The following is a 57,671-nucleotide window of genomic DNA, read 5'->3' as shown; positions in this document are numbered from 1 at the left end:
GACCCGCGGCGATGGCCCACAATCCGATGAAGATGATGATCAGAAGGCCTGTCAGCTCCACCATTGTCAGAACCACGTTGGCCTTGACGCTTTCACCAACGCCACGGAAATTAACGGCCGCGACGATCGCCATGAAGGCGAGGGCGACCAGCGAAATGCCGATCCCGGTTTCCAGATTGAGCTGAAACGCCCCTGAAAGGTTAGCGGCGAATGCACGCGATGCTGTCGATGCGGAGGTGATGCCCGAACACATGACAGTGAAAGCGACGATGAAGGTGATGAAGTGGATGCCGAAGGCCTTGTGCGTATAAAGCGCGGCGCCCGCTGCTTTCGGATATTTCGTCACGAGCTCGAGATAGCTGAAGGCGGTGACGACGGCGACGACGAAGGCCACGAGGAACGGCAGCCAGACGACACCGCCAACCTGCTTGGCAACTTGCCCAGTGAGCGCGTAGATGCCGGTGCCTAAAATATCGCCGACGATGAAGAGGAGCAGGAGCCAAGGGCCCATGACCCGATGAAGACTTGGCTCGATCGTCGCCCCTGAAGCGGCGTTGCTACCTGAAGTCATGTCGGTCATCGGGTACTCCCTCCCTTGCACATGCAGATACGCGTTCGAAAAAACTATTGGCGAAACAGTAGCTTGTCAAACGAGAGGGAGCGAATAACAAAAACGGCCCCGAATATCGGGGCCGTTTTAAATCCGGTGTGCCGGAAAACTTATATGCCGAGATTGGCGAAACGGCTCTTGAACTTCGATACGCGGCCGCCGCGGTCTGTCAGCTGCTGCGAACCACCGGTCCATGCCGGATGCGTGGAGGGGTCGATATCGAGGTTCATCGTATCGCCTTCCTTGCCCCAGGTGGAGCGGGTCAGGTATTCTGTACCATCGGTCATGACGACCTTGATGGTGTGGTAATCTGGATGAATCTTGGCCTGCATCTGTATCGTCCTAAACTAGAGGGCACAAAACCAGCGCCACTGCCTAAGTGGGGTTCCGGTCGGAGCCGATTGGTAGAGATGAAGCCAAACGTCACAGGGGCGTGGGCTTCCAAAACTGTTGGCGAGCCTATACATCAGCCTTTAAGCAATAACAAGGCCGTCTGGCCGCAAAGTCGCAAAGCGATGTGAGGAAGACCTGAGACCATGGCCGATAGGGATCCATCTCACCTTCAAGAGACGGAAAGAAAGCGTCGCTCTTTGAAACCGCTGCGGCGTATCTACCCTTATATGTTACGCTATAGGGGCATGATAGCTGGCGCGCTAGTCTCCCTGGTGCTGGCGGCGGTTACGACCTTGACGCTTCCGCTGGCTGTCCGCCGCATGATCGACCACGGCTTTACCGGCGCAAATGGTGCTTTTATCAATAACTATTTTGGCATGCTGGTGGTGCTTGCAGCGCTTCTGGCACTCGCTTCGGGCGGGCGGTACTATTTCGTCATAACACTTGGTGAGCGCATCGTTTCGGATTTGCGCCGGGATGTATTCGATCATCTGACACGGCTTTCTCCGGCTTTCTTTGATCGCACCCAGTCGGGAGAGATTGTCTCGCGCCTTACAGCCGACACGACACAGATCAAATCGGCGGTCGGTGCGACGGCGTCCGTCGCGCTTCGTAATCTCATCCTTGCCTTGGGCGCGATCGTGATGATGGTGATTACGAGCGCCAAGCTGTCAGGACTTGTTATCGCGGCAATTCCGCTGATCATCATTCCGTTGGTCGCTTTCGGGCGATCCGTGCGCCGCCGTTCACGCGCTGCCCAGGATACTCTTGCCAGTGCCACGGCCTATGCCAGCGAATCTATCGTCTCGGTGCGCACGCTGCAGGCATTCACCAACGAGAAACTAGCAACAACGCGCTTTGGCGCATCCGTAGAAGGTGCGTTTTCGGCGGCGCGTTCATCGGTCAAGGCCAGGGCGATCTTGACTGCCTTTGCCATCTTCATGATCTTTTCCAGCGTCGTCGCCGTGCTTTGGTTTGGCTCGCGTGATGTCCTTTCCGGCGCAATGACGCCCGGAACGCTTGGCCAGTTTCTGCTTTACGCCGTCTTTGCCGCGGGGGCGCTCGGTGCGCTTTCCGAGGTTTGGGGTGAGCTGTCACAAGCATCGGGTGCAGCCGAACGACTGATGGAAATCCTGGCAGAGAAACCGGCAATAGAGGCGCCGGCCAATCCTGCCCCTCTGCCGCAGCCGGCCATAGGTTCGGTGAACTTTGATGATGTCTACTTCAACTACCCGTCACGTCCGGATGCTCCGGCCCTGAAAGGTCTCGAATTCAAGATCCAACCGGGCGAGACGGTCGCTATCGTAGGCCCGTCGGGCGCCGGCAAGAGTACCGTGTTTTCACTCCTGCTTCGCTACTACGATCCGGTTTCGGGGAGTGTCCGCGTCGATGGGCTCGATCTGCGCGAAGTCGATCCTTCGGATCTGCGTTCACGCATCGCGATCGTTCCACAGGATACAACAATTTTTGCCGCGACCGCCCGCGAGAACATTGGCTTTGGTCGACCTGGGGCTACAAACGCGGAGATAGAGGCCGCGGCCAAGGCGGCGTTGGCGCATGACTTCATCAAGGCGTTCGACGACGGTTATGATACGCAGGTTGGCGAGCGCGGTATCACGCTGTCCGGCGGCCAACGCCAGCGCATGGCCATCGCGCGCGCCATCTTGCGCGACGCGCCTATCCTATTGCTCGACGAAGCAACGTCTGCACTCGATGCGGAAAGCGAAATGCTGGTGCAAAGGGCTCTCGACCATTTGATGCAAGGCCGCACGACACTGGTTATCGCGCATCGGCTCGCGACCGTGCTGAAGGCCGACCGCATTCTTGTCATGGAGAATGGACGGATTGTCGAGGAAGGCACACATCAGACTTTGGTCAAGAAGAACGGCATCTATGCCAGCCTTGCCAAGCTGCAGTTTGAAGCAGGCGCCGATGCCTTCAGGGGTGCCGCGGAGTAACGGCGTGATGCCGTTTCGCGGATAAAGTATCACTCAGAACCTTTTGACGGTAACTGTAAGTGCTCGGAATCGGCACAGGCAACGTGCGTGGTTCGACAAGCTCACCACGAGGGAGGTGGGTTGATTGCATGGAGCCAGGAACGGCAACGTTGATGCCTACCGCGACGTGGCCGGTTATCGTGCAGCCCACCCAACTCCCTCATGGTGAGCTTGTCGAACCACACACAGCATCATTGCCATCCGGCAGATCAGCACTCTTGAAGGCACCCCGGTCAAACTTCCAGACAAAAAAATCGTGGCTGTTTATCCACGCTCTCCAAACCTCGGTTATTCTATCCCCGTCCTTTCCATGGGGAGCTGCTTCCGGAGCCGTTCGAAAGTGGGGAAGGACGGCGTGTCAGCGGGCGGGCAACGGACCCAAGCGCTGGCCGACCTGTTCGTCTTCGGAGGTCAATCTGCGCCTACAGGCAGATATTGCCTCCATTGTTGACGCCAACGCCAATCGTGCGGACACTGCACCGACGGCGACGATGGGCCCGGACTCCAGGCGTTCATCCACTCGCCCCGCGGAACAAGCAGAAGCTGGCCGGCAGGGGGAAAACGTTAGCGGGCGGTCTTCGGATCGCATACCTTATCTACAAAGACGCGCTTCGACGACCGCCCGTCTTCCCGTAATGCAAGCAATGGCCAGGCGCGAAAGCGGGCGTGGCAAGGGGGAAGCACACCCGGTTCTTTGACATGATGGGAGCGCGCTCTAGCGTTCAGTCAATTTCAGCTCAATACGGCGGTTACGGGCTCGTACTTCCGGTGTGCCGCCGGGCTCAAGCGGTTGAAACTCGCCGAAGCCCGCAGCGACGAGGCGGTTTGCCGGGACACCATTGGCGATGAGAAATTTGACAACCGAAATGGCGCGTGCCGATGAAAGTTCCCAATTGTCCTTGAACTGGCCGGTCCCGGAAAGAGCGACGTCGTCCGTGTGGCCATCGACGCGCAAAACCCAGTTGATGTCATCAGGGATTTCCTTCTGCAGATCGATCAAGGCAGATGCAAGCTTCTTCATCTCCTCGGAACCGGCCGGATTAAGGATCGCTGTTCCTGATGGAAACAACACTTCCGACTGGAAGACGAAACGGTCGCCGACTATGCGGATGTTCTCCCTGTCGGAAAGAATTTCGCGCAGACGGCCGAAAAAGTCCGAACGGTAGCGATTGAGCTCCTGCACGCGTTGCGCGAGAGCGACGTTGAGCCGTTTGCCGAGGTCGGCAATCTTGGCGTTCGATTCCTTGTCGCGTGATTCCGATGCGTTGAGCGCCTCTTCGAGGGCACCGATCTGTTTGCGTAACGCCATGATCTGTTGATTAAGAATTTCGACCTGCGAAAGTGCGCGAGCGCTGATTTGTTTTTCGTTCTCAAGCCCGGTCGACAGCTCGGTGATCTTGCCCTCTGCCGCCGCCCCGGCGCCAGCGCCTTGGGAAAGCAGTGATTGAAGCCGCGACTGCTCATTCTGTGCACTGGTGAGAGACGCCTGCAAGTTGGCAATCGTATCCTCGAGGTCCTGCTTGTTGCCCTGTTCCAGCGACAATAGCTGAGTGAGCTCGTTGATCTGCGAGTTAAGCCGATTGAGCACCGCATCCTTGCCGGTGATTTCCTGGCTCAAGAGAAACTGTGCGAGAACGAAAACCGAGAGCAAAAACATGATCGACAGGAGCAGCGTCGACAGCGCGTCGACGAAACCCGGCCAATAATCAACGTGGCGAATGGCTTTGCGGTTGCGACCTAGGGCCATCAGTTTGCCTTGTCGCGAGCAATAGCATCGCCCAATTTAGCAAGTGTCTGACGAATGGCCTTTTGTTCGTCGGACTGTTTTTCCACCCAATCGCGCATCATCTGCTGCTCGGACCGCATGTTCTTCACAAGCCCCTGGATACCTTCGGCAAGGCTTGCCAGAGCAGCCGTTGTACGCTGGCTCGATCCGCCGGTCTCTTGAATGTTTTGCAGGCGTTCCGACAATGCGCGCAGTTCATCGGAGGCACCACTACTCGCTGCATCCAACGCGTGCAGGTCGGAGCCAAGATCCGTGACGCTTGATAGCCAGTTTTCCAACTCGGTGTAGAAGCGGTTTTGAGCCCGACCCGCCTGCAAATCGAGAAAACCAAGTATGAGTGATCCGGAAAGGCCAAAGAGCGAGGAGGAGAACGCCGTACCCATACCGCGGAGCGGGGACTGGAGACCGGCCTTCAGCGAGTCGAGGACGCTATTGGCATCGCCCGCCCGGGGGTCGAGCGACTGAATGGTCTGGCCGATGGAGCCGATCGTTTCGAGAAGTCCCCAAAAGGTTCCCAGGAGGCCGAGAAACACCAGGAGGCCGATGAGATAACGGGAGATATCGCGGGTTTCATCAAGCCGCGCAGCGATGGAATCAAGCATGGAACGCATCGCGCTGGTTGAAAGCGCCATGGATTGGCGTCGACCGATGAGCGCGCGCATCGGCGCGAGCATGATTGGCTTGGCATTCGGATCATTGTTGCCCTTTCGGAAAGAATTGACCCAGCGAACCTCAGGAAACAACCGAATAACCTGGCCGAACCCAAGCAGGATGCCCACGACAAGAACACCGACAATCAGGCCGTTGAGACCGGGATTGGTGGTAAAGAAGACCGATATCTGGCGAAATAGAATGGCCGCAAGAAAGGCAACGATTGCGAGAAAGATCGCCATCGATAAAAGCACGAACCGCGGGCTGGAGAGCCGGTAAGGATCAAAATCATCGCCGTCCATACCCTGGCGGGTCGAACTGAAATCAGCCATCGTGTCGTCTCCGCATCGCAATCCGGTGCACCTAACAGATGCACAATGAACATAAAATCACTTTGCCTGCACGCTTTCCGCGCAAGTCAAATCGATTTCTGCGACCCTAACCGAAATTATGGTGAAATTGAAAGGTGCCCGAAAGTTGAATTTGCTCCCGTTTGAGCAAAACTCCGTCGTTGTTCCGGACAAGCAACAATTGCAGCGACTAGACTGGCTTTTTCAAGGTCTTTAGAAGAGCACGTTGGATTGCCTCATTGCCCGCGATGATAGCTTTGCTTTCGATCACATCTTGCTCGCCATCGAGATTTGTGACGAAGCCTCCAGCCTCACGGATCATGATGATACCGGCGCCAATATCCCACGGTGAAAGACCTTCTTCCCAGAAACCGTCGAGGCGTCCTGCCGCCACATAGGCCAGATCGAGAGCCGCCGCACCCATGCGGCGGATACCGGATACTTCGGCCATGACGTTGCGCATCTGCAAGAGATAGTTGCCATGATCGCCGCGACCGAGGTGGGGAACGCCGGTACCTATGACGGAGTCAACCAGCTTGCTGCGTCCTGAAACGCGTAGCCGGCGGTCGTTGAGAAATGCCCCACCGCCACGCTCCGCTGTGTAAAGCTCGTCCATGGCTGGATTGAAAATAACGCCGGCCACAATCTGGCCCTGACGCTCAAGTGCAATCGAAACGGCAAAAATCGGAATGCCATGCAGGAAATTGGTGGTGCCGTCGAGCGGATCGACCAGCCATCTGTGTTGGCTGTCACTGCCCTCGACAACGCCTGATTCTTCCATCAGGAAGCTGTAGTCCGGACGGGCCCGGCGCAGTTCGGTGTAGACGATTTCTTCGGCTTTCTTGTCGGCCTGGCTGACATAATCGCCAGGACCTTTCAACGAGACCTGCAGGTTCTGTACTTCGCCAAAATCGCGAGCGAGCGAGCGGCCGGCTTTCATAGCAGCCTGCACCATTACATTGAGAATCGCTGAACGCGCCATTTCGGGTTATTTCTCCGTCAAAATCAAAATTAGCTTAATCGGCGCGGCGAACATAAGTCAGTTCGTTTGTATCAACGACGATACGTTCGCCCGACGAGATAAAGGGGGGCACGAGAACGCGAATGCCGTTTTCCAGAACTGCCGGTTTATAAGAAGACGCAGCTGTCTGACCCTTGACGACTGGATCGGCCTCGGTGATTGCCAGCGTTACATAGTCCGGAAGCGAAATGCCGATCGGGCGCTCGTCGTAAAGCTCCACCGTGACCATCATACCATCCTGAAGGAAGGCGGCGCGGTCACCAACAAAATCTTTTTGCAGTTCAAGCTGTTCGTAACTGTCGGTGTCCATGAAAATCAACGCTTCGCCCTGCTCATAGAGAAAGGAGAAATCCTTTTGCTCAAGGCGGACCTTCTCAACGGTCTCTGCAGAGCGGAAACGCTCATTCAGCTTCGTACCATTGATGAGGTTTTTCAGTTCCACCTGATTGTAAGCACCACCCTTGCCGGGTTTGACATGATTGGTCCTGACAGCAACCCAGAGGCCGCCATCATGTTCGATCACGTTGCCGGTGCGGATTTCATTGCCGTTGATTTTCATTTGTCTACTCGGATTTGTGTTGGATACCCGCGCCAGTCCTGCGGCGGCGGTCAAGAATGGCGCTCCAAGACCACAAATTCGTCAAATAGGCAAGAGTGGGCACGAAAACAGCCATAAGGCGTTCTTCCGAGTTTTACCCGCGAGCTCAGGCGGCCAACGCCGTTTCCGCCAATGAGACCCAGTAACTGATGCCATAAGGAATCGCATCATCATTAAAGTCATACGCTGAATTGTGCAGGCTCGCAGTATCGCCATTGCCGATAAAAACAAAGGCGCCGGGCCGTTTCTCCAACATATAAGAGAAATCCTCGGCGCCCATCACGGGCGGCATGTCCGTCGTCACTGCAGCGTTGCCAACAATCGTCTGGGCGACACTGACCGCGAACTCGGTTTCTCGCTCATGGTTGAACGTTACGGGATAACCTTGATGATATTTGACTTCTGCCTTGCCGCCAAAAACTGCCGCAGTCGATTCAGCGACTTCGGTCAAGCGTTGTTGCGCGAACGCTCGAACCTCCGGCGAAAGGGTCCTTACTGTACCGCCAAGCTTGACGACATCCGGGATGACATTGGATGCGTCGCCCCCATTGAGCTGTGTCACGGATATGACCAGTGAATTCAGAGGGTCTGTCTCACGGGACACGACCGACTGCAGGGCGAGAATGATATGGGCGGAAATCACCACGGGGTCGATCGCCGATTGGGGCTTGGCCGCGTGACCGCCCCGCCCGGTTACCGTTATCTCGAACTCGTTGGTCGCCGCCATGATCGAACCCTTGCGAGTAGCGAATTGACCAATCGGCAGGCCGGGGGCGTTATGCATGCCATAAACTTCGCTGATCCCGAAACGCTCCATCAAACCATCGTCGATCATGGCAAGCGCGCCAGCGCCGCCTTCTTCGGCAGGCTGGAAAATGACAGCGATGGTACCCTTGAAGTTGCGGGTTTCGGCAAGATACTGTGCTGCACCGAGCAGCATTGCGGTGTGACCATCATGGCCGCATGCGTGCATCTTTCCCGGTGTCTTGGACATCCAGGATTTTCCACTCGCTTCGGCTATCGGCAAAGCGTCCATGTCTGCGCGGAACCCGATCACTGGCCCATCGCCATGCCGCCCACGAATAATGCCGACCAGGCCGGTCTTGCCAATGCCAGTCTCGACGCTGTCGCAGCCAAAGTCGCGCAGTTTCTCGGCGGCAAACCGCGACGTTTCATGCACGTCATACATGAGCTCCGGATTTTCGTGCAGGTGCCGGCGCCATTCGGCGACGTGTTGCTGCATCTCGTGAGCGCGGTTGATCAACGGCATTTTTGGATTCCCATCGGCTGGTTGCAGTATCGGTACGTTCCGAAATCTATTGCGCGGATGATCAGCGCGTCAACGTCTTGGATCAAGGCCAGTTCACTGCAATTTATTTGCTTCCGTGATTGCGGCTTGGGTCTGACTATCATCAAGTCCGGCCATGAATGATTCAAGCTCGGGATCATTCAGCCCCGCACGCTTGGCCACGATGTACCATGCAGCAGCCTTGATGAAATCGCCCTCGACGCCAATGCCGTCGCGGTAAAGTTTGGCGAGACGCGCTTGCGCTGCGACATTGCCGCCCGTTGCCGCGCGCAACATCCAGCCGAAACCAGCTTTATAGTTTTTTGCTCCGCCGCGACCTGTGACGAGCCAGCTCCCCAGGTCGAGTTGAGCCGTGTCGTATCCCTTCACAGCGGCTTTCGCCAGATACTGCCGCGCCTTGGCGTCATCGCGCGGAATAGTCAGTGTACCGTTGGCGAGAATCTGGCTGAGCGCATATTCGCCATCGGGAAGACCCTTGTCTGCAGCTTTCTGGAACCAGGGATAAGCGTTTTCGACGCCTGTTGCGCCTGGGCGTTCTTGCAGCAAGATTTGACCAAAATTGAACTCTGCCGGAGCATTTCCGGCGTCTGCCGCGGCTTTCATCAATTCCTTTGCCCTCTTGGGGTCTTTCGGAGCATATTTCCCCTGGAGCAGAATTACCGCATAGCGGAATTGCGCTTCTGGTAATCCCTGATCGGCAGCTTTGCCGTACCAGTTTGCGGATTCCTGCATGTTAATAGGGACGCCAAGACCACGCGCCAGAATTTCTGCAAGCAAGACCTGGGCATTTGGATCGCCGGCCTCCGCCCGCGGCAAAGCCAGGTTGTAAGCAGTTTTGTAGAGACCACGTTGGTAGGCGCCAAAGGCGTCATCTTCCGGACCTTTGCCAAACCGCGTCGGGTTGATCGTATCGAGAGCGGGATCATTGGGTGATTTAGGCTTGGCTTGCTTCGGAGTCGTTTCGGGCGAGGGCGGCATGGCGGGTGCAGGAGTCGTCGGTTCTGACGCAGGTGTTTGAGCAGTTTGGGCAAGGCCTCCCGCGACAAAAACCGGCATGGCCATCAGTGCGGCCGCAACAGAACAGACGAGCTTTCCTGATCTTGCTCCCATAGAATTATTCCTCAAATTTAGGCGCGTGCTCGTCAAGAAGCCGGTTGGCCTCCCGGACAGCCCCTGCCGGATCTGCTCCATCAAAAACGGCCGAACCAAGAGCGATGAATTCCGCACCTGTTGCTACGGCATCGGGGATGCTGTCGAGGGTGTTGCCTGCCTGAATGATACAAGGAATTTCAACCATGGAAGCCCACCAGTCGGCAAGATCGATGTTGCGCGGGTGCGCTTCCGGCTTGTTGTCAGCGCCAATTTTGCCGAACAGAACATAGTCCGGTTGAGCTTCACCGATTTCCAGTGCGGTGTGACGATTCTTGATATTGCCGGTCCCGACGATCATTTTGGGCGAAAAGCGCGTCACATTGGCTGCAATGTCAGCTGCCGGTCCCTCGATATGCAGACCGTCTGCCTTGACCCGGCCAGCGATCTGGGTGCTGCCGACGATGATTGCTGCTACACCGGCGTTCTGGATGATCGGAACGGCAATTTCAGCGAGGGTCTGGAACAAAGCCTCATCCGCTTCATAGGCGGGCAACAATACCGAAGCAACATCTCCGCCGGAAAGCGCATCGTCAAGCAGCGTGGCAAGTTCATCCCCGCTTGCAGCCGGAGGGGCGATCAAAACGATACGGCAGCGTCGAGGTGTCGGTTCGATGTTCATGGGTTGCGACCTTACAATCGTTCTTCATAGACCGGGCAATCGTGATGGAATTCGGGCATAGAGGATGGCGGATGGTTTGAACAGACCCAAAGGTTTCGATTTGCCTTGTTGCAAATTCAACATCTTATGTACCAAATTGGAGCATATTTCCAAAAAAGCATTTTTCAATCGTAATGAGCAGAGTTAAAGGGAGAAGTACTTCCTGCCGGATTCCCCGCCATGCCCGATCTTCTGATGAACCCGTGGTTCTATGCTGCTGCTGTCCCAGCCACGATTCTGATCGGGCTTTCCAAAGGCGGGCTTGGTGGCGCTATGGGACAGGTCGGTGTCCCGCTCATGGCGCTGGTCATGCCACCGGTTCAGGCCGCCGCGATCATGCTGCCCATTCTGATCATCATGGATGTTGCAAGCCTTTGGTCGTGGCGCGGATATCGTGACATGACGACATTGAAACTGATGTTGCCCGGCGGTCTGCTTGGCGTCGGTATTGGCTGGCTCACCGCTTCCATCGTGACGGACGACATGGTGAAGCTGATCGTTGGTCTCGTTGCGATCATTTTCTTTACGCGGTACGTCTTCGCAAGCGCAACGAAGCGCGCGACCGCACAGTCCCACAACGGCGCCTCGGCCACGCTTTGGGCGACGATTGCCGGGTTCACGAGTTTTGTCGCCCATGCCGGTGGCCCGCCCTACCAGGTTTATACCCTTCCGCTGCGACAGGATCCGAAGATTTATAACGGCACCAGTGTTATTTTCTTTGCCGTTATCAATGCGATCAAGGTCATCCCCTACTTTGCTCTCGGACAATTTGACGCGACGAATTTGAAGGCTTCCGCTGTGCTCGTACCCCTTGCGCCCCTTGCGACATTCGCCGGCGCCTGGATCGTCAAACGGATGCGACCGGAGGTATTTTATCCATTCATGTACGCAATGATTTTGTTGATGGGCCTGAAGCTCACCTATGACGGAATTGCCAGCTTGTCATATTTTTGAACGAAAGTTGATCGGCGCAACCGCAACTTTTGCCCTATGTCAACATTATCAATCACAGCCTCCCAGGCGAGTCGCTTCCATCGAGGCCGGAAGCGGAATGACCGTGCATGACAGGATATTGGTGAACGCTATGACACAGAACCAGCTCAAACAGCGGGACACCCGTATCGACGTTTTCAGGGCTTTGGCTCTTCTGACGATCTTCATCAATCATATTCCGGGGACGGTCTATGAGAACCTCACTCACAAGAATTTTGGATTTTCCGACTCCGCCGAGGCGTTCGTATTGATCTCCGGTATAGCGGTCGGTCTCGCCTATGGTTCCAAGTTCGAATCGGGCAGTCGTCTTTTGACAACGCTCAAGGCCTGGCGGCGGGCTACGACCCTCTACTGCGCTCACATTCTCACGACAATCGCTACGCTGGCGATTTTCTGTGCCGCAGGCATCTACCTGAAACGCCCCGACTTCATGTCGTTCATCAACATAGGTCCGCTGATGGATCAGCCGGCAAAGGCGCTCATCGGCATTGCGACGATGGGCCATCAGATTGGCTACAACAATATCCTGTCAATGTATGGCGTACTGTTGCTGATGCTCCCAATATTCCTGATGATCGCGAGAATCAGCATTTCTGCCATGGTTGTGCTCTCAGGAATGTTGTGGCTGGTTTCCGGCGTGTACCAAATCGCCCCGCCAAACTATCCGACCGACGGTGTGTGGTTTCTCAATCCCCTGTCGTGGCAGTTCCTGTTCGTTATCGGGATAGCAGGAATCATGCATGTGCGCCGAGGCGGTACCATTGGGTTCAACAAGTATTTGTTCGGGCTTTCCGTGGCCTATATCCTGATTGCACTGGTTTGGGTGCGTTGGCCATTGTGGGGTGTCGATACGTCATTGGGCCTGCCGGCGGTTTTAACGGGCTTCGACAAAACGTTCCTGTCGTTGACCCGATTGGCCCATGTCCTGTCACTGGCCTATGTGATTGTCTCTGTGCCGGCGATCTCCAATCTGGCCCGTCGCGCCCCAGATCATCCGCTGGCCATTCTAGGCAAACATTCGCTGCCGGTTTTTGTTGCCGGTACGATCCTTGCCATGGTGGCACAGGTCGTCAAGGTCCTGAATCCAGGTGGTTTGCTTGACGACACGCTTCTGATCGCGAGCGGGATCATGGCGCAATTTGCCTTGGCCTATTACCTCGAATGGCTGCCGCGCATCGGTTGGGGCGGGCGTCCGGTGCAAAAGCCGGTCAAGCCTCAAATTGCGGTTGCCGGCAAGGTGAGGGAAGGGACAATGAAGCCGGCGACGAGAGCAGTTGCCTCGCGATAAACTCAAGTTTCTTGTTGTCGTTAACCAGTCGTTAAGCATTACAATCTATAAATTGATCATCCAGTTTTCTGGATTCTTACCAAGTGGTTTGGCCACTTTGTTTGACGCCTCCCTGTTAGACTCCTGAGAGCCGCCTCGTTTTTGCGGCTCTTTTTTTATGTTCATATCCAAAGTTTAACCCTGCCGTTAACCCTTTATTAAGGATAAACTTGCGCTGTTGTGAGGATGCAGGCAGGTTGCTGGGGACTACTGCTAGCCGACCGTTGTGATACCTCGCTTGCTGTTCCAGTAAGGGAGCACTGCTTTGGAAAAATCGCGGATCGTGGCAGCGCATTTTAGGTAACAGGGCATATGATGACCGAACAGGAATTCCACGTAGACAACACGATAAGACTTGCAGAGCGCATGGTCCGCTCGGGGAGTTTCAATCATCTCTACGATGAAGGCATGAGCCTTGTGGAAGAAGCGGCTTTTTACCTTGATGGCGAGGGTCGCGAGGAGGCCAAACGCCTGTCGCGCATAGCGGCGACGCTTTATGCGGCTGAATCAATGCGGTTGACGACACGTCTGATGCAGGTGGCATCGTGGCTGCTTTTGCAACGCGCATCGCGTAGCGGTGAGATGACACTAGAACAAGTGCTTTCAGAAAAAGCTAAGGTTCGGCTTGATACGGACTCGGCGCCTGAAACAGTTGTTGGCTGGGATGAAATTCCGCTGTCCTATTGCGATATCGTGCACCGCTCATTGCGCCTGCAGGCGCGCGTTCGCCAAATGGACGATGAGATTTACAATGATGGCGCCGGTACCGAGCAAAAGCGGGTCCTCTCAATCAATCCTGTATCCGATCAGATCAGTTTGTTGGCCACCGCGTTCGGCCATCGCTAACAACGCACAGATTTGTTTCTCTTTTGTTCACCTTTCTGCTGTCAAGATGTGTGACACGTGGATAAGGTTCGAGCATGAAAGCAGCGATTCGTATTATAGGAATTGACCCAGGTCTTCGGCGGACAGGCTGGGGTATCATCGAGACGCTGGGAAATTCACTGCGTTTTGTTGCAGCAGGCACCGTTCTTTCAGACGCCAAACTCGACCTTGCCTCCCGGCTCTGTCAACTACACGATGGACTTGCCGGTGTTATTCACGAGATGGTGCCGCATGAATCGGCCGTCGAACATACCTTCGTCAACAAGGACGCCACAGCGACGCTCAAGCTCGGTCAAGCTCGCGGGATCGCATTGCTGGTACCCGCTCTGGCCGGACTCCACGTTGCCGAGTATGCACCAAATGCAGTCAAGAAAGCTGTTATCGGTGTTGGGCACGGGGAGAAAAAACAGATTCATATGATGGTGAAAGTGCTGATGCCGAAGGCTATATTCGACACTGACGATGCCGCAGATGCACTGGCAGTTGCCATTTGCCACGCACATCATCGGCAAAGCGCAATCGGGCGTATTGCCATCGAACAGAAACTGGCGGCACTCGGATGATCGGAAAGCTCAAAGGTACTGTCGACGAAATCGGCGAGGATCATGTGATCGTCGATGTGCACGGCGTATGTTACGTCGCCTTCTGCTCGGCCCGGACACTTTCCAACATGCCAGGGCAAGGCGAGGCAGTCGTCTTGCTTATTGAAACGTATGTGCGCGAAGATTTGATACGTCTGTTCGGGTTTGGCACTGCGCTTGAGCGTGAGTGGTTCCGCTTGCTGCAAAGCGTCCAAGGTATTGGTGCGAAGGTTGCGTTGAGCGTTCTCGGAACATTGACGCCGTCTGATCTGGCCAATGCCATAGCGCTGCGCGATATCGCCATGGTCAGCCGGGCGCCGGGGGTTGGCAAGCGGGTCGCGGAACGCATCGTAACGGAATTGAAGAACAAGGCGCCAGCCTTTGCTGGTGAGGCGATGGGGACGATCGGCTTGAAGCAGGAGCTGGGCGAGGGTGTCGCTCCGGCTCCAGTTACGGACGCGGTCTCGGCTCTCACCAATCTCGGTTATTCGCGGGATCAGGCCGCCAACGCCATTGCCGCTGCGATGAAGGATGCGGGTGAGGGCGCTGACTCCACAAAGCTCATCCGGCTTGGCCTGAAGGAGCTGTCGCGCTGATGCGGTTGTTTGAACACATGGCTTGTGCGAAGACAGGCAAATGAGCGATGCGAGCCGTCTGATTTCACCGGACAAGCGTGGCGAGGATCTCGACACCTCGCTGCGCCCCCAGACGCTTGCCGATTTTGTTGGCCAGGCGGCGGCACGCGCCAATCTGAAGGTTTTCATTGAAGCAGCAAAGTCGCGTGGCGAAGCACTCGACCATGTCTTGTTCGTCGGGCCGCCTGGACTTGGCAAAACCACCTTGGCGCAGATCATGGCCAAGGAACTGGGCGTCAACTTTCGCTCAACATCGGGACCGGTTATTGCAAAGGCCGGCGATCTCGCCGCGCTTTTGACCAATCTCGAGGAGAACGATGTCCTCTTTATCGATGAAATCCACCGTCTCAATCCGGCTATCGAAGAAATTCTCTATCCGGCAATGGAAGACTACCAGCTCGATCTGATCATCGGTGAGGGACCTGCGGCCCGTTCGGTAAAAATTGATCTCGCCAAATTTACGCTGGTTGCAGCGACAACAAGGCTGGGGCTTTTGACCACGCCGTTGCGAGATCGCTTCGGTATCCCTATCCGGCTCAATTTCTATACGGTCGAAGAACTGGAACATATCGTGCGGCGCGGGGCACGGATCATGGGTATTGGCGTCACCGATGACGGAGCGCTGGAAGTCGCTCGCCGTGCACGCGGCACACCCCGTATCGCCGGGCGTCTTCTACGCCGCGTGCGGGATTTCGCTATTGTGGACGGCAAGGACAAGATCGACCGCGAAACTGCGGATTCGGCACTGTTGCGCCTTGAGGTTGATTCGCTCGGATTGGACCAGCTGGACCGGCGTTATCTTGCCATGATAGCGCACAATTTCGGCGGCGGGCCGGTTGGTATCGAAACGATTGCCGCCGGGCTTTCGGAGCCTCGTGACGCGATCGAAGACATCATCGAGCCATATCTGATCCAGCAGGGATTTATCCAGCGTACACCACGCGGACGGGTTCTGACCGCCAATGCCTGGAAACACCTCGGTCTCAACGCTCCGGCGGATATTGTCCAGCAGCAGATCAACCTTTTCCAGGAAGACAGCTGATTAAGGGGTCTTTAGCCCCAAACCCTTCAGAATAACCGGATCGAGCACTCGCTGCTTGTCATCGAGTGTAATGCCGAAAGCACCGCCCCATGACCACACCGACCAAGGGAAGCCGCGTTTGTGCGCGGCTTCGGTCATATCTTTCAAATAGGAAGCGCGCCAGTCCGACGGCATGCGAAACTTTTTTTGATACTCCCTGCGTATCATGCCGAACTCACCCAGGAAAATGCGCTCGGGGGGGATGTTGTTGTCCTTTCCCCACGCTGCCGCCTTTTCGAATGGTTCATCCAACGCGGCGAGAACTTCTTTATAGGTAGTCACCCTGCCAGCCATTTCATTGAACCCAACGAGCAGTTCCTCCCGACGCTCCTTGGGGGCTTTGGTCTCGATTGTTTTCCGAATCGCTGCAAGGCGCTCTTCAAATGCTTTTTCGCCCATCAGATCCGGCGGATAGGGCAGGCCTTCGACATAGCTCATGGAATCTCCTGTCCAGTCGGCACCCTGATGCGTCAGGACATAAGGTTCATAGGAATGAAAGGTCCAGATGACATTGTCATCGCCGATAGGAGCGGGATCAACCTTTTCCAGCCCGTAGGCACTCGACCAGCAGCCGCCAGACAAAATCAATGTATGGTTTGGCGCCGCGCTCCGGGCAGCCGCATGCAATTGCATCAACATCGCGGGCCATTTAGGGAAAAGTGTGGGGTCGCAGTCGATCACCGGCTCATTGAACGGTTCAAACGCAGTGGTTGCCGCGTCCGTTTCGGACAGCGCTCTGCCGAGCCGGCCGACCATCTTGAGGTATTGCGTGAAGAGTGTTTCGTCGGCCAAGATGTGGTTTGTATCGACCTTACGATCGTCGCTTGGAATCGAATGAAAATCGACAATCACCTTCAGTCCTGCCTTGTGCAGCATGTCGACTGTTTTGAGCGTTTCCGCAATCAGTTTTTTAACGCGGTTTTCCGACGCATCCTCCAGGAAAATTGCAGGATCGATTGGCATGCGGACGAAATCAAAGCCCGCCGTCCGAATATGTTCCAGATCGCTGATGGTGGTACCCTGTCGCCATTCGGGAAAATTGTCGAGGACAGCCGGTTCGTCCCAGCGATCGGGTTTGGGCCATGTGGTCCATAGCTCGAGATTGAGACCGCGTTCCATGGTGAAAGTTGTGGCTGACCCAGCCGTAGAACTCGCAACCAAACAGAAGAGACAGAGAAGGACGCGCAACAATGTGAAAATCAATTCTTCGCATCCTATTTCGTGGGGGCTATGGACAAAATGCCTACCAAGCCTGCAAAAAGGAAGGGCCATGGTCGAAAACAATTCTTCATCATTAATAGCGACTGGATTGGCCGGGGACCTTACGGATACCGGCCACCGTCTGCTGGCGCGCGTGTACTATGCCGATACGGATTTTTCCGGCCTTGTTTATCACGCTCGCTATCTCGAATTTCTGGAACGGGGCCGCACCGATTACCTGCGCCTTCTTGGCGTTCACCACTCAGAGCTTGTTGACGGGAAACTCGGCGAAAGCATCGTTTGGGTGGTCCGGCGCATGGAAATAGACTTCAAATCTGCGGCAAGGATCGATGATGTGTTGACGATCGAGACGCGAACAGCGGAAATATCTGGAGCAAGGGTGCGGATGGCGCAGGCCATAAAACGGGGAGACGATCTCCTTATTTCGGCGATGGTAGAGGCGGCCATGATTAACGGTGCCGGTCGGCCGCGACGATTTCCGCCGGAGTGGATCAAACTTTTTCAGCCACCTTCGAAGAAATAAGCGCTGATAATTGCCCGCTGCCCTCAAAACATAAACTCATCCTTAACCATAACAAATCATGAATAAGACGTGCAGACGACAGGTTTCACGTTAACGCCTTCGTTTTACCAAAATTAACGTAAAGAAGCCGCGTTATGGTTACTGGAAAATTCCGGTTTTAAGCGTGGCTCATCTGGATTGAGACGATTGCGCCCCCGGTCGACACGCCGGGTTTTCGGATTCGAGGATTGTAGATATGGAAAATTTAGCGGTTGCCGTTCAGACATCGGACATGTCCTTGTGGGGGCTGTTCTGGCAGGCTGGATTTGTCGTCAAGCTTGTGATGGTGGGTCTGCTCGGCGCATCGATCTGGACCTGGGCGATCATCATCGACAAGATTCTTGGGTTTGGCCGGGCAAAGCGCGCCTTCGACCGTTTTGAGCAGATATTCTGGTCAGGGCAATCCCTTGAAGAGCTCTACCGCAACCTTGGTGATAAACGCACCACGGGCATGGGCTCAATTTTCATTGCTGCGATGCGGGAATGGAAGAAATCGTTCGAAAAGGGCGCGCGTTCGCCAATCGCGCTGCAAATGCGCATCGACAAGGCGATGGATGTGGCGCTGGCCCGGGAAAGCGACTACCTCGCAGCACGACTGACGTTCCTCGCAACCATCGGCTCGGCTGGACCATTTATCGGTCTGTTCGGCACGGTCATCGGTATCATGACCTCATTCATGGGGATTGCTGGCTCCAAGTCCACCAGCCTTGCCGTAGTCGCGCCGGGTATCGCCGAGGCACTGCTGGCAACGGCTATCGGCCTGGTCGCCGCCATTCCGGCGGTTATCGCCTATAACAAGCTTTCGAGCGACGCGGGAAAACTGACGGCGCGCATGGAAGGCTTTGCCGACGAGTTCTCCGCCATACTCTCGCGGCAAATCGATGAGAAGCTGCCGCGGGCTTGAGGACGCATTCGAGAAACCGATACGTTAATTGCAGGATTTAATGCCATGGGCATGTCGATAGGTAACAACGGTTCTTCGGGTGGACGGCGGCGCCGCGGACGTTCCAGCAAGGGCGTGATGAGCGAGATCAACGTCACGCCGCTTGTCGACGTCATGCTCGTATTGCTCATAATCTTCATGGTAACGGCACCGATGATGACGGTGGGCGTTCCAATCGATATGCCGGAAACATCGGCACAGACCTTGAACAGCGAATCTGACCCGATCTACGTCACGATCAATCAGCAGGGGCAGATCTACCTGCAGGAAACCGAGATACCGCTGGAGGAGATCGTTCCAAAACTTCAGGCAATTGCCAAGACTGGCTATAACGAGCGCATTTTCGTGAAGGGTGACAAATCCGCCGACTACGGCACGATCATGAAGGTCATGGCACAGATATCGGGTTCGGGATTCAAGAATATCGGTCTCGTCAGTCTGCCGGAGGTTAACTGATCAACCATGCGGGCTAGCGTCACATCCTCCGCAATTATCCACGCTGTGGTCATCGGCTGGGGGCTCTTGTCGTTCTCCTCGCCGACGCCCATGGATATGGCGAATTCGGAGTCGATGCCGATCGATATCGTTTCAGATATAAGCCAACTGCAGAAGGGCGATAAAAAAGCACCCAAGGCCGAGAAGCCGACGCCTAAGCCCACGCAGAAGCCCCAGACGGTACCTGACGCACAAAATGTTGGTGACAGCGAAACGGATGTGGAAACCAAGCCCACTCCCGAGACCAAGCCAAAGCCGGTCGAGGCTGCCGAAGCGCCGAAGCCTTCGGAGACGCCTGTCGCCAAACCTGAACCACAGCCGGAACCGAAGCCAGTAGTCCAACCCGAGCCGAAGCCAATCCCCGTGCCTGCGACGGAAGTAAAGACTGACCCCGCTCCGAAGGAAGAGGTAAAGCCGGATCCTGTGGCTGAAGCGATCAACGAGGTCAAATCGGACCCCGCACCGAAAGAGGAAGCGAAGCCTACGCCGACACCCCCGGTAGACAAGCCTGCTGAGGAAGCGTTCAAGCTGCCCGATACAGTTGCAAAGCCTGAAGCCAAGCCGACACCGCCGGCGCAGACAGCGAAGACGCCGGATCGCAAGGAGGTTCAGGAAAAGCCAAAGCCTACGCAGACGGCGTCTACGCCTTCGAAGGATAAGGACGGCATCGCTGATCAAGTGGCAGAGCTGTTGAACAAACAGAAGCCATCAGCCGGAGGCGCCAAGCGATCAAGTGATCAGGCGTCGCTGGGCGCGAACAAGGCTACCGGAGGATCCAAGTTGAGCCAGAGCGAGATGGATGCGTTGCGAGGACTCATCGAAGGAAACTGGAACAAACCGGTTGGCGCCGAGGAGACGCCTGAAATGATGATTGTCGTCAAGTTCAGGCTCACGAAAGACGGCGAAATTGACGGCAGGCCCGAGGTTAGCGGCAGCGGTGGCGACTCCGGGTTATTGGATGCCGTAAAGAGCAGCGCCTTACGGGCGGTGATGAAATCGGCACCGTTTAACCTGCCGCAAGATAAATACGACACCTGGTCGAGCGTTGAACTGACGTTCCATCCCGGTGCTACCTGATGTCGATTATAGGCCAGCCAAAAGAGGGCCCTGAACTAATGCTAAAAATACTCCGGACTTTATGTGCAGCTTTCGCGATGGTCATAGCAACTTTGATCGTGGCGACGCTACCTGCGAAAGCCCAGCTGAAACTCGATATCACCAAGGGTGTTGTCGAGCCTATGCCAATAGCAATTACCGATTTTCTTTCCGGCGATCAATTGGGTACGAATATTTCTAATGTGATTGCTGCGGATCTGGAGCGATCCGGCCTGTTCGCACCTGTCGATAAAGGTGCGTTCATCGAGAAGATCTCGAATCCCGATGCAGCACCCCGCTTTGAGGATTGGAAGGTGATCAATGCTCAGGCCCTTGTAACGGGTCGTGTTACCAAGCAAGGCGATGGCCGTCTGAAGGCCGAATTCCGCCTTTGGGATACATTCGCCGGGCAGCAGCTTGATGGCCAACAGTTCTTTACTTCACCTGAAAGCTGGCGCCGTGTCGCCCATATTATTGCAGACGCAATCTATGAGAAGCTTACCGGTGAAAAAGGCTATTTCGACACACGCGTTGTCTTTGTCGATGAATCCGGTACCAAGGAAAAGCGCATCAAGCGCCTCGCGATCATGGATCAGGACGGCGCCAATGTGCGCTATCTTACCAATGGCAAAGACCTTGTCCTGACGCCGCGGTTTTCGCCAAGCCGTCAGGAAATCACTTACATGTCGTTCGAGGGTGGCAAGCCGCAGATCTACCTCTTGCAACTTGAAACAGGTCAGCGCGAGCTCGTCGGCAACTTCCCTGGTATGACCATTGCGCCGCGCTTTTCGCCAGACGGTCAGAAGGTCGTCATGAGCCTGTTGCAGGAAGATGGGAGTGCGAACGTTTACACGATGGATTTACGCAGCCGGACCACGACGCGTCTCACGAGCACATCAGCTATCGATACGGGCGCATCCTATTCTCCCGATGGGAGCCAGGTTGTGTTCGAGTCGGATCGCGGCGGCCGTCCGCAGATCTACAAGATGGGTGCCGACGGCTCAAACCCGCAACGCATTTCCTTCGGAGATGGTTCTTATTCGACGCCGGTATGGTCTCCCCGCGGAGATCTGATCGCCTTCACCAAACAATCTGGTGGCGAGTTTTCCATCGGCGTGATGAAGACCGATGGATCGGGAGAGCGAATTCTGACCAGCGGCTATCATGACGAGGGCCCGACCTGGGCTCCGAACGGCCGTGTGCTGATGTTCTTCCGCCTGCCGCCCGGTTCCAACAGCCCCAAGCTGTCGACCGTCGATCTGACTGGTCGAAATCTGCGCCAGATTCAAACGCCAAACCTCGCGTCGGATCCTGCCTGGTCGCCGCTGCTTGAATGAATCGGTGGATAAACCAATAACAACTGACAATCGCGTCCGTGTTTCAAGACATTGCCGCGAATGTCGTCTTTCCGCCTCAATTTGTGCCTCTAGGGTGCAGAACACATTCTGAAATTCGCTGTTAATCCTGGTGTTAAGAGTGGATTAACCCTGTTTCTGAACCGGGCCTTAACCTCGATATGGTTACTGCTTGTTCACCGAAACAATTCAATTCTTAAGGAGTCCAGGCTATGCGCCGCTTCGAAATGATCGCCCGCAGTCCAGTTTTCGTTGCACTCTTCCTGTCTCTCGCCATTGCGGGTTGTGCTTCGAAGAAAAACATGCCCAACAGTGCCGGTGATCTCGGTCTTGCTGGCAGCGCAAAACCTGGTTCTACTCAAGATTTCACAGTCAATGTTGGCGATCGTATCTTCTTCGACGTTGACTCTTCCGTCATTCGCGCTGATGCACAGCAGACTTTGGCTAAGCAGGCACAGTGGCTCCAGCGCTATCCAAACTATGCGATCACGGTCGAAGGCCATGCGGACGAGCGCGGCACGCGTGAATACAATCTGGCTCTTGGCCAACGGCGTGCGGCAGCGACGCGCAACTACCTTGCATCGCAGGGTGTACCCGCGGCGCGCATCAAGACACTTTCTTACGGTAATGAGCGTCCGGTCGCCGTTTGCGACAGTGAATCGTGCTGGTCGCAGAATCGGCGCGCCATCACAGTTCTTGGCGGCGCTGGTAGCTAAGAGTCCGTTGGCTCCATCAGGGAAAAGCGGCTTTCGGGCCGCTTTTTTTGTTTGGTCTCCGGTCAAAACAAAATTTGGCCGAAGTCACGTTGCTCGTGTTAGATAAGCTGCCGCAAATCCCAGCGGTGTTTCTATTTCCCACATCAGGGCGGTAAAAGGAATGAATAAACGACTGAAGAGAATGGTGCTGGCAATGACGGTGCTGCCATTTCTGGCGACCGGCGTGGGCCATGCTTCAAGCGTTGAGGATGGTTTCCCCTCGCTGACGCCAAAGGCAGCCATTATGACAAACGACGCGCCGCCCGTGCTGATGGCGCAGGCAGGCGATCCGCGTGTGAGCCAGCTGGAGGAGCAGATCAGGCAGCTTACCGGCAAGATCGAGGAACTGAACTTCCAGATTCTGCAAATGCAGGAACAAATGCGGAAGGTACAGGAGGACAATGAATTCCGGTTCCAGGAACTGGAAAAGGGCAAGCGCTCAGATGCTGGGGGCAAAAGCGACCGCAGCGTTGCCTCTGTAACGCCCTCGCGGAAAACCGGGGAGGCGTCAACCGATGCCTCCACCAACTCAACGGCGTCCACAATAAACTCGTTGCCAGATACCACTGATTCCGCTGCTATTGACCCACAAACCGATGCTTCCGGCTCACCACAGCTTGGCGAGCCGCCACGTCCGCTTGGACAAATCGAGTTTGATGCCAATGGCAACGTAATTGGTGGTTCCAGAAATGATACCGCGGCTGGTCAGTCTTCAGATAACACCACTGTAGCAGCGCTACCGGACACCGATGATCCAAAGGTGCTCTATAGCCAAGCCTATCAGTTGTTCCTGTCTGGAGACTACAAAAGCGCTGAAGCGGCGTTTCGCAGCCACGTGGATCGTTTCCCGAAAGATCCGGCGGATCCTGATGCGCGATATTGGCTCGGTGAATCGCTTTACAGCCAAGGGCGTTTCCAGGAGGCCGCCTCAGTCTTCCTCGATAATCACAAGCAATTTCCTGACGCCAAGAAAAGCCCAGAAAACCTTCTGAAGCTCGGCATGACTCTAGCAAAAATGCAGGATCATGAGGTTGCCTGTGCGACGTTTGCCTCGGTCAATTCTCGCTATCCAAATATTTCTGCAGCGATCAAAGAGCGCGTGAAGAATGAACGTGCCGCCAACAAATGCTGACCAGGATATTGATCCTGCCAGCGTTTTCGATGCGATTGATTTCAGGGAGCTGAGATCTGTCATAGTTGCTGTGTCGGGTGGAAGTGACTCCTTGGCCTTGTTGTACCTTCTGATCAGCTATCGCGCGGCACAAAGCACCTTTCCAAAAATCATTGCCGTTACGATTGACCATGGACTTCGACCTGAATCTGTTGATGAAGCGCATTTTGTCGCAGGACTCTGCAAAACAGCAGGAATTGAACACCGGATCTTGAACTGGGACGGACCCAAACCGGATACGGGCCTGTCCGCCAAGGCGCGCGATGTCCGCTATAAACTCCTGTGTCGCGCAGCACGCGATGCAGGTACCGACGTGATTCTTGCAGGCCATACGCTTGACGATCAGATCGAGACCTTTGTCATGCGCTCAGCACGAACGGGCGAAGGAGGGAGCGAACGGGGATTGGCCGGTATGGCATTGGCGACCTTACTTGATCGCGAGGTTTGGCTCATGCGACCTTTGCTCAATGTCTCACGGGAAGAGTTGCGCGATTATCTCCGCGCCAGAGGAATTGCCTGGCGAGAGGACCCTTCAAATGACAACCCAAAATACGAGCGCGTTCGAATTCGCAAGGCGCTGTGGCTCGTGGATTCCCGGGAAATGGTCTGCGAGATCGTTGAGAAAGCAAGCAAAAGACGCGCGCTGAACGATAAGGTTGTGGAGTTTCTACCGGATTGTGTGACTATTTACCATGGAATCCGCGCGGAAGTCAGTCGCTCAGACTTGGCCTTGTACGAGCAGCACGTACAGCAACTTATCGTTGGCATCCTGATGGCAACGATGGGCGGGCAATCATATCTCCCACCAGTAGAAAATTGTGACAGGGCCCTGGAGCGTATTCATTCGAAACTTTCGTTCGGACGCATCACAATGAACCGTTGTGTTCTTCAACTCAGCAAGAATAAAGCTGTCATCTATCGTGAAATGCGCTCTTTGCCGGACATTACTGTTGAACCGGGCGGGATTGCCATCTGGGATGGTCGCTACCGGATCGGCAATCATACCAACAGATCAATCAAGATCAGAGCGACTGGTATATTGGGGTTGGAATTTTTGGGTGATACCCACCCAGCCAATTTTCACCGGCCATCGACTTTGTCGAGCCCTGCCGTATTTCTCGACGGCGACATTGTCGACGTTCCGGCTTTCGGTAATCACGCGAAATTGGCTGAAGGAATTTCTTTGACGCGGCACCTTGCCCTGTTCGACCATATTCTTTCGGGCTATGATGAAATGCTTGCTCAATCCGTTGCAGAAACCTTTCAACTACAGGGGTACAAGCGGTCTCCTGTAAACCAGATTAATAAGAATTGACGTGAGTTTGAACGCCAGCCTTGGCAATGGCATGCTTCGAACCTATGTTACGTATAAATTCCGCGTCCTTGCGGTTATGTTTTGATGGGACCCGATATGAATCCTAACTACAGGAACTTCGCGCTGTGGGCGATTATCGCCTTGCTTCTAATTGCGTTGTTCAACCTTTTCCAAAGTCCAAGCTCTCGTTCGGCGTCGAGCGATGTACCTTACTCGCAGTTCATCAATGACGTGAACAGCGGCCGAGTTAAATCGGTGACGATCGCGGGCAACCGTATCACGGGTACCTATTCCGACAATGGCGCAAGCTTCCAGACATATTCGCCCGGGGACGCTGGTCTTGTCGGCCGCCTCGAAAGCAAGAGTGTTCAGATTGCCGCGCGGCCTGAATCCGATGGTTCGACATCGCTCGTTGGCATGCTGATTTCCTGGCTGCCGATGATCCTCATTCTTGGCGTATGGATATTCTTCATGCGCCAGATGCAAGGGGGGTCACGCGGCGCTATGGGCTTTGGCAAGTCCAAAGCCAAGCTTCTCACAGAGGCACATGGACGTGTGACGTTCCAGGACGTCGCTGGCGTTGATGAAGCCAAGGAAGATCTTGAGGAAATCGTCGAGTTCCTGCGCGACGCACAGAAATTCCAGCGGCTCGGCGGACGTATCCCACGCGGAGTGCTGTTGGTTGGCCCTCCCGGTACCGGTAAGACGCTGCTCGCTCGTGCTATCGCTGGCGAAGCAAATGTGCCTTTTTTCACCATCTCCGGTTCGGACTTCGTCGAAATGTTCGTTGGCGTCGGTGCATCGCGTGTTCGCGACATGTTCGAACAGGCGAAGAAGAATGCACCATGCATCATCTTCATCGATGAAATCGACGCGGTTGGCCGTCATCGTGGCGCTGGCCTTGGCGGTGGCAATGACGAACGCGAACAGACCCTCAACCAGCTGCTGGTGGAGATGGATGGTTTTGAAGCCAACGAGGGCGTGATCCTCATTGCTGCCACCAACCGGCCTGACGTGCTTGATCCTGCGCTACTGCGTCCGGGCCGCTTCGACCGTCAGGTCGTCGTACCAAACCCGGATGTTACAGGTCGCGAAAAAATCCTAAAGGTGCATGCACGCAATGTACCCTTGGCACCAAATGTGGATCTGAAGGTTCTGGCTCGTGGTACCCCCGGATTTTCCGGCGCCGACCTTATGAATCTTGTCAACGAGGCTGCCTTGATGGCGGCGCGCCGAAACAAGCGCCTTGTCACCATGCTCGAATTTGAAGACGCCAAAGACAAGATCATGATGGGTGCAGAGCGTCGCTCGACCGCCATGACCCAGGCGGAAAAGGAACTGACTGCCTATCATGAAGCGGGCCACGCCATTGTCGCGCTCAATGTCGAGGTGGCCGACCCGTTGCACAAGGCGACCATCATCCCGCGCGGCCGTGCCCTCGGCATGGTCATGCAATTGCCTGAAGGTGATCGCTACTCGATGAGCTACAAGTGGATGATTTCCCGGCTGGCCATCATGATGGGTGGCCGCATTGCCGAAGAGCTGAAGTTCGGTAAGGAAAACATAACTTCGGGTGCATCCTCCGACATCGAGCAGGCGACCAAGCTTGCACGCGCCATGGTTACGCGCTGGGGCTTCTCGGACAAGCTTGGCCAAGTTGCCTATGGCGAGAACCAGGAGGAAGTCTTCCTCGGGCACTCCGTTGCACGCACACAGAATGTTTCGGAAGAGACGGCACAATTGATCGATGCAGAAGTGCGCAAACTGATCGACGATGCCTATACCCATGCCCGCACAATCCTGACCAAGAAGAAGAAGGAATGGATCGCCATCGCAGAAGGGCTGCTTGAATACGAGACGCTTACTGGCGAAGAGATCAAGGCGTTGATGGCTGGCAAAAAGCCTGCTCGTGATCTCGGCGATGACACACCGCCGTCACGTGGCTCGGCTGTCCCGAAGGCGGGTGCCAAGAAACCGCGCAAGGGCGATGAACCGGACAAGGGCTTAGAGCCTCAGCCACAGTCCTGAATGGGGTATCCAACTTATACAAACGGCCGGTGAAAACCGGCCGTTTGTACGAATTGTTCATTCATTTGCGTCAAGTATAATCCCCACACAAATTGTGAGATGCGAAATCGATGGTCTTCTGCAATAAGCGGAGATCGAGCACGAGCAAACGAGGGCTACTCTTGGCCATACGATAGAGCCAGAGTCCCCAAGCGTTGGATAATAAAAATGGTTCGCAAATATTTTGGGACAGATGGTATTCGCGGGCAGGCAAACGCCTATCCGATGACGCCCGATATCGCAATGAAGGTGGGTATGGCTGTAGGCCTTGCGTTCAAGCGCGGCCAACATCGCAACCGCGTCGTGATCGGAAAGGACACACGGCTTTCCGGCTATATGATCGAGACGGCTCTTGTGGCCGGGTTTACCTCGACAGGCATGGATGTATTTCTTCTCGGCCCGATTCCGACGCCGGCTGTCGCCATGCTCTGCAGGTCGTTGCGCGCCGACATTGGCGTCATGATTTCGGCGTCGCACAATCCTTACCATGATAATGGCATCAAGCTGTTTGGCCCGGATGGTTTCAAACTCTCCGATGAGATTGAGCTCGAAATTGAGCGATTGATGGAAGAGAATTTGACAGATCGACTGTCCAGTTTCGATGCGCTTGGTCGGGCGAAGCGTGTTGACGGCGATATCTATCGCTATATCGAATTCGCCAAGCGGACGATGCCAAAGAATATCTCACTGGCCGGGTTGCGGATTGTTGTCGATTGCGCCAACGGAGCGGCATACAAGGTTGCACCTGCAGCATTGTGGGAGCTTGGCGCCGACGTCGTTACGATCAATAACGAGCCCAATGGTACGAACATCAACGAGGATTGCGGCTCAACTCATCCGTTAGGCTTGATTAAGAAGGTGCATGAAGTCAGAGCCGATATCGGCATTGCGCTTGATGGCGACGCCGACCGCGTGCTGATAGTGGATGAGAACGGCGCCATCATCGACGGCGACCAGCTCATGGCTGTCATCGCCCAATCCTGGCAAGAGTCAAACCGCCTGGTCGGTGGCGGCGTCGTTGCGACAATCATGTCCAATCTCGGCTTTGAGCGCTTCTTGGTCGATCGTGGTTTGACGCTGGCACGCACGCAGGTAGGTGATCGATATGTAGTCGAGCATATGCGCAGCCATGGTTTCAATATTGGCGGCGAGCAGTCCGGCCATATCGTGCTGTCCGATTTTTCCACAACTGGCGATGGCCTGGTATCGGCCCTGCAGATTCTTGCGGTGGTCCAAGAACAGAACAGGCCGGTGAGCGAAGTTTGCCGCAAGTTTGATCCCGTGCCGCAGTTGTTGAAAAACGTTCGTACGACTGGCACGAAGCCGCTGGAGAACAAAAAGGTAAAGAGCGCCATCGATGAGGCTCGCGATCGTCTGGGTAAGGCCGGTCGTCTCGTAATCCGGCCATCTGGAACTGAACCCCTGATACGCGTTATGGCAGAAGGCGACGACCGCAAACTTGTAGAGACCGTCGTCAACGACATCATTTCGGTAATTTCTTCGGCCGCCTAGAACAATATTATTACATATAAATACAAAATGGGTCCGCTGGGCCCATTTTGTATTTATACAGCAAGCAGTGTTGTTTCCGATTCATTAACGTTAATGGATATGGTGAAGAAACACGGTTAAGCGAGATTTAACTTTTCCCCCTCATATTGGTTTCTAACACCTTAGTAGCATTCGCTGCACTTCAATCATTGGGCTTCGTGAGGGAAACGAAAATGAGCACTTTCACCAAACATGCTGCTATGAGCGCAGCACTTCTGTGCCTGGGTGCTGTCCCGGCATATTCGGCCGACATACAGGATCCGCAGGTAGTGGAAGTCCAGCAGTTTGGCGGATGGTATTTGCGCGGCGACATCGGCATGAGCAACCAGCAATTCGATGGATTGGATTATGTGGGCTTCGCGGATCCTGCTGTTCACGGCTGGCACGATGAGGGAGATTTCGACGCCGGCATAACCGGTCAGATAGGTGTTGGATATCAGTTTAACGATTGGTTTCGCGCAGATGTCACGGGCCAGTATCGTGGTAAGACCGAATTTAGCGCCTTGGACTTTTATGACACGGATGGCATTCCGGACAATGGCGATGAGGCAACGAACGAATACCACGCGAAGAAGTCAGAATGGTTGTTTTTGGCCAACGCCTATACCGATCTTGGTACTTACGCCGGCCTCACGCCTTACGTCGGTGCAGGTATTGGTGCATCGCGAAATACAATATCGAATTTTACCGATAACAACGCAATTACAGGGGGCGGCGGGTTTGCAGGTTCGGACTCCCAGTGGGAATTTGCATGGGCGCTGCACGCCGGTGTGGGCATCAAGGCGACTGACCGCATGACAATTGATCTCGGTTACAGCTACTTGGATCTTGGAGACGGACAGACAGCTAATGCATCCAACTTCATCCCCTCGCAAACGCGGCCTAACCCGGAACCGTTCAAATTCAAGGACATTACGTCGCATGACTTCAAGGTTGGCGTGCGCTACGCATTCTGATTGATTTTCCAATGGAAATTCGAGCGGCAGGAGGTTTCTCCTGCCGTCGTCGTCTTTAGTGCCTACCCTATGCTCCGCACAATTTTGATGTCGCGCACGAACATATTTCTTGACTGCCAACGACATTTCTCCTAGTTCCCGGAGTGGGCCACCTCTCCCCAACGAGAGGCGAGCTATCTGTAAGGATAGGAGAAAACATGACGACGCTATCAAAGCCGGCGCAGCGCCCGGCTAAACCTAATTTTTCATCGGGTCCTTGTGCAAAACGTCCCGGATGGTCGCTCGACGCGCTTTCCGGCGCCTCGCTTGGTCGCTCCCATCGCGCCAGGGTCGGCAAGACCAAGCTGAAACAGACGATCGATCTCACTCGCGAAATTCTAGAGGTTCCCGCCGATTATCGCATCGGTATCGTGCCGGCCTCCGATACTGGCGCTGTCGAAATGGCACTCTGGTCGCTGCTCGGCGAGCGCGGCGTCGATATGGTCGCGTGGGAGAGCTTCGGCTCCGGCTGGGTAACGGATGTTATCAAGCAGCTTAAACTTGGCGACGCCCGCACCATTGAAGCAGGATACGGCGAGCTACCTGACCTTTCCAAGGTCGATTTCGACCGGGACGTTGTCTTCACATGGAACGGCACGACTTCCGGCGTCCGGGTACCGAATGGCGATTTCATCCCCGCTGACCGTAAAGGACTTACCATCTGCGATGCGACGTCCGCGGCTTTTGCGCAGCGACTCGATTTTGATAAACTCGACGTTGTAACCTTCTCCTGGCAAAAAGTGCTGGGTGGCGAAGGTGCGCATGGCATGTTGATCCTTAGCCCCCGCGCGGTTGAACGGCTGCTCACTTACAAGCCCGCGTGGCCTTTGCCTAAGATCTTCCGGCTCACCTCGGGTGGCAAGCTTATCGAAGGCATCTTCGCTGGCGAGACAATCAATACGCCCTCGATGCTATGCGTTGAAGATTACCTCGATGCATTGGCCTGGGCGAAGTCCATCGGGGGGCTTGATGGACTAGTTGGCCGTGCAGACCAAAATTTTGCTGTTCTAGATGCTTTTGTCGAGCGGACGCCATGGATTGCCAATCTCGCGAGGGTCCCGGCAACGCGATCCAACACCTCTGTCTGCCTGACGATCGTCGACCCGGATATTATCGCTCTTGATGCAGAAGCCCAGGCAAATTTCGCCAAGAACCTTGTGGCGGTGCTGGAGAAAGAGGGCGTCGCCTATGACATTGGCGCCTATCGCGATGCGCCGTCGGGCCTACGCATCTGGGCGGGTGCCACTGTCGAGGCAGCTGACATTGAAGCTTTGACGCTTTGGCTCGACTGGGCCTTCCAGTCGCAAAAAGCCGCTCTGAAACAGGCGGCCTGAATTCGGGTCAACGGCTGCAGCACAGCGGCCGCTGTCAATCGCATCATTCCGATTCAACGCTACTCATTGAAAGATGGAGGCCATGATGGCACCACGTGTACTCGTATCCGATAAACTCTCTCCCACAGCGGTCCAAATCTTCAAGGACCGCGGTGTCGATGTCGATTATCTTCCCGACCTTGGTCCGGATAAGGAAAAACTACTCGAAGTGATCGGCCAATATGATGGGCTGGCTATTCGCTCTGCAACCAAGGTCACGGAGAAGCTGATTGCTGCCGCAACGAATCTGAAGGTTGTCGGGCGGGCAGGCATTGGGGTTGACAATGTCGATATTCCAGCCGCTTCACGACGTGGCATTATCGTAATGAACACACCGTTCGGTAACTCGATAACGACGGCCGAGCATGCTGTTGCCTTGATGTTTGCAGTCGCGCGCGAATTGCCCGAGGCCGACGCGTCCACACGCGCAGGCAAATGGGAGAAGAACCGCTTTATGGGTATCGAGATTACGGGAAAGACGCTTGGGATCGTCGGCTGTGGTAATATCGGGTCCATCGTCGCCACACGTGGTGTCGGCCTCAAAATGCATGTGATTGCCTTCGATCCCTTCCTTTCGGAAGGCCGTGCTGAAGAGCTGGGCGTTGAGAAAGTCGAACTCGATGAGCTGCTGGCGCGCGCTGATTTCATAACCTTGCATACGCCGATGACCGACAAAACACGGGGCATCATCAATGCAGAAAATATCGCAAAGATGAAGGATGGCGTGCGTATCATCAATTGCGCCCGCGGCGGCCTGATCATCGAAAAGGACCTCATTGCCGCATTGAAGTCCGGCAAGGTGGCCGGCGCTGGCATTGATGTATTTGAGGTGGAACCTGCTACCGAGAACGAATTGTTCCATCTTCCCAACGTTGTCTGCACGCCGCATCTTGGTGCTTCTACCAGCGAAGCACAGGAAAATGTCGCGCTGCAGGTGGCCGAGCAGATGTCGGACTATCTGATCAAGGGTGCTGTCTCGAACGCGATCAATATGCCATCCATCACCGCAGAAGAGGCGCCGCGATTGAGGCCATTCGTCAAGCTGGCAGAGGTGCTCGGAGCATTCGTTGGCCAGGTCACGGAAGATCCCATCCAGGAAGTGGAGGTTCTGTTCGATGGCTCCACGGCTGCAATGAATACGCGTGCGCTGGTAAGCGCTGCTCTGGCCGGCCTTATCCGTCCTCAGGTGGCCGATGTGAACATGGTCTCGGCGCCGGTCATGGTGAAAGAGCGTGGTATCGTTCTTTCCGAGATAAGGCGCGATAAATCCGGCGTATTTGATGGTTATATAAAGCTCACCGTGAAGACTGCATCGTTGACGCGGTCAATTGCCGGCACCTGTTTCTCGGATGGCAAGCCACGTTTCATCCAGATCAAGGGCATCAATCTCGACGCCGAAGTTGGTCAGCATATGCTCTACACAACCAATAATGATACGCCGGGAATGATTGGCTTGCTCGGTACTATCTGCGGCAACAACAATGTCAATATCGCGAACTTCTCGCTTGGTCGGGACAATCCCGGTGGAAACGCAATTGCCATGCTCTATCTTGACGAACGGATTCCGGACCATGTTTTGGAGGAATTGCGCGTTAACAAGGCGATCGTTTCCGCAAAACCGTTGGAATTCGACATCGGTTGATCATACGGACGCCCGGCTATGAAGTCCGTCGAAAATGTACCGCGCTGGCGTTTGATGGAAGCAAGCGATCTTGCTTCTGTTAGTGCGGTTGCGGCTGAGGTTCATCCCGATTTTCCGGAAGATGACGCGGTTTTTTTCAATCGTTTTTCATTGCACTGGCAAGGTGCATATGTTTTTGAGAACGGGTCAACCACTCTTGGTTACGCGATCACTCACCCGTGGAAAAGCTTTGACATTCCACCTCTGAATACAGTTCTCGGGGCTTTGCCCGATTGGCCAGATAATTATTATATCCACGACATAGCGTTGGTGAATGCGGCGCGTGGCAGTGGCGCTGCAAGTGAAATCGTACAAACGGTGATAGACCACGCCAGACAGCTCGGCTGCCAAACGATCTCGCTCGTTGCAGTCAATGGATCATCGATTTTCTGGCATAGACACGGATTTGAGACGGTTGATCGACCGCAACTAGTTGAAAAGCTTGCAACCTATTCTGATGACGCCTGTTTCATGCTGCGCCAGCTTCGCTAGTACCGGCATGCTTGCGTCCGCTGAGTTCGGCTATCCAGATTCCGCCCAGCACAAGGACCAAGGCTATAGCGTGATAGATTTGGAAGTCCTCACCCAGCAATGCAACTGCCAGCAATGTTCCAAAAATTGGAACGGCATTGATGAATAAGCCCGCGCGGTTCGCACCGATATATTCGACGCCTTTGATGAAGAGTACCTGTGCCGCGAGCGAAGGAAAGACGGCGGTATAAAGGACAACCATTGTTCCTGTTGGGTCGGGCGGGGTCATTGTCCCATTCTGCCATTCCCAGATCGTGAACGGAATGGCCGTAACAAAAGCAAAAAAGGTCATCGCGGTCATGAGGCTTTGCCAATTGATGCTTGGTCTAAAGCGTAGCGCGACGGTGTAGCCACTATAGAGAAGTACCGCGAGAAGCATCAGCGCGTCGCCAAAATTGACGTCGAGGCTAGCCAAACGTGCAAAACTTCCATGGCCAGCTGTCAAGGCGACTCCGACAAGCGAGAGGCTAAACCCAAAAATCTGTCCTGGTTGTACACGTGTGCCAAACAACATTAAATTTGCTACGAAAATTACCATCGGTATGCCTGCTTGCTCGATCGTGACATTGATTGCCGAGGTGTAATTTAGTGCGCTGTAGAGGGCCATGTTGAAGAATGTGAAGCCGAAAGCGCCTAGTGCGGCCAGCATAGGTAGATTTGGTCGCAACTGTTCCCAGTCTCGCCGAACCTGCTTCAAACTGAAAACGCTAATAAAAAGGAAGGCAAGCAGCCAACGCAACAGCGTCAGAAGCATTGGAGAAATATGACCAACAGCGAATTTGCCCGCAACAGCATTGCCGCCCCATAATAGGGCGGTCGTCAACAGAAAAACGTAAGCGGTGCGGTTCATAGCTCTGTCGCCTACAATTGATCATCCCGCATGAATCACGGAGACGACAGTTCAATCGCGCGATAAAGCCAAATTGGTCGGTTGGCAATCGAAAGAATTGTCGCGCTTTTATGAACCAGCCTGTATAGAAGCACCGCATTTAGCGCATAACCTCAAACGAGAATCGGTTTTTCGAAGGATTGTGCGCTATTAAGGTGTTGTTGCTGCATCCGAGAGGTAGTCGAGCATAAGCACTACGAGATTGTGACTTGAGGAGTTTTGGATGGCAAATGTTGTTGTGATCGGTTCCCAGTGGGGTGATGAGGGCAAGGGTAAGATTGTCGATTGGCTTTCAGAACGTGCTGATGTCATTGTTCGCTTTCAGGGCGGTCACAATGCAGGTCACACGCTGGTGGTTGATGGCGTTACCTACAAATTGTCTCTTTTGCCATCGGGCGTCGTGCGCCAGGGCAAGCTTTCAATTATCGGCAATGGCGTTGTATTCGATCCACACGCATTCATTGCTGAAAAGAAGAAACTCGAAGCGCAGGGCGTTGTTATTACGCCCGAAACGCTGAAGATTGCCGAAAACACGACGCTAATCCTTTCAATTCACGGCGAGCTCGATCGCAGACGCGAAGCTTCCAATTCGGGTACGAAGATCGGAACGACAGGCCGCGGCATCGGACCGGCCTATGAAGACAAGGTGGGCCGCCGCGCAATCCACGTCCTCGATCTTGCCGATCCGGACACGCTGCCTGCCAAGATCGAACGTTTGCTTGCGCATCACAATCCCCTAAGACGCGGTCTTGGCATAGAGGAAGTCGACGGCGCAAGATTGCTTGCTGAACTCAATGAAGCTGCACCACATATCTTGCCATTTATGGATAGGGTTTGGTATGTGCTCGACCAGAAGAAACGAGCCGGTGAACGCATCCTCTTTGAAGGCGCGCAGGGGACCCTCCTTGATATCGATCACGGCACCTACCCATTCGTGACCTCATCGAACACGGTTGCTGGACAGGCGTCAGCCGGGTCCGGGATTGGCCCAGGATCACTGCACTATGTTCTTGGTATTACCAAGGCTTATACGACGCGCGTTGGAGAGGGTCCTTTCCCGACGGAACAACAAAATGAAGTCGGACAATTTCTCGGCGAACGCGGCCATGAATTTGGGACCGTTACGGGGCGCAAGCGCCGCTGCGGTTGGTTCGATGCTGTTCTGGTCCGCCAAGCGGTTGCCAATAACGGTATCAGCGGTATCGCTTTGACCAAGCTTGACGTGTTGGATGGGCTCGATGAGATCAAGGTCTGTACCGGGTATGAGCTCGATGGTGAAGTCATTGACTATCTCCCGGCGGGTCAAGGCCAGCAGGCGAGGGTGACGCCGATCTACGAGACTCTGGAAGGTTGGAAAGGGACCACGGCCGGTGCCCGCAGCTGGAGCGAACTTCCGGCGCAGGCGATCAAGTACGTGCGTTATGTAGAAGAGTTGATCGGTGCGCCGATCGCGCTTCTGTCCACCAGCCCTGAACGCGACGATACGATACTTGTTACTGACCCGTTTCATGATTAGAGTCAGGAGCACGTCCTGGAGATAATCTCACAACAAAACCATGGGTTTGGGTGAATGGCAGATTTCGTTGCGGTATTGAGAAAGACAATTGACGGGCTGGCAGACCCAACGCCAGCGCTACGGCAGCGTGTATATGCGAAAGCTCGTGCAACGATTGAGCAGAAGCTTGTAACGCTGAATGCTCCAGAGGCCGTGACCACACGTCAGACAAAGGCGCTTGAAGACGCCATTGCCGAGGTCGAGTCCGATTTTGCGCCTGCAGTTGAGGATATCATACCCGAGCCCGCGCCGGTTTCGTCGCCTCCACCCATTCCAACACCAGTATCAGTACCGGCATCGGCAACTTTGGCGCCCGCTGCTTCTACTAAATCTGCTGCGCCCTCCTTTACCAAAGTCGAAACTCAGCCGGATGCACTGGAAGACTTTCTGTCAAGCCACGATGCGGGCGGATCAACACGTGGCGAGAAAGACAATCAAGACGACTTTCCTGTAACCAGATCTTCTGTAGATTCAGGACGCGGTCCTGAGGAACAGGATGATGATCTGCGCATCGCTACCGAGGATCGCTCTTCGGGCGATTATGGTGTCTATACGCGCGGTCCCCTTAAACGACCGGCGCAACGACGTTCGCTGGTGCCTCTGCTTAGTATAGCAGCGTTGCTACTGATTATAGCTGGCGCCGGTTATGCGGGCTGGAACTATCGCGACCGAATTGCTCAAGAGGCGACTGCCTTAAAAACCTACCTGGCCAATCTGACCAACAGGGATACGACGCCGGCCAAGACCGCGACGAACGAGCCAGCCACTCCAGCATCGCCGGCCAAGCCGGCTCAGCCCACGCCTGGTCCGTCATCCAAGCCCGAGACCGGTGAGCCAAAGCCTGAACCAAAGCTTACTCAACGTCTCCTTCCGGACGGCCAAGAGATTAATCCTGGCCCTGCGAATGACACTCCTTCATTGGGAGAGGGCACTTCCGTAGCCGCGTCGACGCCGGATCAGCCGGCACAGCCACCTCAGGCGCAAGGTCAGCAGCAAGCCGCTGGCCAATCACAGCCACCTGCCGCTCTGCCTATCGGCCAGAAAGCCTTCTTCTATGAAGAGCGCTCCGGGCAGGATGCAGGGACTGCCGATGCAGGCGGTGTAGTTTGGTCCGTTGTTCAAGAATCTCCTGGCAATGATCTTCCGCCGGAGCCTGCCATCAAGGCTGACGTCACGATTCCCGACCGGGGTATTAATCTGCGCATGATCATACGGCGCAATGGTGATAAGTCCCTTCCCGCCAGCCATCTGGTCGAGATGATCTTTACCGTGCCGGAAGGCTTTCCAGGCGGATCGATCGATAATGTCTCGCGCATGACCTTCAAGGACACCGAACAAGCTCCGGGAAGCCCGCTTGTCGCTATTCCGGCCAAGATCGCCGATAATTTTTTCATCATTGCCATGAACGACGCAAAGACAGCTGTCGACACCAACATGTCACTGATACGGCGCCAATCTTGGCTCGACATACCCATCGCTTATAAGACGGGTAGGCGGGCCCTGATTACACTTGAGAAGGGTTTACCTGGTGAGAAAGCGTTTGATGAGGTTTTAAAGTCCTGGGCCGCGAAGGCAGGAGGCTGAGCAGACACAAAAAAGGCCGCATCAGCGGCCTTTTTCAATCCATCAAACCGGTTCAGCGCGCGTCAGAACCCGTCGAGACCAGTGCCTTTTGCTGTCTGACAGCTGCTGCTTTAACGGCGTCCTGAACTTTTTCAAATGCGCGAACTTCGATCTGGCGAACACGTTCGCGGCTGATGCCGAACTCCGTTGAAAGATCCTCCAGGGTTACAGGATCATCGGCAAGGCGCCGTGCCTGAAAGATGCGACGTTCGCGGTCATTGAGTGACGACATCGCCCCCGTGAGCATCTCACGGCGATTTTCTAGCTCGTCCTGCTCGATCAGCATCGTTTCAGCGCTATCATGGTCATCGACAAGCCAATCCTGCCAATCACCACCGGCTTCACCATCGGAAGAACGAATTGGCGCATTCAACGACGCGTCGCCAGACAAGCGGCGGTTCATCGAAACCACCTCTTCTTCAGAAACACTGAGACGTGTGGCAATCTCCTTGACCTGTTCAGGATTGAGATCGCCATCGTCGAGTGCTTGAATCTTGCTCTTCACCTTACGAAGGTTAAAGAAAAGACGCTTCTGGTTTGCGGTCGTGCCCATTTTGACCAGGCTCCACGAACGCAAGACATATTCCTGGATCGAAGCCTTGATCCACCACATTGCATATGTGGCTAGACGGAAGCCGCGTTCCGGTTCGAAGCGTTTTACAGCCTGCATCAGACCTACGTTTCCTTCGGATATAACTTCGCCGATCGGCAGACCATAGCCACGATAACCCATCGCAATTTTGGCAACGAGACGTAAATGGCTTGTGACAAGCTTGTGCGCCGCTTTCGGATCGGCATGCTCAAGATACCGCTTGGCGAGCATATACTCTTCCTGCGGTTCGAGCATCGGAAAGCGACGAATTTCTTCTAGGTAACGGGTCAATCCACCGTCACCACCTAAGATACTTGGAAGATTTTGGGCCACTGAGCACCCCTCCTCATTTTGGAATAGACCCCCATTATCGGCAGGTCCGCATTGACCGCCCACCCAATAGCTTGGCGCGGACAGATTAGCGCTATCAATATATAGGTATCATTTTGTCAAAAACACGGTGCATTAAGCAGCGAAACAATCCGTCACATAAATGTGAACAATAAGGTCAGGTTTTGGCCTCGTTTAACGAACTCCGAACCTCGCCAAAGGTTCCGTCGCGTCAAGTATATCATGTTCTTTCTCGAAAAGCCTTGATCAATTCGGCCATGTCCTGCGGTGCTGGTGCTTCAAACCGCAGAAGCTCGCCGGTCGACGGGTGCTCGAAAGCAAGAAGCCTGGCATGCAGTGCCTGCCGGGTGAACCCCTTAACAATGCTTTGCAAGGGTTCGTCGAGCTTGTTGGCCTTGGTTTTGTAAGAACTGCCATACTCCAGATCGCCTACCAGCGGATGGCCCGTATGAGCCATGTGGACACGGATCTGATGCGTTCTGCCGGTCTCCAGGTGGCACTCCACGAGCGATGCGAGGGCGGTTGCATCCTCCTTGGCGGCATATCGCTCCTTAACCTCGAAATGCGTAACCGCATGACGGGCGTCCTCGCGTTCTTCATGGACAACAGCTTGCCTGGTGCGATCTCGATGTGATCTGCCAAGCGGAGCATCGATCGTGCCGGTTGTCCGATCAGGTGTTCCCCAGACAATGGCGAGATATGCGCGTTCCAGATCATTTGTACGTCCGTGATCAGCGAATTGAGCACTGAGATGACGATGAGCGAGATCGTTCTTGGCGACGACCATGATGCCGCTGGTTTCCTTGTCGAGGCGATGTACGATGCCGGGCCGCCTGACGCCGCCGATGCCAGACAGTGTATCGCCGCAATGGTGGATCAACGCATTGACCAAGGTACCGGTCCAATTGCCATTTCCGGGATGGACGACAAGGCCGGCGGGTTTGTTGATGACGATGAGGTCGATGTCCTCGTAGAGGATGTCGAGTGCGATATCTTCCCCCTTGGGAGCCGCATCTTCAGGCGCGGGAATCTCGATTGTAACGCGAAGACCCTCGCGCAACTTGTGTTTGGTCTCGCGGATTGGTTTACCGTCAATGCTGACCTGGCCTCCGCTGATGAGCGATTGGATGCGATTGCGCGAAAGATCTGGCGTCAGCTGCGCCGAAAGCCAGGCGTCCAGTCTCTTGCCGCTTGAATCAGTATCGGTAATTAGCTCTTTCAAAACCTCGGTCCCTTCGTTACAGGAGGCTTGGTTTGAAACCTCGGAGAACACTATATATGGCCAACATCAACCCGGACATCGATGGGGACGAACAGCCCCTTGATCCGGCAATGGAACGGGTCCGGCGCAAGATGATCCGGCTATTGGCTGTTTCCATCGGTATCATGGTGATCGGTCTTATGGCGGTGCTGACCGCCATTGTCTACAAGATTAGCCAACCGGTTCCTGAAGTGGCTACGGCGGTTCGTTCCGAGGCTCCTGGACAACCACTCGGCGCGGCGCTAGCTGGCGAGGCTATAACCCTCGATCCAGGGACGCGGATACTCTCCCACAATCTCGCGAACAATACTCTTTCTTTGGAAACGAGATTGGCCGACGGAACCCGACAAATCCTTCTCTACGATATTGCAACCAAACGCGTGGTGGCACGAATTTCGGAAGCCACTGGCAATTGATTGGGTGAGGGATCAGTTGGAAGCTGATGAGAAATCATTATTGCACTTTGCCGTACGCTTGATTATACCCCCTCATAGCTACCTGCGACGCGCCCATCGTCTAGCGGTCAGGACGGCGCCCTCTCACGGCGCAAACAGGGGTTCGATTCCCCTTGGGCGTACCAGTATATCCGCATATCATCACCTTTGTGCGCGAGGATGTTCAAACCGCATTGTGAAAGGCTGCGCTTTATGAGGTTGCCTCGGTTTGAAATCCTGACCAAAATCAGGCGGTCTGTGATTTACAGGATTTTGCGACCTCGTGCGCCCACGCATCCGGTTGAATTCGCGGGACCAGTCGTGATCGTAGGGTCGGCACCCATTTCGACGATCCCCGCCGGTTTCGGCACGCAGTTTCATGTGATCACGGTCAACGGTTCGCAAAGCATTCTGGACAGGTGGGGAGTTGACGTTCCGGATGCGACCTTCATGCAGTTCAATCAGGTCGAGGGACAAACGACCAACGCTTTGCACGTTCGCAAGGTGCTTGACGGAAAACGTACACGGCTCCTTTACGTCGTACGCTGGCCTAAAAGCTTGGACGTGCTTAAACAAGGGCTCGCGGCGTTCAACTATTCTTATGACCATGTAAAGGTGATCAACCGCTTCAAGCGCATGGCAATGTATGAGGCTGTCATGGGAGACCTCAATGTCGAAATTGACGACAATATGAAATTCTCAAATGGAATCACTGCAGTCTTTTATGCCATTCTGAGCGACGCCAAGGTTGTGATCATCAGTGGGATCAATCCTGATTCGTCAGGACACGTTTACAACGATGCTAATCTGAAACGTTTGCACGCAGGTACCGACAAACAGATACTGCAGGCTCTCATCGATCGAGGATATCCGATTTACACCGCTGACCACGAAGTCGCTAAAAATTCCGGCCTCCCATTATGGACAGACGATACTTTGAGCAGATTCAATGCGGTAAATGCGGACGCATCGCTTGGCGCTTAAAAGTATAAACCGCACGTAACTAAAATCAGCGCGGTTTATATTTGCAGATTCGGACTATCCGAGATTCAGATAGTTTTCCAATTCGGATCGACCGCGGTGGCAGCCGCGCGCCACTCGTCGGCATAGTCCACATTTTGCCAATCCTTGAACCAGGGTCCGCCATTGGTGAAGTGGACGGCGTTTGGAAAACCGTTCGCTGGCTTTTCGTTCCAGCCTTCCAGCCAGTTCCATTCAACCGGAACCTCGCCAATTTCGTCGTCTTGCGCCCATTGCATCCGGTGCAGATAGGCACCACTCTCCCGATTGATAAGTTCTGGGGTGAGTTGGCGTGTCGAGGGGTGATCACAATTGAATAGCATGAACGATGACCAGTTTTTGCGTGGATAGCTGGTCTGGACCTTGCCGTCCATCTTCGTGCCTTCCTTAGGCGTATAGTCGTGCTTGACGCAGACCACCGCTTTCGTTTCATCCCGGTATTCGAGCAGTTTCGCCACATCGCCGAAAAACAGGAAATCACAATCACAGAATAGTGCCCAACCCTTATAGCCGGCGAGCCAGGGTGTGAAGAAGCGAGAATAAGTGAACTCAGTCGAGGCGAGGGGGTCGATGTCACGCGTATACGCGCCTTTTTCCACAAGCTCTTCCAACTTGATCGGAATTACTCGAACGGGGATGGTCGCATGTTTCAATACTGTGCTCTTGGCGACCTCATAGGCGATCGGTTCGCGTGAGTCCCATCCCACGTAAATATCAAGTTCATTCTGCATAATGCCTCGCTTTATATTCTGAGAGTCAGGGTAGGGTTTTAAACCAAATGCAAAAAAGGAAAACCCCTCATTGCCGCCAAATTGCGGCGCACATTCCGGCTTTCACGTCAGTAATGTCGGGCGCCGGCGCTCATCGGGCTGCACTTGACCTTCCACACGCGCAAGTTTAATCGGTCGGCCTCCTAGGTTCACACTCACCAAAGAACTAACTCTCGTTCAAGGCGGAACCACCTGTTGAAACGACACCAATCTTTCTTGTTTCCAAGACCGGAAATTCCCTTTCCATACCGTCCTGACAGTCCAGCTGCGTTCCCGAGCAGCCGAAGCCAGTCATTGCTCACGCGTTGGCGCAATTTCAATGTAAAGAAGCGTCACGATCCGGTTCAAATATTGCCTCTCAGGAAAGGTGACATCCGGTCTCTTGGGCCGAACGATATACCGCTCATCTTTCTGACGCATAATAGCATTCAGTTTCTGCCGTCGTTCCTCGCGCACTACCGAACATTGGGAATAACGCGGTTCTTGTGCGTGGACGACCAATCGACGGATGGCACGCGAGAAAAATTGCTCGACGAGAATGATGTCGATCTCTTTGGCTCGAATATCCGGTATCGCCAGGCAAACGGCGGCAATCTTTGGCGTGAGGCCCTTGTCCGGATTTATGGGACCAGGCGCTGGTACATGAATGTCGATTGCGACGAGTATTTTATTTATGACGAGTGCGAGACAAGAAAGTTGCCCGAGCTAATTGCGGGATTGCAAGCAAAGGGGGTGCTGCACTGCCCGGCACCGATGATCGATTGTTATCCATCGGCCTCTCTCAAGTCGGCGGTCTTCGACGGCTCCTTGGGCGTCATGCCTTGGGAGATCGCCAACACTTTCGATCGGCAAGGATATAGACTGTTCCGCACCAGCTCGGCCATGTCTATGATGGGAGGGCCAAGAGACAGGTTATTGGACTATCCCGAACACTACGATGAACTGATGAAATATCCGCTGCTCTACGTGGAACATGATATCGCATTTACCATCAGCATCCATAAACCATGGCCATTCCACCGCAACTTTTCTCCCATCTACGGCTCACTCCTGCATTTCAAATTTTTCAGTGAAACGGAAGACTTCGTTAAAAAGGCGATAGAAGGCGGACAATACTTTAAGGGTTCTCGCGCTTACAAGACGATGCTGGAGGCTATCACGGCTGGCAGACTCGACAACCTTACTTCGGATGTCTCCGTAAAGTTCGAAAATTCGAAGCAGCTGTCCGGTCTTGGCTTCTTCAAGAGTGTGTTCTAGGTCTTACGCGCCGGCCGCTCGGGTTTGCTTCTTCTTCACTTGTGCCATTCGGGGTTTTGTTTCGAGGCCGCTCTTGTAGAGATTGTTTCGATCGAGAACCTTGACGTCGCGCTCGCCGCATAGGGCCATCGTAATATCGAGCTCCTTGCGGATGATCTCCAATGCCTCAGTGACGCCTTTTTTTCCGCCGGCACCCAGACCATAAAGAAAGGCACGACCGATATATGTGCCCTTGGCTCCGATGGCGAGCGCCTTCAACACATCCTGTCCAGATCGGATACCGCCGTCGAAGTGCACTTCAATCTTGTCGCCAACGGCGTCGACGATATCTGCAAGAACCGATATGGACGAGGGTGCACCATCAAGCTGGCGGCCACCATGATTGGATACGATGATTGCATCGGCTCCAGTCGCCGCCGCCATTTTCGCATCTTCGACATCGAGAATGCCTTTGATTATAAGTTTGCCGCCCCACCGTTCCTTTATCCAGGTGACATCGTTCCAGGAGAGGCGTGGATCGAACTGTTCAGTTGTCCAGACTGACAGGGATGATAAATCGCCCACGCCTTTGGCGTGGCCGACAATATTGCCGAACGTACGGCGATTGGTTCTGAGCATCTCCATACACCATTGTGGACGAGTAGCCATTTGCCAGATGTGTTTCGGTGTAAACTTCGGGGGGGCAGAAAGACCGTTACGCAAATCCTTGTGGCGCTGGCCCAGAATCTGGAGATCAAGTGTCAGAACCAAAGCCGAGCACTTGGCAGCTTTGGCACGGTCGATCAAATTATAGATGAAGTCGCGGTCGCGCATTACATAGAGCTGGAACCAAAAAGGCTTGGTTGTAACCGATGCGACATCCTCGATTGAACAGATACTCATTGTTGAGAGCGTGAACGGAACGCCGAATTCTTCGGCCGCCTGGGCCGCCAGCATCTCGCCATTTGCATGCTGCATACCAGTCAAGCCGGTTGGTGCGAGAGCGACAGGCATGGAAACTTTCTGGCCGACCATCGTGCTTTCGAGGGTACGGTCCGTTATGTCGACCGCAACACGCTGGCGCAACTGGATCTTGCGGAAATCCTCTTCGTTCGCGCGATAGGTGCTTTCCGTCCATGCACCGGAATCGGCGTAGTCGAAGAACATTTTTGGTACGCGCCGCTTGGCGATTTCTTTCAGATCGGCAATTTCAACTGTCTTTATCATGTTCCGTCCCGCAGCAATGGTGCGATGGTTTTCACACCAATGCATCCAAAAAGGCAAGCGCCAACTCAAGAAATGACCACAGATAAAGGCATACTTCATAAGCAAATGGTTTGTCTTTAATGCCCGAGTGTAGCTATTGTCCTAACTCGGTCTGGCAGCACTCGACAGGATACGATTTGATGGAAAAACAACCTCTCCTCTTGCTTGGCCCTCTCATGCCGTACCTAACGGAGGAGTTGGAGAAGCGATACACAATTGAAAAGCTCTATGAGGAAACAGACGCTCTGGGCTTTCTGCAGCAAAATGCAGAACGCTTTCGCGCGGCGGTCACGAGTACGTTCACTGGCCTCAAGGCGGATATGATCGATTTGCTGCCTGCACTCGAGATCGTTTCTTCGTTTGGTGTCGGCACGGATTCACTCGATATTGCGTACGCGGAGACCAAGGGGATAAAGATCGCCAATACGCCGGATGTTCTTAATGAAGACACGGCAAATATGGCGATCACACTTCTGTTGGCTGCTACCCGCGACATTGTTGCAAACGATCGTTTCGTCCGGGAGGGACGCTGGACAAGAGGGGAAACACCACCCCTGGCCTTGGGAATCGAAGGCAAGAAGATCGGACTGGTTGGGCTCGGTCGGATTGGCAGTGTCATCGCAAGAAAGCTGACCGCGTTCGGTTGCGAGGTGGTCTACCACACACGCAACAAGAAACACGATGTTTCCTACGAGCACTACCAAGATTTGGTAGAAATGGCCCGCAGATGCTCTGCTGTGATCGCAATCTTGCCCGGCGGGGATGCAACGAAAGGCGTCATTTCGCGCGACGTCCTGCAGGCGCTTGGCCCCGAGGGAACCTTTGTCAATATCGCACGCGGCACCGTCGTCGATGAAACCGCCTTGGTCGAGCTTTTGCAATCAGGAGAACTGGGGCGCGCCGGCCTCGACGTGTTCGTGGACGAACCGAACGCTCCCGAAGCCCTGTTTGCACTGAATAATGTGGTGTTGCAGCCGCATATGGGCAGCGCCACGGTCGAAACGCGTAAGGCGATGGCCGACCGTGTCGTTTCCAATCTGGACAACTACTTTTCAACCAAGTGAAGGCGCGGGCGTCTATCCGAATACTACCGTCTTGTGACCGTTGAGCATGACGCGCGATTCGAGATGTTTCTTTACTGCCCGCGCCAGCACGCGGCTTTCGATGTCGCGGCCGGTAGCAACGAAATCTTCTGCACTCATGGCATGGGTAACGCGTTCGGTCTCTTGCTCGATGATGGGACCCTCATCGAGGTCAGGCGTCACATAATGCGCTGTCGCGCCAATAAGCTTCACGCCGCGTTCGAAAGCCTGGTGATAAGGCTTGGCGCCCTTGAAGCTCGGCAGGAACGAATGGTGGATATTGATGACTTTGCCAAACAACCGTTTAGACAAATTGTCTGACAGGACCTGCATATAGCGAGCCAGGACTACAAGGTCAGCGCCGGTGTCCTTGACGATCTTGAGCAGCGCCTCTTCTTGCTCGATCTTGTTGTCCTTGGAGACCGGCAGGACGTGGTAGGGAATACTTTCATGTTCGGCAAAGCGGCGGCTGTCTTCGTGGTTGGAGACGATCGCAGCAACATCGGCGTCCAGCCAGCCAACCTTGATCTGGTAGAACAGATGCAACAGCGCATGGTCGAACTTGGAAACCATGATGATGATCTTCGGCTTTTTGGATTGGTCGACAAGGCTGGTTTTCATGTCGAAGCGTTGAATGGCGGGTTTCAAAGCCCGTTCGACATCATCCTTGGTTGTGCCTTCGGCTGCCGTGAAGGCGATGCGCATGAAGAAGCGATTTGTCTGTCTGTCCCAGAACTGATTGCTCTCGGCAATATTCGCGTCCATGCCGGCAAGCTCCGTCGTTACCGACGCAACGATACCCGGTCGATCTTCACAGGAAAGGGTAAGGACATAATTCTTGTCTGGCATGATATCTCCGGGTGCAGGCGATCTGATCTTGGAGGATCATAATGAGCAGCGTCGAACGGCGTCGATACAAAAGCGAAGCGCTCAGTCCTTTTTCCGGCATGGACTTTCTGTTCAACCTTCGGGCTTGGTTCCGTACCAGCGGGGCGTATAGACCCATTTGCCGCCGGGCCTGCGTTCAAAACTGCGCGTGAGCGACGATCCGACAATGATCACCGTTCGCATGTCCACCTGATCGGGGGTTAGCTCGGCAAGCGCGATGACACGCAAGGTTTCCGCAGGACGGCCGATATCTCGACCAAGGACGATAGGGGTATCAACATTCCGGTACTTGCGCAGGATATCGATGGCGCGTGGCAGTTGCCAGGGACGATGCTTTGAGATTGGATTGTATAATGCCATTGCAAGGTCTGCTTCGGCCGCCAATGCAATGCGTTTCTCAATGATCTCCCAAGGCTTCAGATTGTCGGAAAGCGAAAGAACACAGAAGTCATGACCGAGTGGTGCACCACTACGGCTGGCTGCCGCCAACGCAGCGGAAACCCCGGGCAGTATTTCCAACTCCACAGCATGCCAGGAGACGTCCGCAGATTCATGCAATGCCTCGACCACTGCAGCAGCCATGGCGAAAACACCGGGATCACCGGAAGAAACCATCACGACGGACCGGCCCGTTGCGGCAAGCTTGAAAGCGTGTCGCGCGCGCTGCATTTCTTCGCGATTGTCGGTCATATGCAGGGTCTGGTCTGAGCGGAAAGGTCCAGCCATGCGGACGTAGGTCTCATAGCCAAGCACATCGTCAGCGTTGTTCAGTTCCCGTTTGACCGCCGGAATCATAAAATCGGGGTTCCCTGGCCCGAGACCGACCACCGCAAGCCGCCCACGTTTGTGGTCAGCCAGCGTAGCTTCCGCGGAGGACGCGCTCTTGAAATCTGTCGGCTTGCGCTGAAAAACCAGATCGCCTTTTTGGGGTGCAACATCCGACAACGTAACCAGAATGCGCAGTTCCGCGTCGTCATCCAGAGGAAGGTTGGCGTCCTGAAGCCAAGGTGCGTCCCCCTCTATTCTAACGGTTTTGCCCCCAAGCAAATCAGCAATGAACATCTTGGCGTCCTCGGGATTTTTCAATTCGAAGCCCAGGGGAGGGTTGAGCAGGCAAGTGCCGAACCGGAGTTCACCTGATGTTGTTATTGCGGGTGAGACCTCGAGAATAGCTGCAACCTGCCGGGCAAGAACGTTCACGCCTGTTGTGCCACCCAAGAGGGGAACAACGGAACTGCCATCATCAGCGACCGCCAGAACGGGCGGTTCGGCTCCCTTGTCACCAAGAACCGGGGCGAGGGAGCGGATAGTAATGCCGGCGGCGCAGAGAGCGATGACTGCATGACCGTTCTCATAGAGCTGTCGGACTGTTTCGCCGAAGTTCGTGTAGGAGATATCGGCGCCTTCGACGCGGGCTTCCAACCCATAGATAGTTACTCCCGGCATGCTCGCTTTGATTCGCAATGCGGTTTCCATGCCGAGCGCCGAAAGGACCAATATGGCTATCGGATATGTCATCCGGCGCTACCCGCCCATTTCTCTCCCGGTACGAGAATCAATGAGAAATAGGGCGAGGATTCCGGATCGACTTCAGCCAGTGGAATGATGCGTTGTGCCTCCATCGTTGCTCGTTCGACATAAAGCGCCCGATCGAGCAAGCCAAGATCGTCGATTACACCACGCACTTTCGCGAGGTTTTTACCAAGCTTCATGATTGCTGCGGCTTCGGTAGCGGCGAGCCGGGTCTTCAAATCTTGTGCAGAAAGGACACCGGAGAGAACGGTAAGCGTCTGATTACGATAGACCAGAGGTGCACCAAGCACGGCGGCTCCGCCCAGGATGGAACAGACACCTGGCACGACTTCGGTTTCGTAGTCTTCAGCCAGTCTGTCGTGGATGTACATGAAGGAGCCGTAGAAGAATGGATCCCCCTCGGCGATAACCGCGACATCAGTTCCCGCGTCGAGATGGGTGCGCAAAAGCCCGGTTATCTCGCCGTAGAAATCGCTGACGATAGCGTCGTAGTTCATATGCGCGGGTAGTATCTCCGTCGTAACTGGATAAATTAGCGGGACAAGGAGTTGCTTCTCATCAAGATAGCGCTCAACGATGGCCAAGGCGTTACCCTTCTTGCCTTTGGCTGCATGATAAGCGACCACCGGGGCCGCCTGAAGCAGACGCAACGCCTTCAATGTAATGAGTTCAGGATCGCCGGGACCAACGCCCAGTCCAAAAAGCCGCCCGGGCTTTGGCATTATTCTTTCTCCGACGCGAGAGCATTGATCGCTGCGGCAGCCATGGCACTGCCGCCTCGGCGGCCATGCACGACGACATAGGGAATTCCGCGGCTGTCCTCGGCAAGCGCCGCCTTGGATTCCATCGCGCCGACAAAGCCGACTGGAAAGCCGAGAATCAGCGCCGGTTTCGCAGAACCTTCGTCGATCATTTCGAGCAATCGGAAAAGGGCAGTGGGCGCATTGCCGAAGGCAACAACTGCGCCCGCTAGGTTTGGGCGCCATAGTTCCAACGCTGCGGCGGAGCGGGTATTTCCCATGTCGAGCGCCAATTTGGCAACCGAGGGATCTCCTAGCGTGCAAATCACCTTATTTCCGGCCGGCAGACGCGACCGTGTGACACCCTCCGCAACCATACGTGCGTCACACAAAATCGGTGCGCCCCTCAGTAATGCGTTGCGACCAGCCGCTGCGGCATTCTCGGAAAACGCCAGATCCTGTATCACATCGACCATGCCGCAAGCATGGGCGACGCGCACGGCCAGCTTTTCCAGATCGGCTGGAATGCCCTTCAAATCGGCTTCGGAACGAATGATAGCGAACGAGCGATCATAGATCGCCTGACCGTCGCGGATATAGTCAAGCATATAGTGGCCCCCCAGAGCCGGAATTCTCACCGATCAATTCGGCAGCTTCGTCGATAGTGACATTGGCAGCCAATAGCTTGCCAAAACGCGACGGTCCATTGGTCGCGCACAGAAAGATGTCGTAACGTCCTGTGGCAGTTGCCACGAGCGTGATGGGTTTTGCCGAGGGCGACGCACAGGATTTGCTGCAACCGCTCATATGGATTTGCGGAACTGCGGGGCTACCCTTCAATAGCGACGCGAGCTTCAGCCCGTCTGACTGGCTGGCTGCGAGAGCCGAACCGCATCCCGCCGACCCAGAACAGCTGATCATCGTCGCAAGTGCTTTTTTAGGATCGGTGCCAAGTCCGAGTGCTTCGAGCGCAGCGAGCGTAGTTTTTGCATCGTCGATTGAAACTTGCGGCAAGAGGACGCTTTGCCACGGCGTCATGCGTAGTTTTGCGTTGCCATACTTGTCGGCAAGTTCCGCAAGCGATTGCAAAAGGTACGGATCAAGACGGCCAAGTGGAGGCATGGCGCCTACAAAACAGTTTGAGTTGTCCACTTCCGGCCAGATCCCGAGATGGCCATTTTCCCGGGCAGGGGCTCTGCGCCAGTTCGCAATCTTCTCATTTCGCAACGGAGCTCCGAGGCGCAGTTCGAGCTGGTCTACGAGATAGTCTGCCCCCGTCTCGCCTATCATATGACGCAGGCGCGAAGCTTGCGGGTGTGCACCGCACCATTCGATGAAGATATCGAGAATGCCAGTGATGAGCCCCAATGCTTGCCCGGTTGCAACGCTGCCTAGAGCAGGCTGAGCATCGGCTTGTGGGGGCGGCACACCTGCAACGCCGAAGGCGAAGCGCGGCGCACTACTTTCCAGATCGACAGGACTCAGCCAAAGATCATGGGGGTGATCAACCATCGCAACGCTTTCGCCTCCATCAATGAGAATGGAAAATTTAGGCGAAAGAGTCTGGTAGAGCAGATTCGTCTGCACGATTGTCAGCACGCGCAAGGCGAGAGGCCGCACGTCCGGCAGCGTCCGGTCAAATCCAACAAACGGGCTGATCATCACATTGCGAACGTCATCGCCTCGGTCGTTCAATGGGCCGAGCCCTGCTTCCAGCAAAGCCGCGACTAACGATTCTTCCATATCCGGACGCACACCGCGAATTTGCAGATTGGCACGATTGGTGATTTCGATCGTGCCGTTGCCACAACGCTGTGCTGCATCCGCGACGCAGCGCGCCTGAACTGCGCTCAGATCGCCAAAGGTTAGTTTCAAACGGCAGATACCGCCGTCGAGGGCCTTTGCCATGCGGAACAACCCCGGGCAGGCAGAGCGCCGTGCCTCGACGGTTGATCGCTGTATGGTGGTTGTTAGATGGCTCATGGCGTTGTCAGTTTTACAGGATGCCTCGGGGCGTGCCAACCTTTCTCATAGCACCCCGCTTCGTTGACCCATCAAGCGGTTTCGGGCATGCATGGTAGGCACAAAAGGATGGAATGTATGATAGCGCGGTGGCTGACGATTATCGGGATCGGTGAGGATGGATATAGTGGTCTCGGTCAGAATGCCCGTGATGCCCTCGCAGGTGCTGGAACGATTTTCGGCGGCAAGCGCCATCTGGATCTGCTGCCCGAAGCGCTGACTGCTGAACGTATTGCATGGCCCAGCCCATTCTCGGATGCGTACCCCATGCTCCTTGCCTTGCGCGGCCAACCTGTCGCTGTGTTGGCCAGCGGCGATCCGATGCATTTCGGCATGGGCGCTACACTGACGCGATATGTCGCCGCCGATGAGTTGCGAATAATTCCAGCTCCTTCATCATTCTCGCTAGCGGCAGCTGCCATGGGCTGGCCGATACAAGAAACGCAGCTGCTCAGCGTTCATGGCAGGCCGATCGAGACACTATTCAAGGCGTTCGCCCCCGGAGCAAGATTGCTCATTCTCAGCAATGATGGCGACACACCTGCCCAGGTTGCGCGGATGCTGAGTCAAACGGGTTTCAACTCGGCGCAATTGACTGTACTAGAGCATCTGGCGGGTGTGGCGGAGCGGCGAATTGACGGGACTGCAGAAGCCTGGAGCCACCCTCGCTGTGCCGATCTCAATGTGCTTGCTGTGGATTGCGGCAAAGCGATCCCACCAGCCCGGATCTATTCTACGTGTGCCGGTTTGCCCGACGCAGCGTTCGAACATGACGGCCAATTGACCAAACGGGATATCCGCGCCGTTACACTGGCGCATCTTGCGCCGCTGCCGGGCGAGCTCCTATGGGATGTCGGGGCGGGCTGTGGCTCGATCGGCATTGAGTGGATGCGCGCACACAGTTCGTGCCGGACCTTGGCTATTGAAGCCAATGACAAGCGGCAATATTTGATCCTGCGCAACAGCCGGGCGCTGGGTGTGCCTGATCTGCAGATTGTTCGCGGTGAGGCACCGGCGGCTTTGCAAGGACTCGCAGAACCCGACGCCGTCTTCATTGGTGGCGGCATGACCGATGAGGGGGTAATGGAGGCGTGCTGGGAAGGCCTCAAGCCAGGTGGGCGCCTGGTTGCCAATGCTGTGACAATTCAGAGTGAAATGGCAATCGTTGGCTGGCGCTCCGCCCATGGCGGCGAACTCACAAAGCTTGCTGTTTCGTACGCGCAACCTCTGGGTGGTTTTGATACGTGGCGTTCTTCTCTGCCGGTTACTGTCTATGCTGTTCGCAAGCCGATGTGATTGTCCATTCAACGCAGGAAACATTGTGAATATTTACTGGCCTTTTACCTTCAATAGGGGAACCAGCGTCGCAGTTTTAAGGTTGGTATTCTCTTGCCGGAAAGGAATCTCTCATGGAACTTGATCCTCAGAACGCGTTCTCCGCAATTCAGACTGGCATTCGTGAAGCAAGTGCCCTTGTTGTTGCTTACGCGTTCTCGGTAATTGGCGCGGTTCTGTTGCTGATCATCGGATTCGTTGTCGCAGGTCTCGTCGAGCGCTGGGTCTATGCCGGGCTTGGGCAAGTCGGCGGTTTCGACCTGACACTACGCCGCTTTTTTTCCAAGATCGCACGCTATGTGGTGCTCGGCCTTGTCGTGGTTATGGTGCTCGGTCAATTCGGCATCCAGACGGCCTCGGTTATTGCCGCCATCGGTGCAGTTGGCTTGGCAATCGGGCTGGCTTTACAAGGAACTCTGCAGAATATCGCAGCAGGCATCATGCTGTTGGCGCTCCGTCCCCTTCGCATTGGCGAATATGTGGAGGTGGGCAGCATAAGCGGGACAGTCGAAGAAATTGGACTCTTTGCGACGCGACTACGTGCAGCCGACGGCATATACATCCTTGCGCCAAATTCGACACTTTGGACTCTGCCCGTGAAGAACTTTACCCGGAACGGTATTCGTCGCAATGACATCACGATTGCTGTTTCCAATGAGGATGATTTGGACCAGGTGCAGAAATCCTTGATTGAGCTGACTGAAACCGACAAGCGAGTCAAGAAAGACCCGGCTCCCTCAGCCTTTGTGGCCGAACTGGGTGATGCGACCGCAGCAATAACATTACGCTACTGGACTTCAGTCAACGAATATCAGTCTGCCAAAGCCGATCTTAACAAAAGCGTGCGGACTACGATGGCAGCTAAAGCAGAGTCGAATCGCTAGTTTGGCGAACAACCAGACAATAACGCCTCATTGACCCCGGACATCAAAAAAGGACCGCTTCGACTACAGATCGAAGCGGCCATAAACTTAGTATAGGGCATATCACTACACGATATTGCATTTGCTTTGCAACTGCAAGTACCGCTTTCGAATGAGTACAGCATGGACGCATTCTGGATCGTTCCTTGACCGAAAAATGCGCTGGAAGGCAGTATGGTGATCCCGACTGGATTCGAACCAGTGGCCTACAGATTAGGAATCTGTCGCTCTTTTAAGAACGGGCAAATTGTTACCACAGGTTACCAGTAATACGCAGCGTTGCCATAGAGAAGGGGGCGGCGCTCTGTTAACGCGGCCGTAGCCGGCCCCTTCTCGGTGCCGTGAGCTGGAAGTATTAGTGCCCGGGACCCACCGCAGGTGGGCTTGTAGAGCAGAAATTCGGAAAATTGGTTTCCGATGGGTTATACAGCGTCATCGGAAGCGTTGGCTGCTGCGTCGAGCGCACCATCTTTGACTACAACTCCGTATTTCGCGACCCGCCTGGCATTTATGTCGGACTCCTTTCCAATAAGCCTCAAGGCATCTTTGGTCCGTTTAGATATTTCTTTCATTGTGTCAGATGCGTTGACGATACCATCGAACTGGAGCGCTCCGGCAATCATCTTGGCCAAGTTTTTTCCGGAGCTTGCTTTAAGGACGTTGTAGTATTGGTCGACTGGGGCTGTTGAAAGCGCTACCAGCACCTTTTCATTCCATCCATCTTTGAGAGTTAAGAGCAATTCGGAAACATCACGCTTGTCTTCCAATGTTGCGCATTTGGCATTGAAGGCGGCTATTACATTTGGATCCGTTATATCGCCCCTCCAAGGATACTCCTCTAAGTCAAAAAACTTTCGATTGCCATTTCTGTGCTCGACGTAGTGATTAATCATCTCCACTGCTTGAGCATCACGACCAAGCTCCTTAAATAGTACGACTGTACCGTTGAGATCCATAGGCGTTATATATTTGAATGTTTTCATATACGACGCGTAGATCGTATTGAGTACCTCTTCTTGATCATCAGCAAAAGAGTTGTGATACGTGCGCCAAGCATCCGCGAATGACCCGTCGGCTTTTGTAGCCAAAACCTTTTCGTGTAACTGCGCGGCATGCATCAACACCTTTTCAGCATCGAAATAACCGTTCTTGATCCCGTCTATTAGAGCCAGATCGAATTCGTCCGACCACCTATAGCCATAGGCCGCCAAAAGCGCGTTCCAAGCTATCTCCTTCGGTGACAGCTCGTTTTGCGTTTCCTGGCCAAAGAGACTTTTCGCTTTCTTAGTCATCAAAAATTCGATGGTGGGGGCTTCGTCAGGTTGGTGATACGACCAGCCAAACAGCGCTAAGGATGCTGAAACTTGTTTAAATACATCATGGTCGAATGTTTCAAGAACCGGAGATATTGAGCGAGTAGCTCGTTCGATTTTTCTAATGACTCGAATATTTTTTATGCCAAGAGCGCCGCAAAGCTCACCAACTCGCTTGCTGATCGGGTCGTCATTCGGCAAAGCAATGGCAACACATTCGTCGGGAGATGGTGCGAAATGCAGGGAGACATCGACTACTTTTTCAAGATAGGAGTCAAATTTCGCTCGATCAGATTCGGCTAGAGCTTCGTCGTTTAGCAACAACACAATTTTGCATTGTCTCTCTTCCTTGAGGAATGAGATCAAACCAAGCACGTCGGATGCTTCGAGCTTGGATCCTTTGCGCTCGAGGTCGTCGATACAGATAATCTGATTTCGAACAGCTAGAAAGAAAACAGGTGCTGCCCCAGTCGCGTAATTCTTGGCGACCGGAAGATGCTTAAGCAGCCAAGCGAATTTTCGACCGAAGCCCTCTGCCGATTCAATGGTAGACGTCAAAGTGTCCAAGCTTGCGCCTTCGCTCGCTTGGCTCTTTTTCATGGTTGTCTCGAAAATCGAGTATTTAAGCTCTTCTAAAGAATTCACGCCAAACAGCGAAACGTAGGCATATCGTTCCATTGCGAGTCCCTTGTCGGCTTTACTTGCAACCTCGAGATGTCGTTTCCAACTGAACGTTTTTCCTACACCCCATTTACCTTTTATGCAGAGCACATCTGGAGCGGAGGATGCCAAGAATTGAAGTATCTCGTTTTTTACCAAATTAGACGACATTTCCACTCCTCAAGCTCAAAAGTTGACTTCGAAAGCAGGCTCCTATTTAGGGAGTGGTTTGCGTTCGCCCCTTACCCACCTTTACTTAAAGGCAGTCACTGTTTACTAATCATGATTGTCTTTATTGCTCGCGGCCGCGCGCTTGAACAAGTCATTTGGTGGGAGTCAGGCGCTTAGATCGCATATGCATTTGGTTTCCTAAAATCGAATATGTTTGATGCCGCAGCAATGTTCCAAACTTGATGTTTAGCGTCTTTATACTGTTTCTCTTTAGAGGAGGCCTACAAGAGATTTTGGGCATTATCCCATGAGCACTGCGTTAACGACGGTGCCCAGTAATGGCATGCTGGGCGGAGCACCGCTCCGTGTATACTCCAAAGTTGTTATCAAGAAGGATTGACCCCCCTACGGACGTAATGACATACATGGCGTAACCGGGTAGCAACCACGCGTCGAAAAAAGTCGCCCGACTTTAGCGCTTTCACTTGCAAATTCGATGTGTTCTTTTCCAATCACTTGCCGGAAAATCTTCTTCATCCACCCTTACCTCGCCGCGTGTTGGCTTCGACCTTAAACTTGGCTCGAGCTATTAGGCATGAACGTCCACCCCCGATCAGCGGTTTCGCTTATGAGCATGAATTCAACAACAATAATAAGGGAAATCGAAGCATTTGGAGAACAATGGCTTCACACTCTTAAGGAGACGGAGTCGGCCATTAAGTCAAAAAACTTCGATATGGCATCAGACCATGTAACTCTAAATGGTGCCAAAGATCGTGGAAATTACGTCAATCGACAGGGATACCGACATCTGCGAAATGCCGTCGAGTCAATCCTCCACGATCTGGGAATGACTCGACGTCTGTCACATTCAACGATGGAAAAATTCGTGACCAAGGAGTTTTTTGAGGAGATTTCAAGACTTGAGAACGGAAAGAAGAAATTCTCCGTCGCGGCCGTAATCCACCGCGCGAAGTCGCACGTTATCTCCATTAAATGGGCTGATGGCTCCTATGTATTTCCGGTTCTTTTCGCGCCATATGCCAAGAATTCAGATTTCAGAATGGGGCCGGCACGAATAGTTTCAAAGGATATTTTTCTCAGAGAACACGAGCGAAATCTAACAAAAGAGAGAGCCGAAAGCAAAAAAAGTTCAGTCGAATTTTTGAAGGAATGGGATTCTTATGTGGAAAGGTACGATCATTTTATAATCATCGAAATATGCGGATTTGAGCTGGATCTAGCATGGGATATTGGAAGAGAGGTTGCAGAATTCTGCCTTAACTTGATCCGGATGGTTTTTGGTTACTACCATACCCGTCACATTAAACTTTCAGGCGGGTTCATCTGGGATGAGTTGGCCACCAAGCTGATGATTTCGAAAGATGGAAATGCAGGGTTTTCGTCAAGTCGTGGTCCATGGGGCAGCCATCTGAACGATGATTGGATCGACATGTTCAATAATCGTCTCAGCCCAATGTCCGGCACGCTCGCCAGTTTATGTGCACTCTTGGCAAGTGGGGAATACGTAGGAACACCTATACTTGAACGCCAGCGATACGCGCATCAACTTATCGCAGAGGCATATTGCGAACCTCACGATCACATCAGATTGGTTCGATTAATTTCAGCCCTCGAAGCATTTGCCGTAATAGAAAAAAATGACAAAGCCGAAACGCTGGCTGTAAATTGCTCACAAGCTGGTGGGTTTTCCCAGACGAACACCGCCATGGAGATCCATGCGGGAGTCATGAACGCCTACAAGGTTCGGAACAAAATTGTCCATGGAGATGGTGCATCCCCGGACGAGATCAGCGGTGCGTTTTTTGGTATTGAACACCATCTCCTCGACATAGTCGAAGGTTATACAATTTTATACGTTGGAATCTGGAACATCGCGAACCCAAAGCATGTCAACCATCTTCGGAGGGAATTGAAGAAGAGAATTACAATGTTCTTTTGGAATTCGGAGTTAGCGCTATCGAAATGAATGTCGGCATCCCCAATACATGTTGATTCGATCTTTCCCGACATCAAGTCCCATTCGGTTGATCGTTTCAGGATCTCCGGGGCGATTTCCGACCGTAGACAAGCGTTAGGTTCCGCCTCAGGGCCAGGCAGTGCAAAAAGCTTGCCATAAATTCTCTCGCCAAAAAGCTGACGAAAATGTTTCGAATCTCCGAAATCGAGACAAATAAGAAGCTGCAAATGAGATAATGGTGACGCATGGCGGCGGCCTTTTTCGGTGTTGTGGATTGATATTGCAGCTCGGCTTGGCGAGGGTTTGGTAGATTTAGTTCTCGCGGAATCTCATTCCCGGGCCGCTCCCGTTCGACGGCGGCAAGAATTCGATTCCTGCCTTCTCGAGTATCTCATGAATCCTTTTCACCGTAGCAAAGCCAACGGTGGCATCGCCATTTTCGAGCCGCATGAGCGTATGTCGACCTATACCAGCGCGCTGGGCCATCTCTTCTTGGCTCAGGCCGGCAAGGACTCGTGCTGCACGCAGCAAACGAATGGAATAATCGATTGTCATATTTGACAAGAACGGACGGGCTTGCGTCGTTGTCAACATTACGACTTTTATGGCGCTATATACAACAAAATGTTATTTACATACGACAAAAAGTCGTATAGCAAGGATTCATTATTGGCTCAATCTGCAAATGATTCGTTCTTCGTCAAACGTTATGACCCGATCAAAGGGGCACAGCCTGAGATTTAGGAGTTATTATGCAAAGATCTCGTAGGCCACTTCACGCAGGCCTCAAGAATTCACCTGCGACATTTCTCGCATATTGTTCGCTGGTAAAATCGTGCCGGGGCCTAGCACCTTTATGGGCCGGCGAATCCTTCGTTTTAATTGTCAT

General features: G+C 54.2%; 52 protein-coding genes and 1 tRNA gene (1 of these 53 running past the window's edge). 31 read left to right on the top strand and 22 right to left on the bottom strand.

All coding sequences use genetic code 11. The features are described 5' to 3' along the window. Together FHS21_RS18270 and rpmE are read right to left on the bottom strand one after the other, a co-directional pair. A protein-coding gene (locus FHS21_RS18270; RefSeq protein ID WP_210283566.1) for an APC family permease crosses the window boundary here: on the bottom strand, nucleotides 1-580 show its 5' end (the start). The gene continues 845 nt to the left of window position 1, outside the view; only the first 580 of its 1,425 coding nucleotides appear in the window; its start codon is at nucleotides 578-580; its stop codon lies off the left edge, out of view. Nucleotides 581-720: 140 nt separating this feature from the next. Then, nucleotides 721-942 (bottom strand): 50S ribosomal protein L31, encoded by a 222-nt coding sequence (gene rpmE, locus FHS21_RS18265; protein ID WP_112523777.1) that lies wholly within the window; start codon nucleotides 940-942, stop codon nucleotides 721-723. A 204-nt stretch (nucleotides 943-1,146) separates the two neighbouring features. Between rpmE and FHS21_RS18260 the strand changes: the two genes are divergently transcribed. Next, nucleotides 1,147-2,961, top strand: coding sequence for an ABC transporter transmembrane domain-containing protein (locus FHS21_RS18260; protein ID WP_183663566.1), 1,815 nt, complete (start codon nucleotides 1,147-1,149; stop codon nucleotides 2,959-2,961). A 754-nt stretch (nucleotides 2,962-3,715) separates the two neighbouring features. Here the strand turns inward: FHS21_RS18260 and FHS21_RS18255 are convergent. From FHS21_RS18255 to FHS21_RS18225, 7 genes are all read right to left on the bottom strand, one after another. Further along, on the bottom strand, nucleotides 3,716-4,747 hold the full coding sequence (locus tag FHS21_RS18255; RefSeq protein ID WP_183663564.1) for a peptidoglycan -binding protein: 1,032 nt from the start codon (nucleotides 4,745-4,747) through the stop codon (nucleotides 3,716-3,718). After that, nucleotides 4,747-5,769: a MotA/TolQ/ExbB proton channel family protein gene (locus FHS21_RS18250; RefSeq protein WP_112523768.1), complete on the bottom strand. Its 1,023-nt coding sequence runs from the start codon at nucleotides 5,767-5,769 to the stop codon at nucleotides 4,747-4,749. Before FHS21_RS18250 ends, FHS21_RS18255 begins: the two co-directional genes overlap by 1 nt. A 208-nt stretch (nucleotides 5,770-5,977) precedes the next feature. Further along, a complete protein-coding gene (locus FHS21_RS18245; RefSeq protein WP_112523766.1) occupies nucleotides 5,978-6,769 on the bottom strand; it encodes an inositol monophosphatase family protein in 792 nt (263 codons plus the stop codon). A 34-nt stretch (nucleotides 6,770-6,803) separates the two neighbouring features. Beyond that, nucleotides 6,804-7,367 (bottom strand): elongation factor P, encoded by a 564-nt coding sequence (gene efp / locus FHS21_RS18240; protein ID WP_106719145.1) that lies wholly within the window; start codon nucleotides 7,365-7,367, stop codon nucleotides 6,804-6,806. Nucleotides 7,368-7,512: 145 nt separating this feature from the next. Beyond that, the gene (locus FHS21_RS18235; RefSeq protein ID WP_112523763.1) at nucleotides 7,513-8,676 is read right to left on the bottom strand and encodes a M20 aminoacylase family protein; all 1,164 of its coding nucleotides are present in this window, start codon (nucleotides 8,674-8,676) and stop codon (nucleotides 7,513-7,515) included. Between the two features lie 93 nt (nucleotides 8,677-8,769). Further along, nucleotides 8,770-9,825 (bottom strand): tetratricopeptide repeat protein, encoded by a 1,056-nt coding sequence (locus tag FHS21_RS18230; RefSeq protein ID WP_183663562.1) that lies wholly within the window; start codon nucleotides 9,823-9,825, stop codon nucleotides 8,770-8,772. Between the two features lie 4 nt (nucleotides 9,826-9,829). Then, on the bottom strand, nucleotides 9,830-10,486 hold the full coding sequence (locus tag FHS21_RS18225; protein ID WP_112523757.1) for a thiamine phosphate synthase: 657 nt from the start codon (nucleotides 10,484-10,486) through the stop codon (nucleotides 9,830-9,832). A gap of 219 nt (nucleotides 10,487-10,705) precedes the next feature. On the opposite strand from FHS21_RS18225, the gene FHS21_RS18220 reads away from it, so the two are divergent. From FHS21_RS18220 to ruvB, 6 genes are all read left to right on the top strand, one after another. Further along, complete coding sequence (locus FHS21_RS18220) at nucleotides 10,706-11,479, top strand: sulfite exporter TauE/SafE family protein (RefSeq protein WP_183663560.1); 774 nt, start codon at nucleotides 10,706-10,708, stop codon at nucleotides 11,477-11,479. A 130-nt stretch (nucleotides 11,480-11,609) separates the two neighbouring features. After that, on the top strand, nucleotides 11,610-12,806 hold the full coding sequence (locus FHS21_RS18215; RefSeq protein WP_112524194.1) for an OpgC family protein: 1,197 nt from the start codon (nucleotides 11,610-11,612) through the stop codon (nucleotides 12,804-12,806). A 351-nt stretch (nucleotides 12,807-13,157) separates the two neighbouring features. Beyond that, the gene (rcdA, locus tag FHS21_RS18210) at nucleotides 13,158-13,691 is read left to right on the top strand and encodes a protease adaptor protein RcdA (protein ID WP_162701766.1); all 534 of its coding nucleotides are present in this window, start codon (nucleotides 13,158-13,160) and stop codon (nucleotides 13,689-13,691) included. Nucleotides 13,692-13,765: 74 nt separating this feature from the next. Further along, the gene (ruvC, locus tag FHS21_RS18205) at nucleotides 13,766-14,293 is read left to right on the top strand and encodes a crossover junction endodeoxyribonuclease RuvC (RefSeq protein WP_112523752.1); all 528 of its coding nucleotides are present in this window, start codon (nucleotides 13,766-13,768) and stop codon (nucleotides 14,291-14,293) included. Beyond that, complete coding sequence (ruvA, locus tag FHS21_RS18200; RefSeq protein ID WP_112523750.1) at nucleotides 14,290-14,907, top strand: Holliday junction branch migration protein RuvA; 618 nt, start codon at nucleotides 14,290-14,292, stop codon at nucleotides 14,905-14,907. Before ruvC ends, ruvA begins: the two co-directional genes overlap by 4 nt. Nucleotides 14,908-14,947: 40 nt before the next feature. Continuing rightward, nucleotides 14,948-15,988 (top strand): Holliday junction branch migration DNA helicase RuvB, encoded by a 1,041-nt coding sequence (gene ruvB / locus FHS21_RS18195; protein WP_112523747.1) that lies wholly within the window; start codon nucleotides 14,948-14,950, stop codon nucleotides 15,986-15,988. Here ruvB and FHS21_RS18190 read toward each other — a convergent pair whose 3' ends face one another. Next, nucleotides 15,989-17,146 carry a glycoside hydrolase family 5 protein gene (locus tag FHS21_RS18190; protein ID WP_183663558.1) on the bottom strand — a complete coding sequence of 386 codons (1,158 nt, stop codon included), beginning with the start codon at nucleotides 17,144-17,146 and terminating at the stop codon, nucleotides 15,989-15,991. A 151-nt stretch (nucleotides 17,147-17,297) separates the two neighbouring features. On the opposite strand from FHS21_RS18190, the gene ybgC reads away from it, so the two are divergent. The 14 genes from ybgC (at nucleotide 17,298) to FHS21_RS18120 (ending at nucleotide 33,098) form a co-directional block, all read left to right on the top strand. Continuing rightward, entirely contained in the window at nucleotides 17,298-17,771 is a 474-nt protein-coding gene (ybgC, locus tag FHS21_RS18185) for a tol-pal system-associated acyl-CoA thioesterase (protein WP_183663556.1), read from the top strand. A gap of 235 nt (nucleotides 17,772-18,006) precedes the next feature. Next, entirely contained in the window at nucleotides 18,007-18,714 is a 708-nt protein-coding gene (gene tolQ / locus FHS21_RS18180) for a protein TolQ (RefSeq protein ID WP_106719136.1), read from the top strand. 45 nt (nucleotides 18,715-18,759) lie between these two features. Continuing rightward, nucleotides 18,760-19,209 (top strand): protein TolR, encoded by a 450-nt coding sequence (tolR, locus tag FHS21_RS18175; RefSeq protein WP_112523739.1) that lies wholly within the window; start codon nucleotides 18,760-18,762, stop codon nucleotides 19,207-19,209. Nucleotides 19,210-19,215: 6 nt separating this feature from the next. Continuing rightward, nucleotides 19,216-20,325, top strand: coding sequence for a cell envelope integrity protein TolA (gene tolA / locus FHS21_RS18170; protein WP_183663554.1), 1,110 nt, complete (start codon nucleotides 19,216-19,218; stop codon nucleotides 20,323-20,325). Nucleotides 20,326-20,363: 38 nt separating this feature from the next. Next, entirely contained in the window at nucleotides 20,364-21,680 is a 1,317-nt protein-coding gene (gene tolB, locus FHS21_RS18165; RefSeq protein ID WP_112524188.1) for a Tol-Pal system beta propeller repeat protein TolB, read from the top strand. Nucleotides 21,681-21,910: 230 nt separating this feature from the next. After that, entirely contained in the window at nucleotides 21,911-22,414 is a 504-nt protein-coding gene (pal, locus tag FHS21_RS18160) for a peptidoglycan-associated lipoprotein Pal (protein ID WP_112523733.1), read from the top strand. Nucleotides 22,415-22,595: 181 nt separating this feature from the next. Then, nucleotides 22,596-23,585 (top strand): tol-pal system protein YbgF, encoded by a 990-nt coding sequence (gene ybgF / locus FHS21_RS18155; RefSeq protein WP_183663552.1) that lies wholly within the window; start codon nucleotides 22,596-22,598, stop codon nucleotides 23,583-23,585. Then, nucleotides 23,560-24,939 (top strand): tRNA lysidine(34) synthetase TilS, encoded by a 1,380-nt coding sequence (gene tilS / locus FHS21_RS18150; RefSeq protein ID WP_183663550.1) that lies wholly within the window; start codon nucleotides 23,560-23,562, stop codon nucleotides 24,937-24,939. Before ybgF ends, tilS begins: the two co-directional genes overlap by 26 nt. A 96-nt stretch (nucleotides 24,940-25,035) precedes the next feature. After that, nucleotides 25,036-26,967, top strand: coding sequence for an ATP-dependent zinc metalloprotease FtsH (ftsH, locus tag FHS21_RS18145; RefSeq protein ID WP_112524185.1), 1,932 nt, complete (start codon nucleotides 25,036-25,038; stop codon nucleotides 26,965-26,967). Between the two features lie 207 nt (nucleotides 26,968-27,174). After that, the gene (gene glmM, locus FHS21_RS18140) at nucleotides 27,175-28,518 is read left to right on the top strand and encodes a phosphoglucosamine mutase (RefSeq protein ID WP_112523724.1); all 1,344 of its coding nucleotides are present in this window, start codon (nucleotides 27,175-27,177) and stop codon (nucleotides 28,516-28,518) included. Nucleotides 28,519-28,730: 212 nt separating this feature from the next. After that, nucleotides 28,731-29,513, top strand: coding sequence for an outer membrane protein (locus FHS21_RS18135; RefSeq protein ID WP_112523721.1), 783 nt, complete (start codon nucleotides 28,731-28,733; stop codon nucleotides 29,511-29,513). Between the two features lie 197 nt (nucleotides 29,514-29,710). Next, nucleotides 29,711-30,886 carry a phosphoserine transaminase gene (locus tag FHS21_RS18130; RefSeq protein ID WP_112523718.1) on the top strand — a complete coding sequence of 392 codons (1,176 nt, stop codon included), beginning with the start codon at nucleotides 29,711-29,713 and terminating at the stop codon, nucleotides 30,884-30,886. Nucleotides 30,887-30,971: 85 nt separating this feature from the next. Then, a complete protein-coding gene (gene serA, locus FHS21_RS18125; RefSeq protein ID WP_112524182.1) occupies nucleotides 30,972-32,567 on the top strand; it encodes a phosphoglycerate dehydrogenase in 1,596 nt (531 codons plus the stop codon). Nucleotides 32,568-32,585: 18 nt separating this feature from the next. After that, nucleotides 32,586-33,098 (top strand): GNAT family N-acetyltransferase, encoded by a 513-nt coding sequence (locus tag FHS21_RS18120; RefSeq protein ID WP_183663548.1) that lies wholly within the window; start codon nucleotides 32,586-32,588, stop codon nucleotides 33,096-33,098. Here FHS21_RS18120 and FHS21_RS18115 read toward each other — a convergent pair. Beyond that, a complete protein-coding gene (locus FHS21_RS18115; RefSeq protein WP_112523712.1) occupies nucleotides 33,076-33,987 on the bottom strand; it encodes a DMT family transporter in 912 nt (303 codons plus the stop codon). The genes FHS21_RS18120 and FHS21_RS18115 overlap by 23 nt on opposite strands. A gap of 262 nt (nucleotides 33,988-34,249) precedes the next feature. Here FHS21_RS18115 and FHS21_RS18110 point away from each other — a divergent pair, with 262 nt between their 5' ends. Both FHS21_RS18110 and FHS21_RS18105 read left to right on the top strand, forming a co-directional pair. Then, on the top strand, nucleotides 34,250-35,542 hold the full coding sequence (locus tag FHS21_RS18110) for an adenylosuccinate synthase (protein WP_112523709.1): 1,293 nt from the start codon (nucleotides 34,250-34,252) through the stop codon (nucleotides 35,540-35,542). Nucleotides 35,543-35,596: 54 nt separating this feature from the next. After that, nucleotides 35,597-37,165: an immunoglobulin-like domain-containing protein gene (locus FHS21_RS18105; protein ID WP_183663546.1), complete on the top strand. Its 1,569-nt coding sequence runs from the start codon at nucleotides 35,597-35,599 to the stop codon at nucleotides 37,163-37,165. A gap of 52 nt (nucleotides 37,166-37,217) precedes the next feature. On the opposite strand, the gene rpoH is transcribed toward FHS21_RS18105, so the two are convergent. After that, nucleotides 37,218-38,129 (bottom strand): RNA polymerase sigma factor RpoH, encoded by a 912-nt coding sequence (gene rpoH, locus FHS21_RS18100; RefSeq protein ID WP_112523703.1) that lies wholly within the window; start codon nucleotides 38,127-38,129, stop codon nucleotides 37,218-37,220. 238 nt (nucleotides 38,130-38,367) lie between these two features. Next, on the bottom strand, nucleotides 38,368-39,369 hold the full coding sequence (locus tag FHS21_RS18095) for an RluA family pseudouridine synthase (RefSeq protein ID WP_112523700.1): 1,002 nt from the start codon (nucleotides 39,367-39,369) through the stop codon (nucleotides 38,368-38,370). Nucleotides 39,370-39,425: 56 nt separating this feature from the next. Between FHS21_RS18095 and FHS21_RS18090 the strand changes: the two genes are divergently transcribed. The 3 genes from FHS21_RS18090 to FHS21_RS18080 all read left to right on the top strand — a co-directional run bounded on the left by FHS21_RS18090 (nucleotide 39,426) and on the right by FHS21_RS18080 (nucleotide 40,826). Then, nucleotides 39,426-39,824 (top strand): fimbrial protein, encoded by a 399-nt coding sequence (locus FHS21_RS18090; protein WP_183663544.1) that lies wholly within the window; start codon nucleotides 39,426-39,428, stop codon nucleotides 39,822-39,824. Nucleotides 39,825-39,913: 89 nt separating this feature from the next. After that, nucleotides 39,914-39,988 (top strand) — tRNA-Glu (locus tag FHS21_RS18085). Between the two features lie 67 nt (nucleotides 39,989-40,055). Beyond that, a complete protein-coding gene (locus tag FHS21_RS18080) occupies nucleotides 40,056-40,826 on the top strand; it encodes a membrane-anchored protein (RefSeq protein WP_112523694.1) in 771 nt (256 codons plus the stop codon). A gap of 65 nt (nucleotides 40,827-40,891) precedes the next feature. Here the strand turns inward: FHS21_RS18080 and FHS21_RS18075 are convergent, their stop codons facing one another. Further along, a complete protein-coding gene (locus FHS21_RS18075) occupies nucleotides 40,892-41,593 on the bottom strand; it encodes a glycosyltransferase (protein WP_112523691.1) in 702 nt (233 codons plus the stop codon). 681 nt (nucleotides 41,594-42,274) lie between these two features. Between FHS21_RS18075 and FHS21_RS31820 the strand changes: the two genes are divergently transcribed. Then, nucleotides 42,275-42,889: a hypothetical protein gene (locus FHS21_RS31820; protein WP_512699176.1), complete on the top strand. Its 615-nt coding sequence runs from the start codon at nucleotides 42,275-42,277 to the stop codon at nucleotides 42,887-42,889. A gap of 3 nt (nucleotides 42,890-42,892) precedes the next feature. Here FHS21_RS31820 and FHS21_RS18065 read toward each other — a convergent pair whose 3' ends face one another. Beyond that, complete coding sequence (locus FHS21_RS18065) at nucleotides 42,893-44,095, bottom strand: alpha-hydroxy acid oxidase (protein ID WP_112523685.1); 1,203 nt, start codon at nucleotides 44,093-44,095, stop codon at nucleotides 42,893-42,895. Nucleotides 44,096-44,274: 179 nt separating this feature from the next. On the opposite strand from FHS21_RS18065, the gene FHS21_RS18060 reads away from it, so the two are divergent. Continuing rightward, complete coding sequence (locus FHS21_RS18060; protein ID WP_183663540.1) at nucleotides 44,275-45,198, top strand: 2-hydroxyacid dehydrogenase; 924 nt, start codon at nucleotides 44,275-44,277, stop codon at nucleotides 45,196-45,198. 12 nt (nucleotides 45,199-45,210) lie between these two features. Here FHS21_RS18060 and purU read toward each other — a convergent pair whose 3' ends face one another. The 5 genes from purU to cobG form a co-directional block, all read right to left on the bottom strand. Further along, nucleotides 45,211-46,065 carry a formyltetrahydrofolate deformylase gene (gene purU / locus FHS21_RS18055; RefSeq protein WP_112523679.1) on the bottom strand — a complete coding sequence of 285 codons (855 nt, stop codon included), beginning with the start codon at nucleotides 46,063-46,065 and terminating at the stop codon, nucleotides 45,211-45,213. 111 nt (nucleotides 46,066-46,176) lie between these two features. After that, on the bottom strand, nucleotides 46,177-47,622 hold the full coding sequence (gene cobJ, locus FHS21_RS18050; RefSeq protein ID WP_112523676.1) for a precorrin-3B C(17)-methyltransferase: 1,446 nt from the start codon (nucleotides 47,620-47,622) through the stop codon (nucleotides 46,177-46,179). Further along, nucleotides 47,619-48,359, bottom strand: coding sequence for a precorrin-2 C(20)-methyltransferase (locus FHS21_RS18045; RefSeq protein WP_112523674.1), 741 nt, complete (start codon nucleotides 48,357-48,359; stop codon nucleotides 47,619-47,621). Before FHS21_RS18045 ends, cobJ begins: the two co-directional genes overlap by 4 nt. After that, on the bottom strand, nucleotides 48,359-48,985 hold the full coding sequence (locus tag FHS21_RS18040; protein ID WP_112523671.1) for a precorrin-8X methylmutase: 627 nt from the start codon (nucleotides 48,983-48,985) through the stop codon (nucleotides 48,359-48,361). The genes FHS21_RS18045 and FHS21_RS18040 overlap by 1 nt, the downstream gene beginning before the upstream one ends. After that, nucleotides 48,978-50,360 (bottom strand): precorrin-3B synthase, encoded by a 1,383-nt coding sequence (cobG, locus tag FHS21_RS18035; protein WP_183663538.1) that lies wholly within the window; start codon nucleotides 50,358-50,360, stop codon nucleotides 48,978-48,980. Before cobG ends, FHS21_RS18040 begins: the two co-directional genes overlap by 8 nt. Before the next feature lie 120 nt (nucleotides 50,361-50,480). On the opposite strand from cobG, the gene cbiE reads away from it, so the two are divergent. Continuing rightward, nucleotides 50,481-51,695 (top strand): precorrin-6y C5,15-methyltransferase (decarboxylating) subunit CbiE, encoded by a 1,215-nt coding sequence (gene cbiE, locus FHS21_RS18030; RefSeq protein WP_312879900.1) that lies wholly within the window; start codon nucleotides 50,481-50,483, stop codon nucleotides 51,693-51,695. 113 nt (nucleotides 51,696-51,808) lie between these two features. Then, nucleotides 51,809-52,618 (top strand): mechanosensitive ion channel family protein, encoded by an 810-nt coding sequence (locus FHS21_RS18025; RefSeq protein ID WP_183663534.1) that lies wholly within the window; start codon nucleotides 51,809-51,811, stop codon nucleotides 52,616-52,618. A 461-nt stretch (nucleotides 52,619-53,079) separates the two neighbouring features. On the opposite strand, the gene FHS21_RS18020 is transcribed toward FHS21_RS18025, so the two are convergent. Next, nucleotides 53,080-54,801, bottom strand: coding sequence for a P-loop NTPase fold protein (locus tag FHS21_RS18020; protein ID WP_183663532.1), 1,722 nt, complete (start codon nucleotides 54,799-54,801; stop codon nucleotides 53,080-53,082). A gap of 628 nt (nucleotides 54,802-55,429) precedes the next feature. Here FHS21_RS18020 and FHS21_RS18015 point away from each other — a divergent pair. Continuing rightward, a complete protein-coding gene (locus FHS21_RS18015) occupies nucleotides 55,430-56,791 on the top strand; it encodes a hypothetical protein (protein WP_183663530.1) in 1,362 nt (453 codons plus the stop codon). 303 nt (nucleotides 56,792-57,094) lie between these two features. On the opposite strand, the gene FHS21_RS31560 is transcribed toward FHS21_RS18015, so the two are convergent. Then, complete coding sequence (locus FHS21_RS31560) at nucleotides 57,095-57,337, bottom strand: helix-turn-helix domain-containing protein (protein WP_376772146.1); 243 nt, start codon at nucleotides 57,335-57,337, stop codon at nucleotides 57,095-57,097. Nucleotides 57,338-57,671 lie beyond the last annotated feature (334 nt).

The organism is Phyllobacterium trifolii, assembly GCF_014192095.1.
GTDB classification, from domain to species: Bacteria; Pseudomonadota; Alphaproteobacteria; order Rhizobiales; family Rhizobiaceae; genus Phyllobacterium; species Phyllobacterium trifolii.
This window is presented reverse-complemented; position numbering and strand designations above follow the sequence as displayed.

Excerpts from the sequence above, each read along its gene's own strand:
- rpmE (WP_112523777.1), bottom strand. The coding sequence starts at position 942 with ATGCAGGCCAAGATTCATCCAGATTACCACACCATCAAGGTCGTCATG.
- FHS21_RS18260 (WP_183663566.1), top strand. The coding sequence starts at position 1,147 with ATGGCCGATAGGGATCCATCTCACCTTCAAGAGACGGAAAGAAAGCGT.
- FHS21_RS18255 (WP_183663564.1), bottom strand. The coding sequence starts at position 4,747 with ATGGCCCTAGGTCGCAACCGCAAAGCCATTCGCCACGTTGATTATTGG.
- FHS21_RS18250 (WP_112523768.1), bottom strand. The coding sequence starts at position 5,769 with ATGGCTGATTTCAGTTCGACCCGCCAGGGTATGGACGGCGATGATTTT.
- FHS21_RS18245 (WP_112523766.1), bottom strand. The coding sequence starts at position 6,769 with ATGGCGCGTTCAGCGATTCTCAATGTAATGGTGCAGGCTGCTATGAAA.
- efp (WP_106719145.1), bottom strand. The coding sequence starts at position 7,367 with ATGAAAATCAACGGCAATGAAATCCGCACCGGCAACGTGATCGAACAT.
- FHS21_RS18235 (WP_112523763.1), bottom strand. The coding sequence starts at position 8,676 with ATGCCGTTGATCAACCGCGCTCACGAGATGCAGCAACACGTCGCCGAA.
- FHS21_RS18230 (WP_183663562.1), bottom strand. The coding sequence starts at position 9,825 with ATGGGAGCAAGATCAGGAAAGCTCGTCTGTTCTGTTGCGGCCGCACTG.
- FHS21_RS18225 (WP_112523757.1), bottom strand. The coding sequence starts at position 10,486 with ATGAACATCGAACCGACACCTCGACGCTGCCGTATCGTTTTGATCGCC.
- FHS21_RS18220 (WP_183663560.1), top strand. The coding sequence starts at position 10,706 with ATGCCCGATCTTCTGATGAACCCGTGGTTCTATGCTGCTGCTGTCCCA.
- FHS21_RS18215 (WP_112524194.1), top strand. The coding sequence starts at position 11,610 with ATGACACAGAACCAGCTCAAACAGCGGGACACCCGTATCGACGTTTTC.
- rcdA (WP_162701766.1), top strand. The coding sequence starts at position 13,158 with ATGATGACCGAACAGGAATTCCACGTAGACAACACGATAAGACTTGCA.
- ruvC (WP_112523752.1), top strand. The coding sequence starts at position 13,766 with ATGAAAGCAGCGATTCGTATTATAGGAATTGACCCAGGTCTTCGGCGG.
- ruvA (WP_112523750.1), top strand. The coding sequence starts at position 14,290 with ATGATCGGAAAGCTCAAAGGTACTGTCGACGAAATCGGCGAGGATCAT.
- ruvB (WP_112523747.1), top strand. The coding sequence starts at position 14,948 with ATGAGCGATGCGAGCCGTCTGATTTCACCGGACAAGCGTGGCGAGGAT.
- FHS21_RS18190 (WP_183663558.1), bottom strand. The coding sequence starts at position 17,146 with ATGGAACGCGGTCTCAATCTCGAGCTATGGACCACATGGCCCAAACCC.
- ybgC (WP_183663556.1), top strand. The coding sequence starts at position 17,298 with ATGGTCGAAAACAATTCTTCATCATTAATAGCGACTGGATTGGCCGGG.
- tolQ (WP_106719136.1), top strand. The coding sequence starts at position 18,007 with ATGGAAAATTTAGCGGTTGCCGTTCAGACATCGGACATGTCCTTGTGG.
- tolR (WP_112523739.1), top strand. The coding sequence starts at position 18,760 with ATGGGCATGTCGATAGGTAACAACGGTTCTTCGGGTGGACGGCGGCGC.
- tolA (WP_183663554.1), top strand. The coding sequence starts at position 19,216 with ATGCGGGCTAGCGTCACATCCTCCGCAATTATCCACGCTGTGGTCATC.
- tolB (WP_112524188.1), top strand. The coding sequence starts at position 20,364 with ATGCTAAAAATACTCCGGACTTTATGTGCAGCTTTCGCGATGGTCATA.
- pal (WP_112523733.1), top strand. The coding sequence starts at position 21,911 with ATGCGCCGCTTCGAAATGATCGCCCGCAGTCCAGTTTTCGTTGCACTC.
- ybgF (WP_183663552.1), top strand. The coding sequence starts at position 22,596 with ATGGTGCTGGCAATGACGGTGCTGCCATTTCTGGCGACCGGCGTGGGC.
- tilS (WP_183663550.1), top strand. The coding sequence starts at position 23,560 with ATGAACGTGCCGCCAACAAATGCTGACCAGGATATTGATCCTGCCAGC.
- ftsH (WP_112524185.1), top strand. The coding sequence starts at position 25,036 with ATGAATCCTAACTACAGGAACTTCGCGCTGTGGGCGATTATCGCCTTG.
- glmM (WP_112523724.1), top strand. The coding sequence starts at position 27,175 with ATGGTTCGCAAATATTTTGGGACAGATGGTATTCGCGGGCAGGCAAAC.
- FHS21_RS18135 (WP_112523721.1), top strand. The coding sequence starts at position 28,731 with ATGAGCACTTTCACCAAACATGCTGCTATGAGCGCAGCACTTCTGTGC.
- FHS21_RS18130 (WP_112523718.1), top strand. The coding sequence starts at position 29,711 with ATGACGACGCTATCAAAGCCGGCGCAGCGCCCGGCTAAACCTAATTTT.
- serA (WP_112524182.1), top strand. The coding sequence starts at position 30,972 with ATGGCACCACGTGTACTCGTATCCGATAAACTCTCTCCCACAGCGGTC.
- FHS21_RS18120 (WP_183663548.1), top strand. The coding sequence starts at position 32,586 with ATGAAGTCCGTCGAAAATGTACCGCGCTGGCGTTTGATGGAAGCAAGC.
- FHS21_RS18115 (WP_112523712.1), bottom strand. The coding sequence starts at position 33,987 with ATGAACCGCACCGCTTACGTTTTTCTGTTGACGACCGCCCTATTATGG.
- FHS21_RS18110 (WP_112523709.1), top strand. The coding sequence starts at position 34,250 with ATGGCAAATGTTGTTGTGATCGGTTCCCAGTGGGGTGATGAGGGCAAG.
- FHS21_RS18105 (WP_183663546.1), top strand. The coding sequence starts at position 35,597 with ATGGCAGATTTCGTTGCGGTATTGAGAAAGACAATTGACGGGCTGGCA.
- FHS21_RS18090 (WP_183663544.1), top strand. The coding sequence starts at position 39,426 with ATGGCCAACATCAACCCGGACATCGATGGGGACGAACAGCCCCTTGAT.
- FHS21_RS18080 (WP_112523694.1), top strand. The coding sequence starts at position 40,056 with ATGAGGTTGCCTCGGTTTGAAATCCTGACCAAAATCAGGCGGTCTGTG.
- FHS21_RS18075 (WP_112523691.1), bottom strand. The coding sequence starts at position 41,593 with ATGCAGAATGAACTTGATATTTACGTGGGATGGGACTCACGCGAACCG.
- FHS21_RS31820 (WP_512699176.1), top strand. The coding sequence starts at position 42,275 with ATGAATGTCGATTGCGACGAGTATTTTATTTATGACGAGTGCGAGACA.
- FHS21_RS18065 (WP_112523685.1), bottom strand. The coding sequence starts at position 44,095 with ATGATAAAGACAGTTGAAATTGCCGATCTGAAAGAAATCGCCAAGCGG.
- FHS21_RS18060 (WP_183663540.1), top strand. The coding sequence starts at position 44,275 with ATGGAAAAACAACCTCTCCTCTTGCTTGGCCCTCTCATGCCGTACCTA.
- purU (WP_112523679.1), bottom strand. The coding sequence starts at position 46,065 with ATGCCAGACAAGAATTATGTCCTTACCCTTTCCTGTGAAGATCGACCG.
- cobJ (WP_112523676.1), bottom strand. The coding sequence starts at position 47,622 with ATGACATATCCGATAGCCATATTGGTCCTTTCGGCGCTCGGCATGGAA.
- FHS21_RS18045 (WP_112523674.1), bottom strand. The coding sequence starts at position 48,359 with ATGCCAAAGCCCGGGCGGCTTTTTGGACTGGGCGTTGGTCCCGGCGAT.
- FHS21_RS18040 (WP_112523671.1), bottom strand. The coding sequence starts at position 48,985 with ATGCTTGACTATATCCGCGACGGTCAGGCGATCTATGATCGCTCGTTC.
- cobG (WP_183663538.1), bottom strand. The coding sequence starts at position 50,360 with ATGAGCCATCTAACAACCACCATACAGCGATCAACCGTCGAGGCACGG.
- FHS21_RS18025 (WP_183663534.1), top strand. The coding sequence starts at position 51,809 with ATGGAACTTGATCCTCAGAACGCGTTCTCCGCAATTCAGACTGGCATT.
- FHS21_RS18020 (WP_183663532.1), bottom strand. The coding sequence starts at position 54,801 with ATGTCGTCTAATTTGGTAAAAAACGAGATACTTCAATTCTTGGCATCC.
- FHS21_RS18015 (WP_183663530.1), top strand. The coding sequence starts at position 55,430 with ATGAGCATGAATTCAACAACAATAATAAGGGAAATCGAAGCATTTGGA.
- FHS21_RS31560 (WP_376772146.1), bottom strand. The coding sequence starts at position 57,337 with ATGACAATCGATTATTCCATTCGTTTGCTGCGTGCAGCACGAGTCCTT.